52 protein-coding genes and 3 pseudogenes (1 of these 55 running past the window's edge) are annotated in these 56,896 nt (G+C 67.1%); 40 read left to right on the top strand and 15 right to left on the bottom strand.

The features are described from left to right. From AB0H42_RS05010 to AB0H42_RS05000, 3 genes are all read right to left on the bottom strand, one after another. Window positions 1-117 carry the 5' portion of a lycopene cyclase family protein gene (locus tag AB0H42_RS05010; RefSeq protein ID WP_357049959.1) on the bottom strand. Its footprint begins 1,086 nt before the window's first position, so 117 of the gene's 1,203 nt are visible here — the first part of the coding sequence; its start codon is at window positions 115-117; its stop codon lies off the left edge, out of view. A 324-nt stretch (window positions 118-441) separates the two neighbouring features. Continuing rightward, window positions 442-1,275: a hypothetical protein gene (locus AB0H42_RS05005; RefSeq protein ID WP_357049956.1), complete on the bottom strand. Its 834-nt coding sequence runs from the start codon at window positions 1,273-1,275 to the stop codon at window positions 442-444. A 99-nt stretch (window positions 1,276-1,374) separates the two neighbouring features. Continuing rightward, window positions 1,375-1,854 (bottom strand): hotdog fold domain-containing protein, encoded by a 480-nt coding sequence (locus tag AB0H42_RS05000; RefSeq protein ID WP_357049953.1) that lies wholly within the window; start codon window positions 1,852-1,854, stop codon window positions 1,375-1,377. Window positions 1,855-2,316: 462 nt separating this feature from the next. On the opposite strand from AB0H42_RS05000, the gene rpsJ reads away from it, so the two are divergent. From rpsJ to AB0H42_RS04930, 14 genes and pseudogenes are all read left to right on the top strand, one after another. Continuing rightward, on the top strand, window positions 2,317-2,622 hold the full coding sequence (gene rpsJ, locus AB0H42_RS04995) for a 30S ribosomal protein S10 (RefSeq protein ID WP_003938093.1): 306 nt from the start codon (window positions 2,317-2,319) through the stop codon (window positions 2,620-2,622). A gap of 14 nt (window positions 2,623-2,636) precedes the next feature. Then, a complete protein-coding gene (gene rplC / locus AB0H42_RS04990) occupies window positions 2,637-3,302 on the top strand; it encodes a 50S ribosomal protein L3 (protein ID WP_357049950.1) in 666 nt (221 codons plus the stop codon). Continuing rightward, window positions 3,299-3,988 carry a 50S ribosomal protein L4 gene (gene rplD / locus AB0H42_RS04985; protein WP_357049947.1) on the top strand — a complete coding sequence of 230 codons (690 nt, stop codon included), beginning with the start codon at window positions 3,299-3,301 and terminating at the stop codon, window positions 3,986-3,988. Before rplC ends, rplD begins: the two co-directional genes overlap by 4 nt. Beyond that, window positions 3,985-4,290, top strand: a complete 306-nt coding sequence (rplW, locus tag AB0H42_RS04980) for a 50S ribosomal protein L23 (protein WP_030522697.1) — start codon at window positions 3,985-3,987, stop codon at window positions 4,288-4,290. The genes rplD and rplW overlap by 4 nt, the downstream gene beginning before the upstream one ends. A gap of 33 nt (window positions 4,291-4,323) precedes the next feature. Continuing rightward, window positions 4,324-5,163, top strand: coding sequence for a 50S ribosomal protein L2 (gene rplB / locus AB0H42_RS04975; RefSeq protein WP_357049944.1), 840 nt, complete (start codon window positions 4,324-4,326; stop codon window positions 5,161-5,163). Between the two features lie 14 nt (window positions 5,164-5,177). After that, window positions 5,178-5,459: a 30S ribosomal protein S19 gene (rpsS, locus tag AB0H42_RS04970; RefSeq protein WP_030522695.1), complete on the top strand. Its 282-nt coding sequence runs from the start codon at window positions 5,178-5,180 to the stop codon at window positions 5,457-5,459. Beyond that, window positions 5,456-5,854 (top strand): 50S ribosomal protein L22, encoded by a 399-nt coding sequence (gene rplV / locus AB0H42_RS04965; RefSeq protein WP_030522694.1) that lies wholly within the window; start codon window positions 5,456-5,458, stop codon window positions 5,852-5,854. The genes rpsS and rplV overlap by 4 nt, the downstream gene beginning before the upstream one ends. Then, window positions 5,855-6,652: a 30S ribosomal protein S3 gene (gene rpsC / locus AB0H42_RS04960; RefSeq protein ID WP_265802594.1), complete on the top strand. Its 798-nt coding sequence runs from the start codon at window positions 5,855-5,857 to the stop codon at window positions 6,650-6,652. A gap of 3 nt (window positions 6,653-6,655) precedes the next feature. Continuing rightward, on the top strand, window positions 6,656-7,072 hold the full coding sequence (gene rplP, locus AB0H42_RS04955; protein WP_062999052.1) for a 50S ribosomal protein L16: 417 nt from the start codon (window positions 6,656-6,658) through the stop codon (window positions 7,070-7,072). Next, window positions 7,072-7,311 carry a 50S ribosomal protein L29 gene (gene rpmC, locus AB0H42_RS04950; protein WP_030522691.1) on the top strand — a complete coding sequence of 80 codons (240 nt, stop codon included), beginning with the start codon at window positions 7,072-7,074 and terminating at the stop codon, window positions 7,309-7,311. The genes rplP and rpmC overlap by 1 nt, the downstream gene beginning before the upstream one ends. Next, window positions 7,308-7,580: a 30S ribosomal protein S17 gene (rpsQ, locus tag AB0H42_RS04945; protein ID WP_030522690.1), complete on the top strand. Its 273-nt coding sequence runs from the start codon at window positions 7,308-7,310 to the stop codon at window positions 7,578-7,580. The genes rpmC and rpsQ (AB0H42_RS04945) overlap by 4 nt, the downstream gene beginning before the upstream one ends. A 198-nt stretch (window positions 7,581-7,778) precedes the next feature. Then, a pseudogene (gene rpsQ / locus AB0H42_RS04940) lies at window positions 7,779-7,901 on the top strand (30S ribosomal protein S17); the annotation flags it as partial. Window positions 7,902-8,111: 210 nt separating this feature from the next. Further along, entirely contained in the window at window positions 8,112-8,543 is a 432-nt protein-coding gene (locus AB0H42_RS04935) for a helix-turn-helix domain-containing protein (protein ID WP_357049939.1), read from the top strand. Between the two features lie 6 nt (window positions 8,544-8,549). Further along, complete coding sequence (locus AB0H42_RS04930; RefSeq protein WP_357049936.1) at window positions 8,550-9,107, top strand: PIN domain-containing protein; 558 nt, start codon at window positions 8,550-8,552, stop codon at window positions 9,105-9,107. 332 nt (window positions 9,108-9,439) lie between these two features. Here AB0H42_RS04930 and AB0H42_RS04925 read toward each other — a convergent pair whose 3' ends face one another. Continuing rightward, window positions 9,440-9,766 (bottom strand): helix-turn-helix domain-containing protein, encoded by a 327-nt coding sequence (locus tag AB0H42_RS04925; protein ID WP_357049933.1) that lies wholly within the window; start codon window positions 9,764-9,766, stop codon window positions 9,440-9,442. A 118-nt stretch (window positions 9,767-9,884) separates the two neighbouring features. Here AB0H42_RS04925 and AB0H42_RS04920 point away from each other — a divergent pair, with 118 nt between their 5' ends. The 3 genes from AB0H42_RS04920 (at window position 9,885) to AB0H42_RS04910 (ending at window position 12,205) form a co-directional block, all read left to right on the top strand. Then, window positions 9,885-11,015, top strand: coding sequence for an NADH:flavin oxidoreductase (locus tag AB0H42_RS04920; RefSeq protein ID WP_357049931.1), 1,131 nt, complete (start codon window positions 9,885-9,887; stop codon window positions 11,013-11,015). A 4-nt stretch (window positions 11,016-11,019) separates the two neighbouring features. Further along, on the top strand, window positions 11,020-11,514 hold the full coding sequence (locus AB0H42_RS04915) for an NUDIX hydrolase (protein WP_357049928.1): 495 nt from the start codon (window positions 11,020-11,022) through the stop codon (window positions 11,512-11,514). 94 nt (window positions 11,515-11,608) lie between these two features. Beyond that, window positions 11,609-12,205, top strand: coding sequence for a hypothetical protein (locus tag AB0H42_RS04910; protein WP_357049925.1), 597 nt, complete (start codon window positions 11,609-11,611; stop codon window positions 12,203-12,205). A gap of 18 nt (window positions 12,206-12,223) precedes the next feature. Here AB0H42_RS04910 and AB0H42_RS04905 read toward each other — a convergent pair whose 3' ends face one another. Both AB0H42_RS04905 and AB0H42_RS04900 read right to left on the bottom strand, forming a co-directional pair. Next, on the bottom strand, window positions 12,224-12,967 hold the full coding sequence (locus AB0H42_RS04905; RefSeq protein ID WP_357049922.1) for a CPBP family intramembrane glutamic endopeptidase: 744 nt from the start codon (window positions 12,965-12,967) through the stop codon (window positions 12,224-12,226). 122 nt (window positions 12,968-13,089) lie between these two features. Beyond that, window positions 13,090-14,043 carry an RluA family pseudouridine synthase gene (locus AB0H42_RS04900; RefSeq protein WP_357049919.1) on the bottom strand — a complete coding sequence of 318 codons (954 nt, stop codon included), beginning with the start codon at window positions 14,041-14,043 and terminating at the stop codon, window positions 13,090-13,092. A gap of 347 nt (window positions 14,044-14,390) precedes the next feature. Here AB0H42_RS04900 and AB0H42_RS04895 point away from each other — a divergent pair. The 11 genes and pseudogenes from AB0H42_RS04895 to AB0H42_RS04845 all read left to right on the top strand — a co-directional run. Continuing rightward, window positions 14,391-17,819 (top strand): annotated as a pseudogene (locus AB0H42_RS04895) (amino acid adenylation domain-containing protein); the annotation flags it as partial. A 60-nt stretch (window positions 17,820-17,879) separates the two neighbouring features. After that, entirely contained in the window at window positions 17,880-18,452 is a 573-nt protein-coding gene (locus tag AB0H42_RS04890) for a GNAT family N-acetyltransferase (RefSeq protein ID WP_357050219.1), read from the top strand. Beyond that, window positions 18,449-20,266, top strand: a complete 1,818-nt coding sequence (locus tag AB0H42_RS04885) for an IucA/IucC family protein (protein WP_357049916.1) — start codon at window positions 18,449-18,451, stop codon at window positions 20,264-20,266. The genes AB0H42_RS04890 and AB0H42_RS04885 overlap by 4 nt, the downstream gene beginning before the upstream one ends. Beyond that, window positions 20,263-22,626, top strand: coding sequence for a penicillin acylase family protein (locus AB0H42_RS04880; protein WP_357049913.1), 2,364 nt, complete (start codon window positions 20,263-20,265; stop codon window positions 22,624-22,626). Before AB0H42_RS04885 ends, AB0H42_RS04880 begins: the two co-directional genes overlap by 4 nt. Then, window positions 22,623-24,107 (top strand): condensation domain-containing protein, encoded by a 1,485-nt coding sequence (locus AB0H42_RS04875; RefSeq protein WP_357049910.1) that lies wholly within the window; start codon window positions 22,623-22,625, stop codon window positions 24,105-24,107. The genes AB0H42_RS04880 and AB0H42_RS04875 overlap by 4 nt, the downstream gene beginning before the upstream one ends. A 99-nt stretch (window positions 24,108-24,206) precedes the next feature. Further along, window positions 24,207-25,748: a pyridoxal-dependent decarboxylase gene (locus AB0H42_RS04870; RefSeq protein WP_357049907.1), complete on the top strand. Its 1,542-nt coding sequence runs from the start codon at window positions 24,207-24,209 to the stop codon at window positions 25,746-25,748. Continuing rightward, a complete protein-coding gene (locus tag AB0H42_RS04865; RefSeq protein ID WP_357049904.1) occupies window positions 25,741-27,054 on the top strand; it encodes a SidA/IucD/PvdA family monooxygenase in 1,314 nt (437 codons plus the stop codon). Before AB0H42_RS04870 ends, AB0H42_RS04865 begins: the two co-directional genes overlap by 8 nt. 106 nt (window positions 27,055-27,160) lie before the next feature. Beyond that, a complete protein-coding gene (locus AB0H42_RS04860) occupies window positions 27,161-27,412 on the top strand; it encodes an acyl carrier protein (protein WP_357049901.1) in 252 nt (83 codons plus the stop codon). 39 nt (window positions 27,413-27,451) lie between these two features. After that, the gene (locus tag AB0H42_RS04855; protein ID WP_357049899.1) at window positions 27,452-28,618 is read left to right on the top strand and encodes an acyl-CoA dehydrogenase family protein; all 1,167 of its coding nucleotides are present in this window, start codon (window positions 27,452-27,454) and stop codon (window positions 28,616-28,618) included. Next, on the top strand, window positions 28,615-29,955 hold the full coding sequence (locus AB0H42_RS04850) for a wax ester/triacylglycerol synthase domain-containing protein (protein ID WP_357049896.1): 1,341 nt from the start codon (window positions 28,615-28,617) through the stop codon (window positions 29,953-29,955). The genes AB0H42_RS04855 and AB0H42_RS04850 overlap by 4 nt, the downstream gene beginning before the upstream one ends. Window positions 29,956-29,962: 7 nt before the next feature. Beyond that, window positions 29,963-31,600 carry a long-chain-fatty-acid--CoA ligase gene (locus AB0H42_RS04845; protein WP_357049893.1) on the top strand — a complete coding sequence of 546 codons (1,638 nt, stop codon included), beginning with the start codon at window positions 29,963-29,965 and terminating at the stop codon, window positions 31,598-31,600. Between the two features lie 57 nt (window positions 31,601-31,657). Here AB0H42_RS04845 and AB0H42_RS04840 read toward each other — a convergent pair whose 3' ends face one another. From AB0H42_RS04840 to AB0H42_RS04825, 4 genes are all read right to left on the bottom strand, one after another. After that, window positions 31,658-32,473 carry an ABC transporter permease gene (locus AB0H42_RS04840; RefSeq protein WP_357049890.1) on the bottom strand — a complete coding sequence of 272 codons (816 nt, stop codon included), beginning with the start codon at window positions 32,471-32,473 and terminating at the stop codon, window positions 31,658-31,660. Then, complete coding sequence (locus AB0H42_RS04835) at window positions 32,470-33,291, bottom strand: ABC transporter permease (protein WP_357049888.1); 822 nt, start codon at window positions 33,289-33,291, stop codon at window positions 32,470-32,472. Before AB0H42_RS04835 ends, AB0H42_RS04840 begins: the two co-directional genes overlap by 4 nt. After that, a complete protein-coding gene (locus tag AB0H42_RS04830) occupies window positions 33,288-34,274 on the bottom strand; it encodes an ATP-binding cassette domain-containing protein (RefSeq protein ID WP_357049885.1) in 987 nt (328 codons plus the stop codon). Before AB0H42_RS04830 ends, AB0H42_RS04835 begins: the two co-directional genes overlap by 4 nt. Window positions 34,275-34,610: 336 nt before the next feature. Next, complete coding sequence (locus AB0H42_RS04825; RefSeq protein ID WP_357049882.1) at window positions 34,611-35,318, bottom strand: siderophore-interacting protein; 708 nt, start codon at window positions 35,316-35,318, stop codon at window positions 34,611-34,613. Window positions 35,319-35,477: 159 nt separating this feature from the next. Between AB0H42_RS04825 and AB0H42_RS04820 the strand changes: the two genes are divergently transcribed. The 6 genes from AB0H42_RS04820 (at window position 35,478) to AB0H42_RS04795 (ending at window position 47,631) form a co-directional block, all read left to right on the top strand. Further along, the gene (locus AB0H42_RS04820; protein WP_357049880.1) at window positions 35,478-37,325 is read left to right on the top strand and encodes an ABC transporter ATP-binding protein; all 1,848 of its coding nucleotides are present in this window, start codon (window positions 35,478-35,480) and stop codon (window positions 37,323-37,325) included. Beyond that, window positions 37,322-39,058: an ABC transporter ATP-binding protein gene (locus AB0H42_RS04815; protein ID WP_357049877.1), complete on the top strand. Its 1,737-nt coding sequence runs from the start codon at window positions 37,322-37,324 to the stop codon at window positions 39,056-39,058. Before AB0H42_RS04820 ends, AB0H42_RS04815 begins: the two co-directional genes overlap by 4 nt. Window positions 39,059-39,357: 299 nt before the next feature. Continuing rightward, window positions 39,358-40,410: a hypothetical protein gene (locus AB0H42_RS04810; RefSeq protein WP_357049874.1), complete on the top strand. Its 1,053-nt coding sequence runs from the start codon at window positions 39,358-39,360 to the stop codon at window positions 40,408-40,410. Between the two features lie 368 nt (window positions 40,411-40,778). Then, complete coding sequence (locus AB0H42_RS04805) at window positions 40,779-42,080, top strand: SidA/IucD/PvdA family monooxygenase (protein ID WP_357049870.1); 1,302 nt, start codon at window positions 40,779-40,781, stop codon at window positions 42,078-42,080. A 57-nt stretch (window positions 42,081-42,137) separates the two neighbouring features. Further along, window positions 42,138-43,076, top strand: coding sequence for a methionyl-tRNA formyltransferase (locus AB0H42_RS04800; RefSeq protein WP_357049867.1), 939 nt, complete (start codon window positions 42,138-42,140; stop codon window positions 43,074-43,076). Between the two features lie 55 nt (window positions 43,077-43,131). Beyond that, on the top strand, window positions 43,132-47,631 hold the full coding sequence (locus AB0H42_RS04795; protein ID WP_357049864.1) for an amino acid adenylation domain-containing protein: 4,500 nt from the start codon (window positions 43,132-43,134) through the stop codon (window positions 47,629-47,631). 71 nt (window positions 47,632-47,702) lie between these two features. Here AB0H42_RS04795 and AB0H42_RS04790 read toward each other — a convergent pair whose 3' ends face one another. After that, complete coding sequence (locus tag AB0H42_RS04790) at window positions 47,703-49,718, bottom strand: M13 family metallopeptidase (protein ID WP_357049861.1); 2,016 nt, start codon at window positions 49,716-49,718, stop codon at window positions 47,703-47,705. 411 nt (window positions 49,719-50,129) lie between these two features. On the opposite strand from AB0H42_RS04790, the gene rplN reads away from it, so the two are divergent. Genes rplN through AB0H42_RS04770 form a run of 4 tightly spaced genes read left to right on the top strand, consistent with a single transcriptional unit; the run spans window position 50,130 to window position 51,571 of the window. Continuing rightward, window positions 50,130-50,498 (top strand): 50S ribosomal protein L14, encoded by a 369-nt coding sequence (gene rplN, locus AB0H42_RS04785; RefSeq protein WP_357050216.1) that lies wholly within the window; start codon window positions 50,130-50,132, stop codon window positions 50,496-50,498. 1 nt (window position 50,499) lies between these two features. Beyond that, complete coding sequence (rplX, locus tag AB0H42_RS04780; RefSeq protein ID WP_030522663.1) at window positions 50,500-50,817, top strand: 50S ribosomal protein L24; 318 nt, start codon at window positions 50,500-50,502, stop codon at window positions 50,815-50,817. A gap of 1 nt (window position 50,818) precedes the next feature. Next, entirely contained in the window at window positions 50,819-51,382 is a 564-nt protein-coding gene (gene rplE / locus AB0H42_RS04775; protein WP_357049858.1) for a 50S ribosomal protein L5, read from the top strand. 3 nt (window positions 51,383-51,385) lie between these two features. Continuing rightward, a complete protein-coding gene (locus AB0H42_RS04770; protein WP_030522661.1) occupies window positions 51,386-51,571 on the top strand; it encodes a type Z 30S ribosomal protein S14 in 186 nt (61 codons plus the stop codon). Window positions 51,572-51,953: 382 nt separating this feature from the next. Here the strand turns inward: AB0H42_RS04770 and AB0H42_RS04765 are convergent, their stop codons facing one another. Together AB0H42_RS04765 and AB0H42_RS04760 are read right to left on the bottom strand one after the other, a co-directional pair. Then, a complete protein-coding gene (locus tag AB0H42_RS04765; protein WP_357049855.1) occupies window positions 51,954-52,673 on the bottom strand; it encodes a DUF981 family protein in 720 nt (239 codons plus the stop codon). A gap of 701 nt (window positions 52,674-53,374) precedes the next feature. Further along, window positions 53,375-53,536, bottom strand: a complete 162-nt coding sequence (locus tag AB0H42_RS04760) for a hypothetical protein (protein WP_357049852.1) — start codon at window positions 53,534-53,536, stop codon at window positions 53,375-53,377. A gap of 115 nt (window positions 53,537-53,651) precedes the next feature. Here AB0H42_RS04760 and AB0H42_RS04755 point away from each other — a divergent pair, with 115 nt between their 5' ends. Next, window positions 53,652-54,059, top strand: a complete 408-nt coding sequence (locus AB0H42_RS04755; RefSeq protein ID WP_357049849.1) for a hypothetical protein — start codon at window positions 53,652-53,654, stop codon at window positions 54,057-54,059. 490 nt (window positions 54,060-54,549) lie between these two features. After that, window positions 54,550-54,885, top strand: a complete 336-nt coding sequence (locus AB0H42_RS04750) for a hypothetical protein (RefSeq protein ID WP_357049846.1) — start codon at window positions 54,550-54,552, stop codon at window positions 54,883-54,885. A gap of 80 nt (window positions 54,886-54,965) precedes the next feature. On the opposite strand, the gene AB0H42_RS04745 is transcribed toward AB0H42_RS04750, so the two are convergent. After that, a complete protein-coding gene (locus AB0H42_RS04745; RefSeq protein ID WP_357049843.1) occupies window positions 54,966-55,658 on the bottom strand; it encodes a class I SAM-dependent methyltransferase in 693 nt (230 codons plus the stop codon). Between the two features lie 163 nt (window positions 55,659-55,821). Then, window positions 55,822-56,872 (bottom strand): annotated as a pseudogene (locus tag AB0H42_RS04740) (hypothetical protein). Between the last annotated feature and the right edge of the window lie 24 nt (window positions 56,873-56,896).

Here is a 56,896-nt window from a genome sequence, read left to right as displayed (position 1 = left end):
GGGATCGACGGCGGCGACCCGAAGACCGGCCACGACGGCCCGGTTGGCCAGCGCCCGCCCGGACGGGCCCAGCCCGACCACGCAGATATCGAACTCACGGACCACGCTGTCTGCCATGTACTGCATTCAACGGGCTGGGGCGGGGGAGAGCAACCAGCACCCCACACCGTGTAGCGCGCGCATTCGATCGTTGTCGACGCACGCCGTCTCGGGCCCATCTTGCAGGCCCGTTGCTCTGTGGACACAGGGACCCGAGCCACCGCGAACAGATCCCCGTCGGCGAATCGACGCGCGGCCGAGGTCTCCTTATCGAGCATCGCTCATCAGGACGACCGGTGATGCCTCGTCTCGGCCAATCGGAGTGGGAGGCGGGGCTCGTGCGCTGGTTGGCATTGAAGCGCGCCTTCTCGCGCATGTCGAGTATCGCCAACGGTGTCGGCGCTAGCAGGGTTGGACCCGCCGGATCCGGTCTGCGGGATCGTCGAGGAACAGATCGCTGCGGTCGATAGCGAAGTCACCATTGGGCAGCATCCGCCCCTGGCCGTAGTAGCGGCCGATAACCGTGTCCGGCAGGTAGGAGCGCAAGCCGCGGGGGGACATCCCGGCCGGATAGTCGACCTGCCGACCCCATCCCGCCGGGGCTTCATCGCTGCCGAACAGGATCCAATGATCGACGGGTACGGGATCGCCGGGACGGGGTGCGCCACCGGTGTGTGAGTCCAGGGCAGGCGCGACGAACAGGTCGGGGTCGGCGGGTTTGTACCACAACATCAGTGGCTTGGCTTGCTCGGCTTCCGCGTTATCGAAGCAGCACAACGCAATTGTGTGGTTCGGGAAGTGCTCGGCATAGAAGGCGAACAGCTCGGAGCGGAGTTCGGGCCTTCTGCGTCGCGGAACGCGATCGAGCACCTCGGGGATCCGCTGCGGGGAGGCCGCGAGCAGCACCGTGTACACATCGTGCTCGAAAACGCAGACCTCCGGGCCGGAATCCATCCAGATGACATCATCGTCTTCCGTGGTGGCCGCTGCGGGTGGACTCAGGGCATCCACCATTCGCTGCAGGACGTCCCCGTGATGCTGGACCGAAATGAAGTTGTCCGGCGTCATGGTCTCACCAGCGGGCAGGTGTAGGAGCATGGCATTGGCGCCGCCGGCCAGATCGGCGGCGGTGTTCTGGTATCCGAGAACGTGAACAACCCCGTGATAGGGATGGTCGACTCTTCCGACATAGACGGTAGTGCCGCTGAATGTTGCTCTGTCGACGGAGACGCACACGAGCGCCACATTACGGAAAAGCAGGCTTGCGGGTAGCCGACTTCGTAGAGCGATCCCGGTCCACAGAGCTGTCGTTATTTCGGTCGCCGTCCAGTATTGCTAGGCCTTCGGGGTGACCCAGGTGGTGATGTCGGCGTGGACGACTTTCTTGCCGGTCTTGTCGTAGATCGAGACCGGCACGGTGAGGTCTCGGCCTTCGGTGATCGTGGCGAAGTCCGGGATCTCCGTCAGTTCGGCGACCGCCCGGAGGCCCGTGGTGGCTTTGGTCAGGTACTGGACCTGCATCGCCTTGGGGATCCAGCGGTGGGTGGTGGGGACGGTGGCCTCGCTCAGCATGCCCATCGCGATCTCCGCGAGGTTGCAGGCCGCGATGGCGTGGAAGGTGCCCAGATGGTTGTGCACGCCGAACCATTTGGGGGCTTTGACCTCGCAACGGCCGGGTTCGAGCCGGACCACCCGCGGTAGCACCGTGGCGAAGTACGGCACCCGGGCCACCATCGACAGGGAGAACAGGCCGTGGCCGAAGGGATTGTCCGGCAGTGTGCGCCAGCCGCGGTAGGTGCCGGTCTCATTCGTCATACCGCTATCTTACTCATCGGTAAGATAGCGGCGGCGCGGTATGGTGGCCGGAGTGCCGGACCTCGGCCGACCCCGATTTGAAACGCCTCGGGGGGCTCGTGCATACTGTTCGGGTTGCCTTGCCCCGGGTGGCGGTTGTTTCTGTGAAACAACCAGGCCGGGCGGGGTGAGCAAAACCAGCGAGTACCTCATCGTTCACCGATGTGGGTACGTCCGGGACACAGTTCCGAAGGCCACGATCGAAGTTTTCTTCCGGGGCCGAGGAATGAGCGGAGGGGCGACACGCCCGACCGCGTGGACCGGAGAACCATGACAGATGAACAGCGGCACGGACTGGGTTGACCCCTGGTCGTGGTCTCCACTGAGACGTCATCGTGTGTTCGGGCTGTGCAAATGAAGGTGGTACGGACGCCCTAGCCGGTATCCGGATCACGGACGAAAGCGGAGAAAAGGACACTTAGCGTGGCGGGACAGAAGATCCGCATCAGGCTCAAGGCCTACGACCACGAGGCGATCGACGCGTCTGCGCGCAAGATCGTCGAAACGGTGACCCGCACCGGGGCCCGGGTCGTCGGGCCGGTGCCGTTGCCGACCGAGAAGAACGTGTACTGCGTCATCCGTTCGCCGCACAAGTACAAGGACTCGCGCGAGCACTTCGAGATGCGTACGCACAAGCGGCTGATCGACATCCTCGACCCGACGCCGAAGACGGTGGACGCGCTCATGCGCATCGACCTGCCGGCCAGCGTCGACGTCAATATCCAGTGACGGGGACTCGAGACATGACTGACAACAAGAGCAGGCCCGCGGCCGGCATCCTGGGCACCAAACTGGGCATGACCCAGGTGTTCGACGACAAGAACCGGGTCGTCCCGGTCACCGTCGTCAAGGCCGGACCGAACGTGGTCACCCAGATCCGCACCGTCGAGCGCGACGGCTACAGCGCCGTGCAGGTCGCCTTCGGTGCCATCGACCCCCGCAAGGTGAACAAGCCGGAGTCCGGCCAGTTCGCCAAGGCCGGTGTCACCCCGCGTCGCCATGTCGCGGAGATCCGGATCGCGGATGCCTCCACCTTCGAGGTCGGCCAGGAGATCTCGGCCGCCGCTTTCGAAGAGGGCACCTACGTCGACGTCACTGGCACCAGCAAGGGCAAGGGTTTCGCCGGCACCATGAAGCGTCACGGCTTCAGCGGTCAGGGCGCCTCCCACGGTGCGCAGGCCGTGCACCGTCGCCCGGGTTCCATCGGTGGCTGCGCCACCCCCGGCCGCGTGTTCAAGGGCATGCGCATGTCGGGCCGCATGGGTAACGACCGCGTCACCACGCAGAACCTGTCGGTCCACAAGGTGGACGCCGAGAACGGCCTGCTGCTGATCAAGGGTGCGATCCCGGGTCGCAAGGGCGGCGTCGTGATCGTCAAGAGCGCCGTGAAGGGTGGTGCGCACGCATGAGCAGCTCCGCTGTGAGTACGGAGAAGAAATCCGCCAACCTCACCCTGCCGGTGAAGGAACTGGGCGGTAAGACCAACGGCACCGTCGATCTCCCCGCCGAGATCTTCGACGTGACCGCGAACATCGCGCTGATGCACCAGGTGGTCGTGGCCCAGCAGGCCGCCGCCCGCCAGGGCACGCATTCCACCAAGACCCGCGGCGAGGTCCGCGGTGGTGGTAAGAAGCCGTACCGCCAGAAGGGCACCGGCCGCGCCCGCCAGGGTTCGACCCGCGCGCCGCAGTTCGCCGGTGGTGGCATCGTGCACGGCCCCAAGCCGCGTGACTACAGCCAGCGCACCCCCAAGAAGATGATCCAGGCCGCCCTGCGTGGTGCGCTGTCGGATCGGGCGCGGAACGAGCGGATCCACGTGATCAGCGAACTCGTCGCGGGCCAGGACCCCTCGACCAAGACCGCGAAGACCTTCCTGTCCGAGCTCTCGGATCGCAAGAAGTTCCTCCTGGTCGTCGGCCGCGACGACGTCGCCGCCTGGAAGAGTGCCCGCAACCTGGAATACGTGCACACCATCGCACCGGACCAGCTGAACACCTACGACGTGCTGGACAGCGACGTAGTCGTGTTCAGCGTCGAGGCGCTCAACGCCTTCGTGCACGGCCCGGCTGAGGCTGCACAGGAGGAGAGCAAGTGAGCACCATCGCCGATCCGCGCGACATCCTGCTGGCGCCGGTCATCTCGGAGAAGTCCTACGGTCTGATCGAGGAAGGCACCTACACCTTCATCGTGCACCCGGACTCCAACAAGACCCAGATCAAGATCGCGGTCGAGAAGGTCTTCGGGGTGAAGGTCACCAGCGTCAACACCGCCAACCGTCAGGGCAAGCGCAAGCGGACCCGCTTCGGTTACGGCAAGCGCAAGGACACCAAGCGCGCGCTCGTGACCATCTCGGCCGACAGCAAGCCCATCGAGATCTTCGGAGGCCCGGTCGCGTAGGCGGCGGGGAGTCCAGAAAGCAGAGAAGAACTCATGGCAATCCGTAAGTACAAGCCGACTACCCCGGGCCGCCGCGGGTCGTCCGTCTCGGACTTCGCCGAGATCACCCGGTCGACCCCCGAGAAGTCGCTCGTCCGCCCGCTGACCAAGAGCGGTGGCCGTAACGGCCACGGCCGGATCACCACCCGGCATCGCGGTGGCGGTCACAAGCGCGCCTACCGGCTGATCGATTTCCGCCGGCTGGACAAGGACGGCGTGCCGGCCAAGGTCGCTCATATCGAGTACGACCCCAACCGCACCGCCAATATCGCGCTGCTGCACTACCTGGACGGCGAGAAGCGCTACATCATCGCGCCCAAGGGCATCGCGCAGGGCACGAAGATCGAGTCCGGTCCGACCGCGGATATCAAGCCCGGCAACAACCTGCCGCTGCGCAATATCCCGACCGGTACCACCATCCACGCGGTGGAGCTGCGTCCGGGCGGCGGGGCCAAGATGGCCCGCTCGGCCGGTGCCAGCATCCAGCTGCTGGGTAAGGAAGGCCCCTACGCCACGCTGCGTATGCCCTCCGGTGAGATCCGCCGCGTCGACGTGCGCTGCCGCGCCACCGTCGGCGAGGTCGGCAATGCCGAACAGTCGAACATCAACTGGGGCAAGGCCGGTCGTATGCGGTGGAAGGGTCGCCGTCCCACGGTCCGTGGTGTCGTCATGAACCCGGTCGACCACCCGCACGGTGGTGGTGAGGGCAAGACCTCCGGTGGTCGCCACCCGGTCTCGCCCTGGGGCCAGCCGGAAGGCCGTACCCGTAAGCCGAACCGTCCGAGCGACAAGCTCATCGTCCGTCGCCGTCGCACCGGCAAGAACAAGCGCTAAGGAGGAGGTAAGAAATGCCACGCAGCCTCAAGAAGGGCCCGTTCGTCGACGACCACCTCCAGGCGAAGGTGGACGTACAGAACGACAAGGGCACCAAGCAGGTCATCAAGACCTGGTCGCGTCGTTCGACCATCACCCCCGATTTCATCGGCCACACCTTCGCCGTCCACGACGGTCGCAAGCACGTGCCGGTGTTCGTCTCGGAGAACATGGTCGGGCACAAGCTCGGTGAGTTCGCGCCGACGAGGACGTTCCGCAGCCACGTCAAGGAAGATCGGAAGAGCAAGCGGCGATGAGCACAGAAACTCAGAATCCGACTGCGCGCGCGACCGCCAAGCACGTGCGCGTGACCCCGATGAAGGCCCGCCGAGTGGTGGACCTGGTCCGCGGCAAGCGCGTCTCCGACGCGCTCGACCTGCTGAGGTTCGCCCCGCAGGCCGCCAGCGAACCGGTCGCCAAGGTCGTGGCCAGCGCCGCGGCGAACGCCGAGAACAACCTCGGCCTCAACCCCGACACCCTGGTCATCTCGACGGCGTATGTCGACGAGGGCGCGACCATGAAGCGTTTCCAGCCGCGCGCCCAGGGCCGCGCGTTCCGGATCCGCAAGCGCACCAGCCACATCACCATCGAGGTCGAGAGCGTCCCCACCGCCGGTGGCACTCGTGGCCGCCGGAAGGGAGGGGCAAAGTAAATGGGACAGAAGATCAACCCCCACGGCTTCCGCCTCGGAATCACCACCGACTGGAAGTCCCGTTGGTACGCCGACAAGCAGTACTCGGACTACGTCAAGGAAGACGTCGCCATCCGTAAGCTGCTGGGCACCGGCATGGAACGGGCCGGCATCTCCAAGGTGGAGATCGAGCGCACCCGTGACCGGGTCCGCGTCGATATCCACACCGCGCGTCCGGGCATCGTCATCGGCCGCCGCGGCGCCGAGGCCGACCGGATCCGCGCCGAGCTGGAGAAGCTCACCAAGAAGCAGGTCCAGCTGAACATCCTCGAGGTCAAGAACCCCGAATCGGATGCGCAGCTGGTCGCCCAGGGTGTGGCCGAGCAGCTGTCCAACCGTGTGGCGTTCCGTCGCGCGATGCGCAAGGCCATCCAGTCGGCCATGCGTTCGCCGAACGTCAAGGGCATCCGCGTGCAGTGCTCGGGCCGCCTCGGTGGCGCCGAGATGTCGCGCTCGGAGTTCTACCGCGAAGGCCGCGTTCCGCTGCACACCCTGCGTGCCGATATCGATTACGGCCTGTACGAGGCCAAGACCACCTTCGGTCGTATCGGTGTCAAGGTCTGGATCTACAAGGGCGATATCGTCGGTGGCAAGCGTGAGCTGGCCGCCCCGAGCGCGCCGGCCGGGGATCGCCCGCGCCGGGAGCGTCCGAACCGCCCGCGTCGTTCCGGTTCCTCCGGCACCACCGCGACCAGCACCGAGGCCGGGCGCGCCGCTACCGCGGTGGCCGAGCCCCCGGCAGAAAAGCAGGAGGGCTGACCAATGCTGATGCCCCGCAAGGTCAAGTTCCGCAAGCAGCATCACCCGAGCCGCAGCGGTCTCGCCAAGGGCGGCACCTCGGTGACGTTCGGTGAGTTCGGTATCCAGGCACTGGAACCGGCCTACGTGACCAACCGGCAGATCGAGTCGGCGCGTATCGCGATGACCCGCCACATCAAGCGTGGCGGCAAGATCTGGATCAACATCTACCCGGATCGCCCGCTCACCAAGAAGCCGGCCGAAACCCGTATGGGTTCCGGTAAGGGTTCGCCGGAGTGGTGGATCGCGAACGTCAAGCCCGGCCGCGTGATGTTCGAGATGAGTTACCCGAATGAGGAGACCGCTCGTGAGGCGCTGCGCCGCGCGATGCACAAGCTCCCGATGAAGTGCAGGATCGTGACGAGGGAGGAGCAGTTCTGATGGCAACCGGTACCCCTGCCGCAGAGCTCCGCGAGCTGACCGAGGAGGAGCTCGTCTCCCGCCTGCGTGAATCGAAGGAAGAGCTGTTCAACCTGCGCTTCCAGATGGCGACCGGTCAGCTGACCAACAATCGCCGGCTGCGTGTGGTGCGTCACGAGATCGCGCGTATCTACACGGTCATGCGCGAGCGTGAGCTCGGTTTGGCCACTGCCCCCGCGGACAAGGGAGATGCGGCATGAGTGACAAGGTGGAGGAGCAGCGCAGTACCCGCAAGGTGCGGACCGGCTACGTTGTTTCCGACAAGATGCAGAAGACGATTGTCGTCGAGCTGGAAGACCGTCATCGGCACAAGCTCTACGGCAAGATCATCCGCACCACCTCCAAGGTGAAGGCGCATGACGAGAACGAGACCGCCGGTGTCGGCGATCGCGTGCAGCTGATGGAGACCCGGCCCACGTCGGCCACCAAGCGGTGGCGGCTGGTCGAGGTCCTGGAGAAGGCCAAGTAAGGTCACTCTTCGGCTGAGAAGGTCGTAAACGTAAGGCCCGCTTCCCGGTTGGGAGGCGGGCCTTGCTGCGTCTCCGGATCGATGTGGGCCCGTTTCTCGGTCGATGTCCACTCAATTCGTCTCCGGTTCCGAGTAGCACACGTGTTTGCCGGACGGCAGGTGCCATTCTCCGTCGAAGGCTCCGCCGCGGCGTTGCCCGCCGGTGTCGGCGATCGCGTGCGACTGATGGAGACCCGGCCCACGTCGGCCACCAAGCGGTGGCGGCTGGTCGAGGTCCTGGAGAAGGCCGAAAAGGTCGCTCTTCGGCTGAGGAGGTCGTAATACGAGGCCCGCTTCCCGCTCTGGAAGACGGGCCTCGTTGCGTTTGTCCTCAGGTCGACCGGCGATGACGGCTGCCGACGTTATCGTGTCAGCTCACCCGGGCGTTCGTTTTGTTCGTTTATAATCGGGTCGAACCTAGGAGGTGTCATGCCCAGGCCTGCTGCCAGCGCAAATATCCGTACCTACGTCCCCGAACGGGGTGAGGAGGCGTTGATCCTCGACTTCACTCGGGCGCTGAAGGCCGCTCGGGGTGAAGCGCCGGAGAACCGGCCCGCGTTGGTGGGAGCCGACGGCGCGCGATTCGAACTGCCGGACGCTGTGTACGACGTGCTCCGTCAGGTCGCAGAAGCATTGTCGAACGGTATGGGCGTGACGGTCGCCCCGATGAACGCGATGCTGACAACTCAAGAGGCAGCCGAGTTTCTCGGAATATCCAGGCCTACCTTGGTTCGCATCCTCGAGCGCGGCGAACTCCCGATGGAAAAGCCGGGACGGCACCGATTCGTGCGCCTGGCGGACCTGGTCGAATACCAGAATCGGCAGCGCGAGCGCACCGCGGCCGCGCTGGATGACATGATCGGCGACGGCGAGGAGGACCTGCTATATACGGCAACCGATGGACCGCCTCCGGCTACTCGGTGACAGCCCGTGTTTCCGGCGTTCTTGGACACCAATGTCCTGTACAGTGCCACCCTCGTCGATACGGTTCTGCGAATAGCAGAGGAGAGGGCTTTTCGACCGCATTGGTCTGCCGACGTAATGCGTGAATTGGTCGAAGTGCTGGTACGAGAGGCGGGGATAGCCCGTGACCGTGCCGAACGACGCATTGCGCACATGCAGCGAGCCTTCCCCACAGCGGAAGTCCTCGGGTACGAGGCCCTTGTCGCAGGGCTGTCGTGCCATCCGAAGGATCGCCACGTTCTCGCGGCGACGGTTCAGGCCGGCTGCGAGGTGCTGGTGACATTCAATGTCAAGGACTTCCCCGAAGCCTCCACCGCTCCGCACGGAGTGTGCGTCATTACGCCGGATGCGTTTCTGCTCGATCAACTGGACCTCTACCCGGCAAAGGTCGGACGTGCTCTTGTCGCGCAGTTGGACGCCGCCAAGAGGCCACCGTTGACAATGGGACAACTCCTCGGCCGGTTGGACCGCTGTGGAGTTCCTGCCTTTGCCGCGGAAGCCGCGCGTCATGAATTCGGCAGTTGATCAGCCCTCGGCTGAGGTCTATGGCGAGGTGCACGGCCGTGAGTTGGTATTGCGAGCGAAGCGCCTGTTTGCCTCGAGTCGGTCCGGAGAAATTGGGGCGGCGCCCGATGCTGTCTGTGTTGCGGGTGATCATTCGAAGGTGTCGTCACCGAAGTCGCTGCGCTGCTGAGCGTGGTCGTACGGGTCGCTGATCGAATCATCGGCGAACCGGTCGAGCTCGGGTGTGCCGTTCGTAGAAGACAGGTGGCCGAAGGCCGCGAGTACCTCCGCGCGGGGTTACCAGGTCCGGCGTTCGGTGAGGTGACGCGTGTCGGCGCAATCTCGTGCCACGGTCATACGGCTGCTTCGCGCCGGTATCGCTCGCCCCATGATTCGAGCAACTTCGCCACCGGACGCAGGCTCGCGCCGAGTTCGGTGAGGTCGTATTCGACCTTCGGCGGTACTTCGGCGTAGACCGTGCGGCGGACCAACCCGTCGGCTTCGAGTTCGCGGAGTTGGCGGGTGAGCATGCGCTGGGTGATGGCGGGCATGGCGCGGCGGAGTTCGCCGAAGCGCAGGGTCCCGTCGAAGAGATGGTTGACGATCGCCATCTTCCATTTGCCGCCGACCACTTCCATCGCGGCTTCGACCGTGCAGTAATCCGGTACGTCCTCGTGCATGTGACCTCCATAGGTATACGGAATGTGCCTACCACACAGAAAAGACCGTACTTGTACCAAGGGTGAGTAGCGCGGAATCTGTTCCCGGAGCGGTTTCCGGCGAGTGCGAGGAGTTCCTGTGACCATCCATCCTGTTCTGTCCGAGGTGCGGATCGGTGCGCTGCGGTTGCGTAATCGTGCGGTCGTGGCGCCCATGTCGCGGGTGAGTACCGCGGGCGACGGCGTGGCCACGGAGGCTATGGCGGAGTACTACGCGGAGTTCGCCGCGGGTGGGTTCGGACTGATCACCACGGAGGGGACCTATATCGACGCCGAGTTCAGCCAGGCCTACCCGGACCAGCCCGGGATCGTGACCGAGCGCCAGATCGAAGCGTGGCGAGTGGTCACCGACGCGGTACACGCGGCGGGTGGGATGATCGCCTTGCAGTTGATGCACGCCGGTGCGCTCGTGCAGGGCAATCGTCACGGTGACCGGAGTATCGCGCCGTCGGCGGTGCAGCCGTTGGGGGCCAAGATGGCGGCGTACGGCGGCGAAGGTCCGTTCGCGCTGCCCGAGGCGGCGACCCGCGCGGATATCCGCCGGATCATGGGTGGGTTCGGCGCGGCGGCCGAGCGTGCCCGGGCGGCGGGGTTCGACGCGGTGGAGATCCACGGCGCGAATGGGTATCTCATCGACCAGTTCCTCACTGCCTACACCAATCAGCGGGACGACGAGTACGGCGGCGATCCGGCGGGCCGGGTGCGGTTCGCGGTGGAGGTGGGGCGGGCGGTACGGGCGGCGGTGGGGCCGGGATTCCCGGTGGGACTGCGGCTCTCCCAGACCAAGGTCAACGATCTCGGTTATCGGTGGTCCGGGGCCGGGGAAGCCGAGACGATCTTCCGCGCGGTCGGTGCGGCGGGGGTCGACTATCTGCATCTCGCGAGTGAGGGCCGGGACTGGTACGACACCGCCGTCCTGGACTCCGGTGAGACCATTACCCGGCTGGCCCGGTCGATCACCGGGCTGCCCGTGATCGCCAACGGCGGTATGCACGGTCCCGGGCTCGCGCGGACGGTACTCGAGGAAGGGCACGCGGATCTGGTGGCGCTCGGGCGCGGCGCGCTCGCGAACCCGGGTTGGCCGCGGGTGATCGCGGCGGGGGCCCGGCCGGCCGAATTCGATCGCGGAATGCTCGATCCCGTGGTGACGCTCGCCGGTCAGCGCTCCTGGGCTCGGGCGCGGCGCGGGCAGGTTTCTGTGGTCCGATAGCACCGTGGCGACGACCGACGGGACGGACACGGGGACGCGGGCCCGGCTGGCGGCCGGTGCGCTGTTCGTGCGCGCCGGAGCCGGGAGCGACGAGGTGCTGCTGGTGCACAAGACGTACGGCACCGGCTGGGATATCCCGGGCGGTTATGTGGAACCGGGCGAGTCTCCGGCGCAGGCCTGCCGCCGGGAGGTCGCCGAGGAACTCGGGATCGACCGGGCGCCCGGCCGGTTACTGGTGCACGATTGGGCGCCGAACCCCGGGGAGGGGGACAAGGTCCTCTATGTGTTCGACGGCGGCGGGCTCGACGGTCGAGACATCGTCCTGCAGGCAGCGGAGCTCGACCGCTGGGAATGGGTGCGTGTGGACCGGCTGGACGAGCGTGTCGTGGCGCGGCTGAGCCGTCGGCTACGGTGTGCACTCGCGGCCCGGGCCCGTGGGGTGAGCCTGTATCTGGAGCGGGGCGTGGTCGCTCCGGAGGCATCCTCACCACCGAGGTAAGTGCTGTTCACCGTGTGTGTTCCGACACCCGAAATGTGATATAGGGGAGGGCGGTTGACGTACCCCGGGTCCACGGCGCTACGGTGTACGAGCTATGAGGGACGCTGCGACAACGATTTCGGGGGCCTGGCGGATCGACGACGGTACCGCGGTGACCATCCGCGATGCCGCGGTGGCCTGGGCGATGGCCGCGCACGAGGTGCTGGCCGAGACGGCGACGGAGTACGGATACTTCGTCACCGTGCAGGAACTCGCCGACCGGGTGCAGGAGATGTCGGGGGTGCACACCGATGCCCCGACCCGCACCTGGATGGACGCGATCCTGCGCAAAGTCGCCCGGCGCTGCCACAACGCGGGCGAGCCGCCGCTCACGGCCCTGTGTGTGAAACGCAATCTGAAGGTCAGCGACAGCTACAAGTACGTGCTGGAACTGGCGGCGCTACCGGTGCCGGCCGATATCGAAACCCACGCCGCGTACGCCCGCTGGGCCTGCTACGCGGCCCACGGTGCCGATGTGCCCGCGGACGGCGGCACCCCGCCGCTGATCCCGCGCGGTGGCAACGCCCGGCGGACGGTCGCCACGACCCGGACCGCCACGTCCGCGCACAAACCGGAAACCGGAGCCCGCACGGTGGTGTGCTCCAGCTGTTTCATCCAGCTCCCGGCCACCGGGGTCTGCGAACACTGCTGATCACGCAGTGTGGCGGGCTCACACCAGGGTCGTATGCCAGAGGAGCGCGGCGGTCAGGGCGCCGGCCCCGTTGACCGCCCAGTGCAGGGCGATGGGTGCCAGCAGGCTGCCGCTGCGATGCCGTAGCCAGGTGAACACGACCGCGGCGGCCGCGGTAGCGGCGACGGCGATCAGCACCCCGGCGATCTGACCCGCGGGCCCGCCTCCGATCAATTCGGACAGGCCCCGGTTACCGGCGGTGAGCCCCAGGGACGAGGCGATATGCCAGAGCCCGAAGAGCAGTGATCCGGCGGCGAAGACGCCCCGGGCGCCCCAGGCCCGATCGAGGGTGCCGTGCAGAACTCCACGAAAAGCGAGTTCCTCGGGGATCACCGTCTGCAGCGGGATCACGATCATCGAGGCGATGAGCGCGCCGGAGATGGTGGCGTAGCGGTCGGCCAGGAAGAACGGGCGGGTCAGCGGGAGCGCGGCCCCGATGACCACCGCCGCCAGTACCACCCCGACCGCGCCGAGCGCGTATTTGGTCCCGGTCCGCCAGTACCGGGGCGACAGGCCCAGCTCCGACCAGTGCAGGCCGCGCCGGCGCATGAGACCCAGCAGCACCAGGGCGGCGATCGGCACGCTCACAATGTTCGCCCACGCGGTGGTGAAATGGGCGAACAGATTGGTGCAGATGAGCACCACCACGACGACCGCCACATCGGCGTACGCGTGGACTTTGGGGCGCGGAGCAGCTGTTTCCTCGGTAACCGGGTGGAGCATTCGGCCCAGTGTACGGACGGGCCGGGGGCGCCCGGTGCCGGCACGGAGGGCGCGGCGGAGCCGAGGGGCGCGGGGTCGGGCGTGCGCGGGTGAGCGGTCGGCGCCCGGTGTCCCTCGGGTCCTCAGGAAGCGGGAGCCGCCTCCGCGGCGCCGGCCCAGCCCTGTGGATCGGTCCAGGCCTGCAGGCTGCGGCCGCTGTCGAAGCGTCTGTTCTCGCCGGTCACCGGGTCGGTGAATTCGAGGGTGGCGGCCAGTAGCTGGAGCGGGCGAGTGAAATCGTCGACGGATTTATCGGTGATCACCGGATAGAAATCGTCGCCGAGGATGGGGAGACCCAGTGAGTTCATGTGCAGGCGCAACTGGTGGGTGCGGCCGGTCGCGGGGGACAGCCGGTAGCGGGCGATATCGCCGCGCCGTTCGATGAGCTCGATTCGGGTCCGTGCGTTGGGCGCTCCGGCCACCTCCTGCGCGGCCAGCACATGCTTCTCCTTGATGATGCGGCTTTCCAGGGACAGTGGGAAGACCAGTCCGCTGCGGTATCCGGCCACGGCCTCGTACTCCTTGCGGACCCGCTGTCGCTGGAACAGTGTCTGATAGGCGCCGCGGCGGGCCGGGTCCACCACGAACAGCACCAGACCGGCGGTGGCGCGGTCGAGACGATGCGCGGGGATCAGATCGGGCAGATCGAGTTCACGGCGCAGCCGGACCAGGGCGGTCTGCAGGATATGACTGCCGCGCGGAATGGTGGCCAGGAAATGCGGCTTGTCTGCCACCAGGATGGTGTCGTCGCGGTAGACGATCGGCAGGTCGAAGGGCACCGGTTTCTCGTCGGGCAGATCGCGATGGAACCAGACCGCGCCCCCGGGCGCATAGGGCGCGTCGGGTGTGAGCGGCCCCGCCAGATCGACGATCTCACCGGCATGCAGCATTTCGTCGATGCGCGCGGGATCGACGCGGGGCAGCCGATGGACCAGATGGTCGCGTACGGTCGCCCAGTCGCCCTCCTCGGGTAGCCGCAACCGGGCCGGGTCCAGCCCGAACCGCTTCGGCAGCGGCGACTGCTGCCTTCTTCTCACCGGTCGCAGCATAGTCCGGTGGTCGCTGCGGGTCGTGGCTCGCAGGCGACCGGAATCCCCGTCGGGTGGGGTTCCCGCCAGTGCTGGGAACCCGCCGGCCGGCCGCCGGTACGTCCGTGCCGGGACCTGTTGTCGTGCAGCGGTCTCGGCGCCGGCCGAGTGGGCCGGTAAGACCACCAGGGGTTCCGGTGAGAGCGAATCTGTGAAGGAGCGGTATTTCTCACATCTTGTTTCGCTGGTCCCGGTCGCACTGGCGACCACGAGCACCTTGGCTTAGGCTAGCCTAAATTTACTTTGGTTAGAATACCCTAAGTCGTCGAGGGTCTTGATCTGCGAGAGGCGTTCTCATGGTGGTTACTCGTCCCGAGGCGAGTGCTGATGTCGATGTCCGGGCGGAGGTCGGCTCGGCACTGGGGATCTCGCCGGAGCTTCTCGAAGCCGATACCGACCTGGTCGGACAGGGCCTGGACTCCTTGCGCATGATGCGGTTGGCGGGCCAATGGCGAAAGCGCGGATATGACGTGGACTTCGCCCGGCTCACCGCCGCGCCCACCATTCGCGCGTGGACAGCACTGCTCACCGCTCCGGCCGCCGCGCCCGCGCACGACGAGCTGTCGCGGGCCTGGAGCGAGGACAGCTCGGCCGATCTCGAGACCGCGTTCCCTCTCGCGCCGATGCAGCACGCCTACTGGATCGGCCGGTCGGACAGTCACGCGTTGGGCGGCGTAGCAGCACATCTGTACATCGAATTCGACGGCAGGCGGATCGATCCACAGCGCTTCCGTTCGGCTGTGGACACCCTCCTGCGCCGCCATCCGATGTTGCGGGTGCGAATTCTGCCGGACGGGAAACAGCTGATCGGACCCGCGCACCCGGAGGCCGTAGCGGTACACGATCTGCGACAGGAGCCGGCCGATCGTGCGGCGTCGATCCTGGAACTGCACCGCAGGCACGGCACGCACCGGGCGTTGCCGATCGAAGACGGAGCGGTACTGCGGGCGGAGCTGAGTCTGCTCCCCTCGGGCACCGGCCGGGTTCACCTGGATGTGGACATGGTCGCCGCGGATGCGATGAGCTATCGGGTGCTCGTCGACGATCTGGCACGGATCTATCGAGGTGAGGAACTACCGGAGCTGGCGGTGACCTTCCCGGCGCTGTCGTCCCGGCGCACTCGCCGGCCCGCGCGCGAAGCGGATATCGCGTGGTGGCGGGAACGGATCCCGAATCTGCCGGGCGCACCGGAACTTCCCATGAACGAGGCCGCGTCGCGGGCGCAAGCCGAGCCGGCGACCGTCCGGTTGCATCATGCGATCGACGCGGCCGCCCGCAAACGGCTCGAGGAGCACGCGCACCGGCGCGGAGTCACACCCGCGGCCGCGGTGGCGGCCGTCTTCGCCGAAGCGGTCGGCACACATTCGCGCAATCCGCATTTCCTACTGACGGTTCCGCTCTTCGACCGCGACCCGGTGCACCCCGACGTCGATCGGGTGGTCGGGGACTTCACCTCCTCGCTCATCGTCGAGGTCGACCTGCGCGAGCCGCAGACCTTGGCGGAACGTGCCGTCGGCATGCGGAAGGCGCTGCACGACGCGGCCGCGCACGGCACCTTCGGTGGTCTGGACGTGCTGCGTGAACTCAGCCGGGAGCGCGGGGAACCGGTGGTGTCGCCGATCGTCTTCACCAGCGCCCTCGGGCTCGGCGAGCTGTTCTCCGAAGCGGTGACCGAGGTCCTCGGCGAACCCTCCTGGATCGTGTCCCAGGGGCCGCAGGTACTGCTCGATGCACAGGTCACCGAGATCGCCGGGGGCCTCCTCCTCAATTGGGACGTCCGTGCCTCGGACCTCGAAACGGGGACGCCCCAGGCGATGTTCGACTATTACGTCCGGCTGCTCGATCTACTGATCGCCGGCGACTGGGACCGGCCCGCCCCGGACCCGGTCCCCGCCGAAGTGCGCGCGCAACGGCAATCGGTCGAAAGGCCGCTGCCCGCGACCGATTTCTCCGATGGCACGTTGCACGGCCGGTTCCTCGCCGCCGCGCGACAGCGTGGGGAGGCTCCCGCGGTGATCGGCGAGCGACGGACCTGGAGTCATGCCGAACTCGCCGATGAAGCCGGTCGGGTGGCCGGAGCTCTACAGGCCGGTGGAGTGCGCCCGGGCGACACGGTGATCGTCGATCTGCCCAAGGGCGGCGAACAGATCGTGGCCGCGCTCGGAGTGCTCACCGCCGGGGCCGCCTATGTGCCGGTGTCGCCGGCTCAACCGCAGAACCGCCGGGACCGGATCGCCGCGCTGGCGGCGCCCGCCGCGATCCTCACCGACCGACCCCGGCGGTGGACCGATGCGCCGAACCGGGTGCTGGATATCGCGGCCGCGCGCACCGCGCCGCCGATCGCACCCGTAGCCGTGGACACCGGCGCACCGGCCTATGTGCTCTTCACCTCCGGCTCCACCGGCCTGCCCAAGGGGGTGGAGGTACCGCACGGCGCCGCGGTCGCCACGCTCACCGATCTCGCACACCGTTACGAGCTGGGGCCGCCCGACCGGAGCCTCATGGTGTCGTCACTGGAATTCGACTTGTCGGTATTCGATGTCTTCGGGCTGCTCGCCGTCGGTGGATCCGTTGTGGTGCCCGGGGACGACGAGAGCACCAGAGCCGACACCTGGGCCCGGATGATGCGGGAGCATTCGGTGACGGTCCTCAACTGTGTGCCGTCGATCCTGGGCATGATTCTCGACCTCACGGCACTGCCGGCGGGTCTGCGGGTCGTACTGATGGGCGGTGACAAGGTCGACGTCTCGCTGCTGCACCGGGTGACCGCCCAGCTGCCCGCCTGCCGAATCGCCGGTCTGGGTGGGACCACCGAGACCGCGATCCATTCGACGATCTGCGAGGCTCCCGACGTTCCCGCCGGCGCGGCGTTCGTGCCCTACGGGGTCCCGCTCGGCGGTGTCCGCTGCCGGGCCGTCGACGCGGTCGGCCGGGATCGTCCCGACTTCGTACCGGGAGAACTGTGGATCGGCGGCGCCGGGGTCGCCACCGGATACCGGGGCGACCCCGAACGTACCGCCGACCGGTTCGTTCTGCGGGACGGAATCCGCTGGTACCGCACGGGCGATATGGTGCGGTACCTGCCGGGCGGGTTCCTCGACTTCCTGGGCCGCGCCGACGATCTGGTCAAGATCCGCGGCTACCGGATCGAACTGGGAGAGGTCGAAGCGGGCCTGCTGTCTGTGGACGCGGTCACCGGTGCGGTGGCCTGGTCGGACGGCCGTGAGCTGCGAGCCGCGGTCAGCTCCGGCACCGCTGTCACCGACGAGCAGATCCGTGAACTGCTCGCGGAAGTACTACCGCCACAGATGATCCCGCGGTCGGTATCGGTGGTCGGTGAACTGCCGCTCACGGCGAACGGGAAATACGACCGGAAAAAGGTCCGCGAACTCATCGCCCCCGAGGACCGGACGGAATCCGTGGCCCCCCGGACTCCGCTGGAATCGGCGCTGGCGGTCGTTCTCGGGCAGATCCTGAGTACCCGGCCACTGGGCGTCACCGACGATTTCGTCGCCCTCGGCGGCGACTCGGTCCAGGCCACGGCATACGTCGCCCGGGTGCGGGAGTGGCTGGACGCACCGAACCTGACCGTGGCCGATATCTTCCTGCGGCGCACGATCGCCGGATTGGCGGACCGGCTGGTCGAGCTGGAGGGCGCCCGCACGACCCAGGTCGCCGAGATCTTCCTCGAAGTGATGCGGTTGACCGACGAAGAGATCGCGGCGGAGGTCACCACAGCCGCGGAACCCGCGGCACCGAGCCGATATCCGCTGCACTCGGCACCGATGAGTATCGACCGGGACACCGATATCGTGCACCGCTGGCTCACCCATCCCAAGGCCGGGTATTGGGACATGCTGAACAGCACACCGGCCGATGTGGCCGAGCTGATCCGCGAGAGCGCCGGACCGGAGGGGTCGCCGTACGGTTTGCGGATCGGCTATCTCGACGGTGAACCGCAATTTCTCTTCGAGCTGTACGACCCCGCATCCAGCGACCTGGCCGCACCCGGGACCGGGTATTCCCCCGAGCCCGGCGATATCGGTATGCATCTGCTGGTCGCCAGCAGCGAACGTCGGCTACCGGGGTTCACCGCCGAGGTGATGCTGCACATCATGCGGATCGCGTTCTTCGAGGCCGGTGCGCGGCGGGTAGTGGTAGAGCCCGATATCAGGAACGCGGAGGTGCAGCGGCTCAATGCCGCGGTCGGTTTCGTCGTCGCCGGGGACTATCCCGTGGCCGGCAAGGTGGCGCGGCTGAGTTACTGCACACGCGCCGATTTCGTCCGGGTGACCGATGGCGGCCGGATGGTCGCCGCCGCCGATCAGCTTCAGATTCCTGAGAAAGTAGCGCGTTGAGCAGTTCAGACTTATCCGAGCACCGCACCGGCTACCGGCACGTCTACAGCAACAGGATCGCGAAGAAGATCCTCGCCGAACTCTGCCATGAGCGTTGTGTACGACCGATCGAATCGGCACCGGGCGAGTACCTCGTCCGGTCCGACGATCAGCAGACCGAGTACCGGTTCCGCGCCGAACTGCTGTCGCTGGACAGTTGGAATATCGACGAGTTCTCGCTGCGCCGCATCCGCCGAGGTGAGCCGTTGCCGATCGATCCGGTGCGCCTGGTCGTCGACCTGAGCGCTTCGCTGGGTATCTCGCCGGAGGCGCTACCGGAGTACCTGGAGGAGTTCGTCAATACGCTCTCCATCAGCGCCGGTCGCCCGGATTCCCGGCGTATCGCGGCGGCCGAACTTGCCGCCGCGCAGTTCCAGACCATCGAAGCGACGATGACCGAGGGGCATCCCTGCCTGATCGCCAATGCCGGCAGGCTCGGCTTCGGTGCCGACGATATCGCACGCTACGCACCGGAATCGGGCAGTCGCTTCCGCCTGATGTGGGTGGCCGCATTGCGCGATCACTGCGATTTCGCCGCGGTCGCCGGCGTCGACTACCCGAGCCTGGTCCGCGACGAACTCGGCGACGAGACGCTCAGCCGTTTCGACCGCGTCCTCACCGGCCTCGGCTTGGACCCGTCCGCCTATTACTACATGCCGGTGCACCCGTGGCAGTGGTCGGCGAAGATCGCGCGGATCTATGCGATCGATATCGCCGAGCGCCGGATCGTGCCCGTGGGTGAAGCGCCGGATATGTACCAGCCGCAGCAGTCCATCCGGACGCTGTTCAATATCACCGGCCCGTCGCGGCACTATGTGAAACTGGCGCTCTCGATCGTCAATATGGGCTTCACCAGAGGGATGTCGGCGGATTACATGCGGACCACCCCCCTCATCAACGACTGGGTCCGGGAGCGGGTGGATTCCGACGAATACCTGCAATCGCTCGGTTTCCGGATGCTGTACGAGGTCGCAGCGATCGGCTACCGGAATCCGGACTACGACACCGTCACCCGTCCCGGCTCGGAGTATCGGAAGCTGCTTTCGGCATTGTGGCGCGAGAGCCCGATCCCGCTCGTGCACGAGCGCGAACAGCTGACCACCATGGCCGCGCTGTTGCATATCGACCATCACGGGACACCATTGGTCGAGGCGTTCGTGCAGCGCTCGGGGCTTTCGGTGCGGGACTGGCTCCGTCGCTATCTCCGCGCCTACCTGCACCCGATCGTCTACTTGCTCTACCGGTACGAACTGAAGTTCTCGCCCCACGGCGAGAATCTGATCCTGGTGCTGGACTCGGGCGTCCCGGTCCGTGCCATCCTGAAGGATATCGGTGAAGAGGTCTCCATTTTCGCCGCGCCCACCGATATTCCGGAATCCTGCCGCCGGGCGGTCACCGAGGAGGCCGACGAGATCCGGAACATGGGTGTGCTTTCGGATGTATTCGACGATTTCCTGCGCCACCTGGCGGCAGTTCTCCATACGAGCGGGCTGATCGCAGACCGGGATTTCTGGGACCTCGTGGCCGGGAGTGTCGTCGAATTCCGCGAACAACACCGGGATCTGGACGGGCGGTTCCGCAGATGGGACCTGTTCGCACCGACCTTCCGGGCCATCCATATGAACCGGCTCCAGGTGTCGAACAACCGCCGGATGGTGAACCCGGGGGATTCGTATTCCACATTGGTCGACGCGGAGCACGAACTCGTGAACCCGATCGCCGGTTATCGACCGGCCGGGACGGACCGACCGATCGAGGAGGTGGCGGTCTCGTGACCACCGAGGCACACGACGCACCGAATATAGAGATAATCCGGGACTCCCTGGGCATTCCGCATATCATCGCCGATTCGGCCGCGGGCGCACTGTACGGCCAGGGCTACGCGTGCGGGGTCGACCGGGCCTGGCAGATCGAATTCCTGCGCCTGCGCGCCGAAGGGCGTACCGCGGAGGTGTTCGGTGCCGCCGGTGTCGGCTGGGACGAGTTCGCCCGGCGTGCCCGGATAGATCGGGCGGCCCGGCGGGTCTACGACGCGTCCTCCACCCGGACCCGTGCGCTGCTGCGCGCGTACACCGACGGCATCAACAGCACACTGGACACCGCCGACGCTGTCGAACTGACCGAGTTCGACCACCGGCCCGCTCCGTGGCAGCCGTGGACGCCCATCGCCGTTTTCCTCGTGCACCACATCCTGTTCGGGCGATTCCTCACGAAGCTGTGGCGTCTGCACGCGTGCCGGTCCCTGGGCGCCGAGGCCCTGGCGCTGTTCGACTGCGAAGGGGTGGCCGAGGGCACCGCGGCCGTTCCCGCCCGCCCCGACGACGCCTTCATCGCCGAGCTGCTCCTGAACTCCGGCACGTCCACAGGGGACAGTGCCGTGGCGTCGTCGTTCGGCGATGCCATCTCGGGCAGTAACGCCTGGGGGGTCGCCGCCGGGCGGACCGCCACCGGATCGCCGCTCATCGCGGGCGATCCGCATCGCTTCCTGGAGCTACCCGGGATCTACCAGCAGTTCCAGCTGGCGGCCCCGGAATTCGATGTCGTCGGCTTCGCCTTCGCCGGGGTGCCCGGTGTCCCCCATTTCTGTCACGCCGGTGCTGTGGCCTGGGGCATCACCAATGCCATGGGCGACTACCAGGACCTCTACCTCGAGAAACTCGACCGCGTCGCCGGCGGGATCCGGGTGGAATCGGCTGCGGGCGCGAAGGTGGCACCGTCGTGGACCGAGGAGATCCGGGTGCGCGGTGGTGAACCGGTCACCGTGGAGGTCATCGCGACCGACAACGGTTCGGTGGTGTTCGGCGGGCCGGAGTCGGCCTTCGCGCTGAGCCTGCGCACGCCGCTGCTGAGCGACCCCGAAGCGACCTTCGACGCCGCGCTCGACCTGCTGTTCGTGAACACGGTGGCCGATGTCGAGCAGGCGCTGCGGGCGTGGACCGAACCGGCGAACCGAATCGTCATCGCCGATACCTCCGGCCGGTTGACCGGCCATGTCGTCGGCACCATGCCCGTGCGCGCGGCGGAGAACTACTGGCTGCCGGTACCGGGCTGGGACGAGCGCTACCGGTGGCGTGGCTACGCGACTACTTCGGTAGATGACGAAGAGTTCGACGCCGCGGTACGCGAATTCTCGGTGATCGCCAACCAGCGGATCACGGATTCGGCTCCGCTCCAACCGGTCACCACCGAATGCGCGGCCCCGTTCCGGGCCGCCCGGATCGGCACCCTCCTCGGCGAGAATACGGCGATCTCGGTGGCCGACTGCGAGCGCATCCACACAGATGTCGCGCTGGACCAGGCAGCGATGATCCAGGGCCTGCTCGGTCGGCTGAACGGGTTGAGCGCGGCTGCCGGCCGAGTGCGCGACCTCCTGCTCGAATGGGACCGCGAGATGCGGGCCGACAGCACCGCCGCCTATCTGTTCGCGGAGATACGCTCCCGGCTGGTCGTGGCGATCACCGGGCACAAGGCGCTGTCCGGGCTGGCCGGACCGCATTCGTTCCCGCGCGTCTTCGACCCATGGTTCGTCGCGCAGACGCGGATCGCCGCCGCGCTGGATACCGTGGTGGCCCGGGCGCCGGGTCTCGGAGTGGATATCGATGGGTTGCTGACCGCGGCGACAGAGGCCGTCGCGGCGCGGATCGACGCGCTCGGCACCGTGCCCACCTGGGGCAGTGCGCACCTGCTGGCCCCGATCCACGGAATGGATCTCGTGGGTGTGACTCCCGCCCATCCGGAGTTGTCGGCACGGATCAGACCGCGACCGCAACCGCTGGGCGGAGACGCCGAATGCGTATTCGCCAACGGCAGCGCGGTCGGGTTCTCGCACGCCTGCAGTGTGGGTTCGGCGGCGCGCTATGTATGGGATCTCGCCGACCGCGACTCCGGCCGGTGGATCGTCCCGCTCGGCGTCAGCGGGGACCCGCGTTCACCGAATTTCGAGGATCAGGCACCGCTGTGGGCGCGGGGAGAACTGGTCGACATCCTCAGTGACTGGCCGGCACTGCGGGCCACCGCACGCCGGCACGAGGTTTTCCGACTCGCGGGGCCGCCCGCCGGCGCTGCGCAGTTCTCGCGAACCGAGCGACCGGTCTCCGCGCAGTCCACGTACCGCTCGACGCTGGGAGAAGCATGAACGATCTGACAGACGCCCGGCTGGAACTGCTGCGACGTCGGCTGGCGGCCACCGGAGCGGCCCGGCACCGCACCGATCGCGCGAGGACGGAAGCGGGATCCAGGCCGGCATCCGCCGGGCGGCTGGGTACGGCCGAACGGCGGATGTGGAAGATCTACGAGCTGGACCCCGACTCGATCTCCCACAATATCGGGCTGATCCTGGACTTCGACCGCGGCTACGACCTGGATACGGTGATCGCGGCCTTCGACACCATGGTCGGCAACGCCGAGGTGCTCGGCTCGGTGGTCACCGTCGACGACGAGGGTGTCCCGCGGCGGGTTCCGGCCCGCCGGGACGGTCGCTGGGTCGTACCCGGCACCGTCTGGGAGTGGGGGACCACACCCGGAACCGCCGCATCCGCAATACCCGCGGCGGACAGCCCCGCGAGCCGCGCCGAGATCCACGCGGCCGCGACGGCGTTCGCGACCGTGCCGTTGCGGCTGACGGCGGAACCGCCGCTGCGCGCGCGGATTCACGCGAATGCCGACGGCCGGGTGACGGTGGTGCTGGTGGTGCACCATCTGGCGGTGGACGACACATCCTGGCCGCTCCTGCTGGGCACCCTGGTGTCCGGAACGTGGCCCGGAGCCGCCGTCGAGGTGAGCCGTATGCTGCCGCCGGAGGCCGCCCGGCCGGACGAGGTCGACCGCGCTGTGCGGCACGCACTGCGGACCTGGGCGGCCGAGGACATCAGGTTTCCATTGTCCGGAGCGCTGCCCGAGATCAGCGCCGCGGACAGCTGGCTGTCCCCGCTCGTCGACAGCCGCGGCGAGCGTCTGCGGCATCCGATCGAGCCGGCCGATATCGCGGCACTCGAGGGAATCGCTCGCGAGGTGGGCGCCACCCCGAACGCGCTCTACATCGCGGTGTGCGGCTTGACCGTGTACGCGCTCACCGGTGCCGCCGACCATGTGCTGCTGGTTCCGGCCGACAACCGGCGTGCGGGAGAGGGGCCGGACCGGATCGGCTACAGCGGGAACATCATCCCGATGCGCTTCACATTCGTTCCCGGCACGAGCGTGCAGGACGCTTTGCGGGCGGCGGTTTCATCGGTTTACGAATCCATGGAGTTCTCGTCCGTCGATTACGGAACTGTGCTCACGGCACTACGCGCGGCCGGCGGGCGGTTCCCCGTGGCCGAGATCATGGCGTCGGTGCGTAACGCGCCGCTACGCGGTATTCGGATTCCGGACGGTGTGCACGTCACCTGTGAATCGGTATTCAACGGTGTCGGAAACTATCCGCTGACATTCGCTTTCGAAATCGGTGACGATGCACGAGTTCATCTGGAGGTCGATTATCAACCCGCTGTCGTAGACGACGCGTTCGCACGCCGCGCCACTCAGGTGGTCGATGCCTTGCTGAAGCGCGTACCACTGGCACTGGACACCGCAGTGGACGACCTGGTCCGTGTGGTCGCCGAGCCGCAGAACGCATAGCGGGTGGTCTCCGAAATTCGACAGAGTTGCGCGGAGAATTCCGGCGCCCTCGGTCGTATCCCTTTCTTTATCCGTGTATCGACGTAATTAGGGCTTTTTGTGTCACATAGATTGGTAAGCACGTGGGGGAGATCGTCCAGATTCGCCCGGCCGGGCGAGGGCTGGGCGGAAGTCGGGGGTGGGCTGGCGCAGGCCGCGGCGGCGGTCGCGGATAGTCATCACCGTTCACCGCTGCCCTCTGGAAGTCCGGAGGATATGCTCGCGGCCGTCGCGACCGCGCTGGGTCCGGAGCGTATCCCGGAGACCGGCACCGGGGAACCCGCGGCACTGGCCCACCTCGCCCGTTTGATCGCGACCTACGGGCTGGATCTGACCCACGAACTGTGCGCCGCGCACCTGCAACCTCCGCCTTTGACCGTGGCGGTGGTGGCGGACGCACTGGCCAGCGCCACCAACGCATCGCTGGACACCTACGATTCCGGCCCGGCGACGCTGGCCATCGAGAAATGGACGATCAACGCGCTGGCGCGACTGGCCGGTTTCACCGAGTCCGCGGGCGGGGTCTTCGGGCCGGGCGGGTCCTACTCCAATCTGCTGGCGCTGCTGATCGCCCGGGATTACGGAGCCGCGCAGCGCGGAATCGACATCCGGCACAACGGGGTGAGCGCGCTGCCGCGACCGGTGGTGCTGTGCTCGCGGGTCGCCCACTTCTCCATCCACCGGGCGTGCGCTGCCCTGGGGCTGGGGGAAGCCGCCGTGGTTCCGGTGGAGGTCGATGCCGACCATCGGATGATTCCGGCGGCACTGGAGGCCGTACTGGCCGACCTCGCCGAGAGCCATACGCCGATGGCCGTCGTGGCGACCGCGGGTACCACCGATTTCGGAACCATCGACCCGCTGCCCGCGATCGCCGATATCGCGGCGCGGTACGGGCTGTGGCTGCATGTCGACGCCGCCTACGGCTTCGGTTCGCTGTTCTCCGACAAGCTCTCGGCGCTACTGGCCGGGATCGAGCGTGCCGATTCGATCACCCTCGACCTGCACAAGATCGGCTGGCAGCCCGCGGCCGCGAGTGTGCTGCTGCTCGCCGACGCGGAGCGTTTCGCTTCGTTGAACAGGTCGGTGGCCTACCTCAATCCCGACGACGACGTCAAGGCCGGATACGGGGGCCTGCTGGGGCAGACATTGCAGACGACCCGGCGCCCGGACGTGCTCAAGGTCGCGGCGACCTTCCTGGCCTACGGGCGGCGGGAACTGGGAGCGATGCTCGACGGCTGTCACGAACTGGCCCGCCACGCCGCGCGGCGTATCGCCTCCGAACTGCAACTCGAGCTGGTGGCACCGGTCACGCTGACCACGGTGGTGTTCCGGTACCGCTGTGAGGATCTGGATCTGGACCAGGTGAATGCCGAAGTACGCCGCCGTCTGATCAGCTCCGGTAGAGCGCTCATCGGGCGCACCCAGGTGCGGGTCAACGGCGAAGGCGAGCCGCGGACCTGCCTCAAACTCACCCTGCTGAACCCGGAAACGAGCGCCGCCGATATCGAAGCGCTGTTCGACGAATTGCTACGCGTGGCCTTGGAAGTCGAATCCGAAGGGCTGCGCAGCAGTGTCGAGGAAATGGTGAAGATTCATGAGTGAGATCGAATCGGTCGATATTCTGGCCATCGGCTGTGGCCCGTTCAACCTCGGCCTGGCGGCGCTGGCCTCGACCGTCGACGATACCCAGGTCGTGGTCGTGGACTCGGCGGCCGAGTTCCGCTGGCATCCGGGACTGATGTTCGAGGAAGCCAAACTCCAGGTCAGTTTTCTGTCCGATCTGGTCTCGCTCGTCGACCCGACCCATCCGATGTCGTTTCTCGCCTACCTGGCCGATGTGGACAGGCTGTACCCGTTCCTGGTCCGGGAACAGTTCTTCCCGACCCGGCGCGAGTACGAGGCCTACCTGCTCTGGGTCGTGGAACAGCTACCGTCACTGCGCTTCGGAACCACGGTCGACGAGGTGCGCTGGGATGCCGGACGCGAGCTGTTCGAGGTCTCGCTGACCACCGGCGGCGGACGAACGGTGATCCGGGCCGGTCATATCGTGGTGGGTGTCGGTACCGAACCGGCGATACCGCAAAAGCTTTCCACCACATCATCGGCGCTGGTCCACAGCTCCGAATACCTCTGGCATCAGGACGCGGCCCATGCCGCCGATTCGGTGACGGTGATCGGGTCGGGGCAGTCCGGCGCCGAGATCGTGATCGACCTCCTCGAAGCGAATCTGAACGGCGGCCCGGCCGTGCGCTGGTGGACCCGCACCCCGTGGTTCGCGCCGCTGGACTTCACCAAGCTCTCGCTGGAGATGACGACACCCGCCTATATGGATTACTTCCACGGCCTTCCGGAAGCCACCCGGGACCAGGTACGGGCCGGGCACTGGCAGTTCCACAAGGGGATCTCCGCGGAGACGCTCGACCGGCTGCACGATCTCCTCTATCGGCGCGAACTACGAGAGAAGGCCGCACCGGTACAGCTGCGCCACGGTGTCGCGGTCGAGGGGCTCGAGACGCTGCCCGACGGCCGGCTACGGATCCGCGGCCGGCACCTGGACACCGGATCGCCGCTTTCCCATACCGCCGATCTGGTCATCGCGGCAACCGGGTACCGGTACCGCCACCAGAACTTCCTGGCCCCACTCGAAGATCGGCTGCGTCGCGATTCGCGCAGCCGGTTGGTCGTCGAGACGAACCATGCCGTAGCCGCCGACGGCGAACTGGCCGGGCGGCTGTTCGTGGCCAATGCCGAGGTGCATACCCACGGGGTCTCCGCGCCCAACCTGGATATCGGCGCGGTGCGCAACGCCAAGATCCTCAACACCGTCCGTGGTCGGGAGGTCTACCGGCTGCCGCGCCACACCGCGTTCACGAGTTTCGGTGTGACGGACGAGGACACCGGCGAGTAGCGCGATCGGCCACCGCGATACCGCAGATTCTCATCATCACCGGCCGGTCGTGCCGCGAAGGCGGGCTTCGGCCGATCTATTCGATTCGTTTCACAAGGAGTTCTCGATGTCCGACCCGATCCGCGACACGCTGGACCGCATTCTGGAGGAAGATCTCGACCTGGCCCTCACCGACGTGACCCGGGAGTCGCTGCTGATCGAGGACCTGGGACTCGATTCGGTGTCCTTCGCGATCGGCGTCGTCGCCATCGAAGAACGGCTCGGCGTGCAGCTGACCGACCGGGAGATGTCGGAGGCCGCCTCGGTGGGCGATCTGGAAGACCTCATTCGGTCGAAGGCCGACGGTGTCACCCGCTGAGCACCGGATCGGGCATCTCTCCGAGGAAGAAATCCGATCATGAGCACCGAGACATCGGCCGAATCGTACGACGAGCTGCTCGCGCGAGTATTCGACGAGCGGGTCGTCGCGTGGACCGAGCAGTCCGAGAAGGACAAGAGATTCCCGCGCGAACTGCTCGGACACCTGGGCGCCGCCGGAGTGTTCGAACGTAAATGGGAGAACCGCAAGCTCACCGATCTGAGCGAGCATTTCGCGCTCGCCTCGCGGCTGGGCGCCCTCAATTCGGCGGGTATCGGGGTGGGTGTGAGCCTGCACGATTCGGCGATAGCGATCCTGCGCCGTTTCGCACGCACCGATCACCTGCGCGAACTCGCCGACAAGGCGATCCGCACCGAGGCGATACTGTGCATCGCTGCCTCGGAGGAGTCCGGCGGATCGGATCTGCAGAACGCCCGCACCACCATCGAACCCGAAGACGGCGGCTACCGGGTGGTGGGGCACAAGAAGTTCGTTTCGCTCGCACCGATCGCCGATCACATCTTCGTCGTCGGCCGGGGGGCGTCCGGCGGGTCGACCGCCGACCCCGGCAATGTGGCACTCGTGGCCGTACCCGCCGCACAGGCGGCCATCGGTACCCCCTACGAGAAGCTGGGGGCCGGGCCCTTGGACACCGCCCCGGTGTCCTTCGACACCTGGGTTCCCGAGGAAGCGTTGATCGCCCGCGCGGGAACGGGTTTGGCGGTGATCAGCTGGGGGCTGGCACACGAACGTTATTCGGTGGCCGGTCAGATCGCCGCGGCCTGCGAAGTCATGCTCGGTGTGACGCTGGCCCGCATGATGGATCGGACCCAGTTCGGCAAACGTCTCTTCGACCATCAGGCACTGCGGTTGCGGGTGGCCGATCTGCAGTCCCGGGTCGATCTGCTGCGCTACGCGCTCGCCGGTGTCGCGGCGGAAGGACGGATCAATCTGCGTACCGCCGCCGCGTTGAAGGCCACCGCCGCCAATCTGGGCGAAGAAGTGGCCTCGCAATGCCTGCACATCTTCGGCGGCATCGGCTACCTGGAGAGCGAAACACCGATCGGACGCTGGTGGCGGGATATGAAACTCGCGCGCGTGGGCGGCGGGGCCGACGAGGTGTTGTGGGAACTCGTCGCGGCGGCGATGAAGCCCGACCAGCAGCGCTACCAGACGATTATGAAGAACCAGGTGGATCAGCCATGAACAGTCCTACCGGCACGCGCGACGCGTCCGCAACAGCCGTCACCGAACTCGCCCCGCCGGACCACACCTACCTGCATCTGGATACGAAGAGCAGTCCGATGCACTGGGCCATGGTCCTCGAACTGGAATCCGGCGATCGCCACCTGGCCCTCGACGAAGTACGGGCACGGGTGCGTGAGCGGGCGCCGCTGTTCGATATATTCCGCGTGGGCGTGCGTAACGGCCGGTGGCGGAAACCGGAGGTGGTGCTTGCCGATTTCGTGGATGTCGAGCGGCATGTCGCGCACGCCGAGTACGCCGGCCCCGCGGATCTCCGGCAGCGTATCGCCACTCTGCACGAGACACATCTGCCGCGTCCCGCGCCGTTCTGGCATATCACCCTGTTCACCCCGCGCGGCAGCGGCGCCCAGTTCATCCTGCTGCGTGTTCATCACAGCCTGTCCGACGGGATCGCCGGGGCGGCCTTCGCCGCGTTGCTGGCCGACGGCACCGCCGAGGAGCTCGCGGAGTTCGAACGATTCGCGACGAGCCCGCGCTACCGCATCAGCGAGGTGGAGCCGACGGCCTTGAAGGAGGCGAAATCCGCCTTCGACGAACAGTGGAAGGCCGGCCGGCACGGCCGTGGCTGGCCCGCGTTGACCGGTTCGGGCCGGCGTGAGGTCGCACTGCACAGTGTCGCCACCCGGACGCTGCGGCGCACCGCCAAGCACAACGGTGCCACCGTGCACGAGTTCCTGCTGGCCGCGGTCGGCCGCACGGTCAGCCTCGCCCCGCCGGCGACCGGCACACCACAGGCCGAGAGCATTCGGGTCACCTTGCCGGTCACCCACGACGCGGCGTTCCGGCATACCGGTAACGCGGTGCTCGTCTCCCTGTTGAACATCCCCGGAAACGAAACCGACCTCGCCCGGCAGATCGAGCGGTGCCGGTCGGAGCTGGCCACCGTCGAGGCCCGGCATCCGGAACTCGCCCTTGCCGCGGCCGACAACCTGCCGAAACCGCCGTGGCCGTTGGCCCGGGCGATCGCCAACGCGTCCATGTCGAGGATGAGCCCGGATATCCATATCGGGATCAACCCCGGCTTCTCCCGGATCCGCTCCGTACTCGGCACGAAAATCACCGAGCTCACGCCGATCTCACCGCTGGTGGGCTACTCGTTCTCGGTGACCGCGCTGATCCTGGGCAATCGGACGTCATTCGGCATCGTCACCGACCCGGCAGCCCTGCCGCAGGGTTACGCCGCGACTTTCGTGGAGCAGTTCGACCGAGTGCTGACCGAAGCCGCGAAACCGGACGACGCCACGTCCCGGCCGGCCGCCCCGCGGGAAGAAGTGTGAGATCGCGATGAGCAGAATCACCCACTCGCTGTTCGAACAGCCCGTTTCCGATACCACCGGTCTGTGGAGCGGCGACGATCCCGCGGAGATGACCTTCCGCTCCTGGGCGCAACTGCGTTCGACGGCCGCGAGCGTGGCGGCGGGCCTGGCCGCGGCCGGTGTCGGGCACGGTAGCTCCGTCGCCATCCTCGCCGGCGGCGCCGCCGACGTGACAGCACTCGTGCAGGCGACCTGGATGCGGGGCGCGGCGTTCACGATGCTGCATCAGCCCACTCCGCGCACCAATCTGGAAACCTGGGTGGCGGACACCCGCGCGGTGATCCGGATGCTGGATGCCCGGGTACTGGCGGTCGGGGAGCCCTTCACCGACGCGGTGCGCGGGCTGGACCTCGGCGTCCCGATTGTGCCGATCGGCGACCTCATGACCGCGCCGCCACCGGCGGAGCCCGTGCCGGCCGGGGAAGACGATATCGCGGTCCTGCAATTGACCTCCGGCACCACCGGGGTACCGAAAGCGGTCGCCATCTCCTACCGGAACCTGCATCAGAACCACCAGGCCATGGTGCGCGCGGCCGGGTTCCGGCCCGACGACGTGGCCGTCAGCTGGCTGCCGCTCTACCACGATATGGGCATGGTGGGGCTGCTGATGTCGCCGATGTTCGCGCAAGCGATCACAGTGATCACCACCCCGCTCGTTTTCCTGAAGAATCCGCTGTCGTGGGCCGAACTGATCACCCGGTTCGGTGGGACTTTCACCGCGGCGCCCAACTTCGCCTATTCCGTGCTCGCTCGTCGGCTGCGGCGAGCCGCCGACGGCGCCTACGACCTGTCCTCGATGCGTGTCTGCGTGAACGGCGCCGAAGCCGTGGACGAGAGCACCCTGCGGGAATTCGTCGGCGAGGCGGGCCGGTTCGGACTGCGGCCGGAGGCGCTCATGCCTTCCTACGGCATGGCCGAGACCACGCTGGCGGTGTCGTTCACCGGAGCGAACGATCTGTACTCCGTGGATACCGTCGATGCGGATCTGGCGGAGAGCGAGGGCCTCATCGAACGCGGGACCTCCGCGCGTTCGCGGACCTTGATGAGGCTCGGTGCCCCGGTCCCCGGGATAGAACTGAGGGTGGTCGACGAGTCCGGGGCCACGCTACCCGCCGATCGGATAGGTAGCCTCCTGGTTCGCGGTGACGCGGTCACCACTCGGTATCTCGGCCCGGACGGATATGTCTCGGCCGTGGACGGCGAGGGCTGGCTGTCCACCGGCGATCTCGGATACCTCACCGAGACCGGCGAAGTCGTGGTCACCGGACGTAAGAAGGATGTCATCATCGTCGCGGGCCGCAATATCTCCCCGGTGGTCGTGGAACGAGCCGCGGTCGCGATCACCGGGGTGCGCCCCGGAAGTGTCGCCGCGCTCGCCGTCCGGCTATCCGGCATGGCCCGGGAAGGTATCGCGGTCGTCGCCGAATCCGATTCCGCCGACGACGCGGACGAATGCGAACGGATCCGGAAAGAGGTCGCCCGGGCGGTCTTCGACGATGTGGGCATCGCACCGGCTGTGGTCACGGTGGTGAAGAAGGGCGCCTTGCCGAAAACGCCGTCGGGGAAGCTGCGCCGGGCTTCGGCCGCGAGCCTGATCCCGAGCTGAAGCACAGAACCCCGCGCCGCTCTCGTCGGCGCGGGGTTCTGTGTGGTGCGCGAACCGTCAGCGACGCTCGGCCGCTCGCCGATACCCGCGCACCGCTACCGGGCCGAACACCACCACCAGCCCGGCCGTCCAGGCGACTGTGGTGGCCAGCGGCGCCGCCACGGGACCGCCCTCGGTCAGCCCCCGGACCGCGTCGATCGCCGGGCTCATCGGCTGGTGCCGGACCACCGGCTGCAGCCGGCCGGGATATTCGGAGACCGGCGCGAAACCACCGTTGAAGAACAGCAACAGCAGGAAGAGGCCGCCCAGCTGCTGTACGGCCTGCCGTCCGGAGGCCACCGTCGCCATCGCGATGACCGGCACCGCGATACCGACCGCGAACACCATCGGCACCAGAATCGCGCCGATACCGGCGGCCAGGCCGTGCTCGAAGCGGAAACCGAGGGGCATCGCGACGGCGAACAGAACCACGGTGGCGATCCCGGTGCGCAACGCTTCGGCCACGAGCCGCCCGGCGATGAAACCGGCCCGGGGTACCGGCAGGGTCCACATCCGGGCCAGCAGGCCCGTATCGCGTTCGTGGATCAGGCTGATCGCCGTGGCCAGGGTGCCGAACAGCGCACCGACCAGCGCTACCAGGCCGGTATTGCCGTAGATACTGTCGCCGCCGCCCATCGAAGTCACGGTTTTGCCGAGTACCAGCTGGAACATCAGCAGCATGAAGGCGGGGAACACCAGTGACTGCACCACGATGCCGGGGTCGCGTGACCAGGAACGCAGCAGCGCACCCGCGTGGACAAGCGATTGCCGGATCACCGGCACGGCCTGTCGAGGCTGCCAGGTCGGGGTGGTATCGGTCGTCGTCGTAGTCATCGTTTCACCTGTGCTCGGCCGGCAGTGACAATGGCCGCGCCGCCCGCGGCGAGCAGACCCGCCGACCACGCCGCAGCGGCGGTGAGGTCGATACCGGTTCCGGCCGCCAGTTCGCGCAGCGTATCGGCGAAGACGGACATCGGCTGGTTCCGCACGAACGGCTGCGCCCAGTCCGGAAAACCCTCGGCGGGAACGAGTCCGGTGGAGGCCATCACCAGGATCAGTTGCGGGATCATCAGAATGCTCGCGACGGAGACGGAATTACGCGCGACGGTCCCGATCGCATCGGTGAGCATGCTCAGGGCCAGCCCGAATACCACGACGAGGACCATGAAGACGAGGGTGTGCCACGGCGAACCCTCGAAGCGGAAGCCCAGCGACCAGCCGATGCCGAGGCCGCCGGCCAAGGCGAGCAGCATACGGACCACAACCCAGGCCATCCGGCCGAGAAACGGTGTGACCCGGGGGATCGGCAGCGACATCATGCGCTCGTGCACCCCTGCCCGCGCGTCGTGCCCGGCGGTTTCGGTCGCGGTGATCGCGGTGAAGAGCCCGGCCTGCAAGAGGATGATCGGCGTCAGGTACTGGGCGTAGTCGGCGCCGCCGAGTTCGAACTGGCGGTGCAGCGGTACGTAGAAGCACAGGAAGAAGACGACGGGGCCGAGAACGGCGAAGACGACATCGCCGGATCGGACAGCGGCCAGCACCTTCTGCCGGGCCAGCGTCGCGGTGGCCGCGACTGGTCCCACCGAGGTGCGGGCCATCGATCCACCTGTCGCGCGGGTGCCGAGCGTGGGCTCGGCGGTGGTTGTGGTCATCGGGGGCTCTCCGTCAGCTGGAGGAACACCTCGTCGAGTGACGGCTGACGCAGACCGATATCGACCACATCGATGCTCGCCTTCTCGAGCCGCGTTATCACCTCGGAAACCGTCGACATACCGTTCGGGGCCCGGACCACCAACCTCGGGTGTGCCTGGGATCCGGAGGCGGTTCCGTCCGTAGGTGCCTCGACCAGTTCCAGATCGGCGAGCAGACCGAGTACCGCGGCGGTGACGTCGCGTTCGACCAGGGTCACTTCGCAGACCGCGGCGCCGACCTGCTGCTTCAGCCGGCCGGGCGTTCCGGCCGCGACGACCGACCCCTGGTTCAGCATCACGATGTGGTCGGCGAGCCGGTCGGCCTCCTCCAGATACTGGGTCGTCAGCAGCACGGTGATGCCGTCCCCGCGCAGCGCGGCGACAGTGTCCCAGACCGCGGCACGGCTTCGCGGGTCCAGGCCGGTGGTCGGTTCGTCCAGGAAAAGCACCTCGGGCCGGGTGACCAGGGCACTGGCGATATCGACCCGTCGCTGCATACCGCCCGAGAGCGCGCCGACCCGGCGGTCGCGGGCCGTTCCCAGATCGAACTGTTCGACGAGTTCGTCGATCCGGGTGTGCAGGGCGCGCCCGCGCAGGCCGGTCAGCCGTCCGAACACCGAGAGGTTCTCCACGGTGGTGAGTCCCTCGTCCAGCGCGGCGTACTGCCCGGTGAGAGAGACCAGTTCGCGCACCCGCCCGGCCCGCGCGACCACATCGTTTCCGCAGATCCGGGCGCTGCCGGAGGTGGGTCGTTGCAGGGTCGACAGCAGGGTGACGGTCGTGGTCTTGCCGCTGCCGTTGGGGCCGAGCAGGCCGAGTACCTCGCCCCGAGCGACCTCGAACGAGATGCCCTTCAGCGCCGAAACCTCGCCGTAGGTCTTCACCAGATCGGTGACCTGGATCGCGGGCTCGGCCGCTGTGCCGGTTCTTGCCGCGGTGCTCATGTTGCCGGGCAATCGCATCGGGCCACGGCCGCGGCCGCCGGCTCCGGTGGAAGCTGCTCCGGCCCGGATATGACCCGGGCAGTTCTCGTGACCGGTGGATCGGCGATCAACGACATGGCACTGGCTCCTCCCATCGGGCGGGAGTCCGTTCGGCGCCCGCCTGTTTGTTAGGCAAGGCTATACTATGTTCTCCGCTCGCGGGGTGGCTGAATCCCGCAGCTCGCCAGTGCTATTCGTCCTCGGCGCCGCCCTCGATGGCCGCGGGCGCTTCCTTCCGTCGAATCCGTCGGGCGAGTGCGCACGGGGACTTCTCCACGGCCTCGTATCGCTCGATGGTTACCGCCAGTAGCCCTGCGCCTTGATCTGGGTTTTCGGCAGGGAGTGGGTGTTGCGGAAGGTCTTCACCAGGGCGCGGGTCGTGGCCGCGTCGCAGGCCGCCCAGACGAACGCGTCCGGTGCGATGGTGAGCTCTTCGGCGAGCTCTCGCATGGCGCGGCCGTCGTCGATCCGCTGTATCCAGGTCACCGAGTGGTGGGGTTTGTTGCGGACGGGCAGTGTGGGGTCGGAGTCGTACTGCCATTCGAGCCATACCCGGGCCGGGGTATCGCCGATCGCCTCGAGCAGGGTGTTGATCGCGGGCAGGGAGGCGGGGTCGCCGAAGATCGCATACTCGCTCGGTGTGACCGCGGGCAGTTGGAAATTGGAACCGAGCACCGAGGTCTCGAGTTCGTCGCCGACCCGGGCGCGTTCGGCCCATTGCCCGGCCGGACCGCTGTGGATGGCGAATTCGATGTAGAAGTGGTCGTTGTCGGGATCCTGATCGATCAGGGTGTAGCCGCGCTGGTGCAGCTTGTCGCTGCCCTGCTCGGGAACCCATAGGCGGATGAACTGTGTGGGGTGGACCGGATGGTCTTCCATCAGGCCACCGGCGGTGAATCCGATTCGGATGTACTTGTCGGTTATCCGCTCGGTGGAGGTGACTTTCAGCCGGTAGTCGTCGGCCCGCCACATCTTCATGATTACGCCGTTGCTGCCTCTGCCCATGCAGGTTAGCTTAACCTAACTCATCCCTCGGGTGGCGTTCGGTGATGTCGGCCGACTGCGGACCGGCGCTGGCTCTCACTCAACTTAGCCTTACCTATCTTTTCGAGGGCTGCTGTGTGAAGATGAGCCCGTTCGATACGACGGCCGAAAGGCGAGGACATGACTGTGGAGGCCGCGCCGCTGCCTACGGCGGAGACGGGGAACCGGCCCCCGCGCGCACAGGTCAAAGCGCAGAAACAGCAGGAAACCCAGGCGCGCAAGCAGATCCTCGCGCCGGTGAACGGCGCGCTCCGGATCGCGAGTGTGATCGTCGCGGTGGCCGCGGTGGCCACCGTCGTGCCGTTCGTTCTGATCGTGGAAGCCTGCCGCGAACTGCTGGCCGGGCAGATCGACACCGACCGTGTCCGGTCGCTGCTCTGGGCGGCCGTGATCGTGCTCATCGTGCGCGGCGTCCTGCAGGCGGCGGCGCTGACCTGGTCGCATCATGTCGACGGCGGGTTCCAGCTGTCGGTGCGCCGAGCACTCGCCGACAAGCTGACCCGGGTCCCGCTCGGCTGGTTCACCGATCGCTCTTCCGGTGAGGTCAAGAAGTATCTGCAGGACGATGTCGAAGCGCTCCACTATCTCGTCGCGCACGCCCGGCTGGACTTCGTCGGCGGAGTGGTGGTTCCGGTGGTGACCCTGGTCTACCTTTTCGCCGTGGACTGGCGGCTCGCCCTGGTCCTGTTGATCCCGCTACTGGCGTACGGGATCTCGCTGAGCAAGATGATGGATCAGACCGGCCGCGACCGGCTCGCGGTATACAACCGCTGGGAGCGCCGGGTGCAGGCGGCGACCATCGAATTCGTGGACGGCATCCAGGTGGTGCGGGCCTTCGGCCAGGCCGGAAAGGCCCATCACGAGTTCCAGACCGCGGTGGACGGTCAGACCGCCGCCTTCACCCGGTGGAAGACTCCGCTCGTCCGGTGGCAAGCGGTATCCGATATCACCGTGTCTCCGGTATTCGTGATGCTGGTGATCGTGATCGCCGGCCTGGGCGCGGTGGGACTGGATTGGGCGCAGCCGCTCGATCTGCTTCCCTTCCTGCTGGTCGGCCTCGGTGTGGGCAGTTCACTGCTGGGACTCGGATACGGCGGACAGGCCCTGCGCGCCGCGGGTGCGGCCGCGGTCCGATTGCACGAACTCCAGAGCACACCGGAACTACGCGCCCCCGCCCCCGCCCCCGCGGATCCGGACGCCGAGCCCGGACTGGTTCGGTTCGAGAAAGTCGGGTTCGGGTATCGAGAAGACCACCGTGTCCTGCACGATATCGATCTGGAGTTGCGGCCCGGGACCATCACCGCACTCGTCGGGCCCAGCGGCGCGGGCAAATCCACTCTCGCCGAATTACTGCCTCGTTTCTACGATGTCGACAGCGGTCGGATCACCATCGGGGGCCGTGATATCCGCGATTTCGGTACCGAAGAGCTGTATCGCACGGTCGGATTCGTCTTCCAGGACGTCAGGCTGATCCGGGGGTCCATCCGCGAGAACCTGCTGCCGGCCGGTCCCGGTGCCGACGACGCGGCACTGGAGGTGGCCACGCGCGCGGCTCGGATCCACGATCGAATACTGGCCCTGCCCCGGGGCTATGACTCCGAGATCGGGGTGGACGCCGTCCTCTCCGGTGGTGAAGCCCAGCGGCTTTCCATTGCCCGGGCGCTGCTGGCCGATACCCCGGTGCTGGTTCTGGACGAGGCCACGGCCTTCGCCGATCCGGAATCGGAAGCCGCGGTTCAGGACGCGCTGGCCGAACTGGTGGCCGGCCGTACCGTGCTGGTGATCGCGCACCGGTTGCACACCATCACCAAGGTGGACCAGATCCTGGTGCTGGACAACGGGACACTGGTCGAGCAGGGCGATCACGCCCGGCTGCGCGGCGCGGGCGGGACCTATCAGCGGTTGTGGGAGATGAACGAGGCCGCCCTCCGTGCGGTCGAGTCGGTGGAGAGCGGGGAAATCCGATGATCGAGAAGTTGCTCACCCTCGTCCCGCGCGACTCCGTCCGGCTGACGCCCCGGATGTTCGCCGCCATCGTGGCCCAGGCACTCTGTCAGTCTGTCGCGTACGTGCTCCTGGTCCCGCTGCTGGAGGCACTGTTCGGGGCCGATCTGCCGCGCGCCTGGTTCTGGGCGCTGCTGATGCTGGTGGCGGTCGCCGGGGTGGCGATATTCGGGTACCTGCAGTACGTCTTCGCCCTGCGAATCGCCGTGGGCATGCAGCGCGATCTGCAGACGCGGATCGGCGACCATCTCAGTGCCCTGCCGTTGGGCTGGTTCGAGACCCACAACGCCGGGCCGCTGTCGCGGCTGACCGTGGAGAACGTCCGCGAGATCCAGCAGGCATTCGCCTATCTGGTGGCCAAGGTGCTCAACAGTATCGTGGTGCCGCTCGGGGTCGCGGTGGGCATGCTGTTCGTCGACTGGCGGATCTCGCTGGCGATGCTGCTGGCCGCACCGGTGCTCTTCTTCGTGAACGGTCTGGCGGCGCGTTCGTACGCCGCGGGCGACCGCCGGGCACACGCGGCCGCGGCCGAGGCCGACGCACGGGTGCTGGAATTCGCGCAGGCCCAACCGGTCCTCCGATCGCTGGGCGCGCTGGGTGCCGGCAACCGTGCGCTGGACGCGGCGCTGGCAGAGCAGAAGGCCGCATCGACGCGACTGGTGTTCGCTTCGGTGCCCGGCCTGATGGTCTTCTCGCTGTGTGTGCAGGCGGTCTTCATGGTGCTGGCCTATATCGTGGTCGACCGGGTCACCGGCGGCTCACTCTCCGTTCCGGCCGCGATCGCGCTGATCGCGGTGAGCGCGCGGTTCATCGAACCGCTGAACCAGGCGGCCCAGCTGGGCACCGGGCTGCGGGGCGCGGCGGCCGCGGTAGATCGGGTCACCGAGTTGCTGGCGGAACCGACGCTGCCGGAAGCGGACGAGCCGGTGACGCCGGGTGAGCCGGGGATCGAATTCGAGAAGGTGAGTTTCGGCTACCGCCCGGGCGAGCCCATCCTGTCCGAGCTGACCTTCCGCGTGCCCGCGGGTACGACGACGGCGGTGGTGGGGCCGAGTGGCGCGGGCAAGACCACGCTCCTGCGGCTGGCGGCTCGCTATTACGACGTGGATTCCGGCCGGGTGTCGGTGAGCGGGCACGATGTGCGCGAACAGCCGTCGGAGACATTGCTGAGCCAGCTGTCGCTGGTGTTCCAGAACGTCTATCTGTTCAACCGCTCGATAATCGAGAACATCCGGGTCGGCCGGCCCGGGGCCACCGACGACGAGGTGCGGCGGGCGGCGGTGGCGGCCCGGGTGGACGAGATCGCCGACCGGTTGCCCGACGGTTACGAATCCGCGGTGGGTGAGGGCGGAGGGTTGCTCTCCGGTGGTGAGCGGCAACGGGTGTCGATCGCCCGCGCGCTGCTCAAGGACGCGCCGATCGTGTTGCTGGACGAGGCCACCAGTGCGCTCGACCCGCACAGCGAAGCGGTGGTGGTGCGCGGCGTTCACGAAGTGACGCGGAACAAGACCGTGATCGTCGTCGCGCATCGGCTGGCGACGATCGCGCACGCCGATCAGATCCTGTTCCTCGACGGTGGCCGGATCGTGGAGCGTGGCACCCATGCCGAATTGCTGGAGCTGGGCGGTCGCTATGCGAGCTTCTGGAACGAGCGTTCGCGGGCCGGCGGATGGCGATTGGAACGTGTTGCCGGGTAACGGGTTTCGCGGGACGGAAGCTGTCGCCGAGCGACGGGCCCGGTTGCGACGGCAATCCGTACCGGGCCGGTGGGTACGAATTACGGGGGGACGCGCCGCGGTCCGTCCGGACGTGTTAGCTTAGCCTAAGCGAATTGCGATTGAGAATATCCGGCAAGGGTATGGAGAATCGGATTCTCGCATTGTAAGGTAAGCCTAATATCAAGGGTCGAAGGTGTGGTGACCGAGCCGACGACCAGCGAGGCGGGAGCGACGGTGGACGAGACCTATGCGCTCGCTACGGTGCCAGGAGGTGACTGATGACCGTTGTCGACGATATCAGGGGTATCGACTCGTTCGTCGTGCCGAGCCCGACGAGCGTCGAGCGCGAGCGGATACTCGGCGAATGGGCCACCGGTGTGGAACCGTACGACGTCTCCCCATTGGTCACCGTGATCAGGCACGGTCATATGGTGCCCGGAACCCGGGTGGCAGCTCGTTGCGGCGGCGGCGTGGTCACCTATGGCGACCTGTTCGACGGCCTCGGCAGCGCCGGGGGAGCGAGTGAATCGTCCGCGTCGCCGACTCCTGGGGGCATCGCCGCGTTACTGGCCGAGTTCGTCACGGCGTCCCGGGTCGGGGTCGGCCGTTTCGGCGCGAACGGTTTGCTGTTGAGCGCCGATGCGCTGGCGGTGGCCGTCGCCGACCGTCGCAATATCGCCGCCGATCGCCGGCCACGCCGGGTCGATCCGGCGATGCGGCCCGCGGATGTCCGGCTGCTGGCGCTGCCCTGGGGAGATCCGCAGAATACGGTGGACCTGCTGGCCGCGTGGTCCGCGGGTGCGTCGGTAGTGGTGCCGACGGAAGCGCAGCGCCGCGATCCGCTGGCGCTGGCCGGTCTCATCGAGACCTACGGTGTGACCCAGGTGGTCGCCGAAGCAGGGCTACCGATCCGATTCGTCGAGGCCGGCGTGGAACGGTTGCCCGCGGTGGCCCGATGGGATCTGATCGGCACATGCGGCGGGTCGATGCTGCCGGAAGCGGTGCGCTGCCTGGCCCCGGATGCCGTGGCGACCGTCGCGTTCCACGCTCCGGCGTACCTCGGTGCGGTGTCGCGCGGACCGCTGGCACCGACTGCGTGGACCCGGCCGGTTCCCGGCGCGAAGGTGCTGCTGCTGGACGAGGGTCGGTTGGTGGCGCCCGGAGTGGTCGGTGATGTCCATGTGGGTGGCCGGGCCCTGGGTGCCGAGTTCGCGCAAGGTCGTGACGGTGACTGTTTCGTGGGTGACCCCTACGATTCGCGATCCCGTCTGTTCCGTACCGGCCATCGGGGATGGTGGACGTCCGAGGGTCGCCTCATCATCGAATCGTGACCCTGCGGGCTGATCGGACTGCCCGGCCCGATGCGCCCGCCGAGTCCGTTCGGCACCCGGCGGCGCCGTGCCCCCCGCGTTCGCGGTCGGTTGGCACATAGTCGGAAATGGGCCGTGGTGGGCCGGCTTCGACGGCTGCTCGATCGGTCGATTTTCCGGAAGACCCGCCACTGCTGTCCGCGCTGGTCGACGGGCTTTTCGCGCGGTATCGACCGGTGAATTCCCTGAGCGGGCCCCGGTTTTCACGGCCGCCGGTGTTGTAAGGTAAGGCTATGCGAACCTGATGGGTCGAACGGCTCGGTGCGGTGCTCGGCATCGCACGAGATGAGGCCGACGCCAACGAACTGCCGGGAAAGTTGGGAGAACCAGTGGACAGACTTCTGGTGGTCGGCGCGGGCCCCAAGGCCATGGCCGTCGCGGCCAAAGCGTACGTGCTGCGCGAGCTGGGATTACCCGCACCGCAGGTCACCGTGGTGGAACCGAATGCGGTGGGCGGCAATTGGCTGCCCACCGGTGGATGGACCGATGGCAGACACCGGCTCGGAACGAGCCCGGAGAAGGATATCGGCTTCCCGTATCACTCCACCTGGGCGCGCGGCCACAATCATGCCGTCAACCAGGCGATGATGGCGTTCGGGTGGACAGCGTTCCTGGTGGATCGCGGTACCTACGCCGAATGGGTGGATCGCGGCAGGCCCAGTCCGGAGCACGCACTGTGGGCGAAATACCTGCAGTGGGTTGCTCGTAGATCCGAGGTCGAGGTGATCCGTGGCCGGGTTCGGTCGGTCGGCGTAGCGGACGGCGGCTGGCGGGCTGTGGTCGCCGACGCCGCAGGCGCGACGGTGGAGGTCGGCGCGGACCGGTTGATGATCACCGGTCCGGGCGACAGCGGGCGGGCCCTCGCCGATCATTCGAAGCTGCTGAGTATCGCCGATTTCTGGGATCTGGCGGGACGTCGGCAGCTGCCGCCTTCGTCCCGGGCGGCGGTGATCGGGGGTGGTGAGACCGCGGGATCGGCGATGGACGAGCTCGTACGCCACGACGTGCTGACCGTTTCGGTGATCTCGCCCGCGGCCACCATATACACGCGGGGCGAAAGTTATTTCGAGAACTCGCTCTTCAGTGATCCCGCCAAATGGTGTGCGCTCAGCATCGCCGAACGCCGCGATGTGGTGCGGCGTACCGACCGGGGCGTTTTCTCGGTGCGGGTGCAGGAAAGGTTGCTGGCGGACAACCGGGTTCATCATCTGCAGGGTCGAGTGGTGCGGGTGGCCGACGAGGGCGACGGGGTCGCGCTGACGTTGCGCAACGAAGCACGGCACGACCGGACACATGCCTTCGATCTGGTCGTGGATGCCACAGGCGGGCAGCCGCTGTGGTTTCTGGATCTGTTCGACGAGGAGGCGGCCGACCTGTTCGAGCTGGCCGTCGGCGGTCCGGCCACCCAGACCCGGATCGAGTCGGTGATCGGATACGACCTGGCGGTCGACGGATTGCCCGCGAAGTTGTATCTGCCGAATATGGCGGGTCTCGCCCAGGGGCCCGGGTTCCCGAACCTCAGCTGCCTGGGTGAACTTTCGGACCGGATCCTGGCGAGCGCGCCCGGGGCGCTCCCGGGCTCCGGTGTGGCGGCCGCATCCGTGCTACGGGAACGAGTCCTCAACCGCTGACGGTGATCATAGGATAGGCTTGCCTATGTTCTTATTGCCGATAGATGAGGTTCGTCGATGCGTATCGTGTCGTTCGGGTTCCAGACCTGGGGACGAAAGACTCTGCAAGCGCTGATCGATTCCGAGCACGAGGTGGTGCTCGCGGTGACCCACCCCGCCAGCGAGGACTCCTACAAGGGGATCTGGTCGGATTCGGTTCAAGAACTCGCCCGCGAGCACGGCATCCCGCTCCACCTGACCGAACACGCCGACGCCGAGACGATCGACCTGGTGAAGCGGGCCGAACCGGATGTCATCGTGGTGAACAGCTGGTACACCTGGATGCCGGCGGAGCTGTACGATATGCCCACTTACGGCACGCTCAACCTGCACGATTCGCTGCTGCCGAAGTTCACCGGATTCTCACCGGTGCTGTGGGCACTGATCAGCGGCGCGACCGAGTTCGGTCTGACGGTGCATCGGATGGACGATCAACTCGACACCGGCGATATCCTCGTGCAGCATTCGCTGCCGATCGGGCCCCGAGCCACGGGCACGGAATTGGTGCTCGCGGGAATGGAACTCATCCCGGGCGCGATCCACGAGGCTCTCGCGGCGCTCTCCTCCGGGACCGTGCAATGGCGCCCCCAGGACAAGGCCGCACGTACCTACTTCCACAAGCGTTCCGATCGGGACAGTCGTATCGATTGGCATTGGAACGCAACGGATCTGGAGCGTTTCGTCCGAGCCCTGTCGGCGCCGTATCCGCGCGCGTACAGCCACTATCGCGGTGAGCGTATCGAGGTGCTCGAGGCGGATGTGTCCACCGCCCGCTACGGCGGGACGCCGGGGCGGGTCATCGTCCAGGAGGGCGGCGGTGTGGTGGTGTGCGGCCCGGATGCCCATCGCGGAGAGAACCACGGGTTGCTGATCACCCGGGTGCGTGCCGGCGGCGTCGAACACAGTGGTGCCGAATTCTTCCGGCGTGGCGGGTATCTGACCGACGCGGCGGAATGATCCGGCCCCGGCCGGACCAGCCGGTCGAAAAGGACCATCAGGGCCGAAGGGAATCATGTCGATCATCGTCAACGCCGCGAACCAGGAGGCCGAACGGGTCGATGCGGCCGTACCGGGCCCGACGACCCGGCGGCGGTTGTCCGCCGGGCAACGGCGCGCCTGGTTCCTGCAGACCCGTGATCCCGACGACACCCAGCTCAATATCCCGCTCGGCTACCGGCTCCGCGGCACGCTCGATATCAAACGGCTTCGCGCGGCAGTGGAATCCATTGCCGAGCGGCACGACGTCCTGCGCACCACCTACGGGTTCGGGCCGGACGGCGAGCCCTACGGTGTGGTGCGCACAGATCTCCCTCTCGGCTGGCAGGAGTACGACCTCGCCGCGCTGGCCACCGAACCCGCGCGGCGCCGGATCGAGGTGCTCACGCGGCGGGCGCTATCGCAGCCGTTCGATCTCGCGGAGGATCCACCGCTGCGCGCTACCCTCATCCGGCGCGGCACCGAGGATCACCTGTTACTGCTGGTGATGCACACGATCGCGTGGGACGACGAATCGGCTTCCGTGCTCGCCGCGGAGTTGACGGCGGGCTACAACGACCCCTCGTCGAGGGCGGAGCCGATCCGGTTCGCGGAACTCCCCGACAATGCGGATCCCGGCAACGCGCCTCTCGAATACTGGTGCCGGGAGCTGTCCCCGCTACCGGAGCCATTGGAACTACCGGGCCGATCCGCGCAGCGTATCCAGGGTCGGGGAGCTGTCGGCCAAGCGTCGGTACCTCTTCCCGGTTCGCTGCCGGGCCGGATCCGCGATGCCGCCGCCGAATACGGAGTCGCCGAATCGGCGCTGCTGCTCGCCGCGTTCGCCGCGCTCATCCACCGCTATACCGCCACCCGCGATTTCCTGACAGCGGTGCCGGTCGACACCCGTGAACCGGAGGCAGCCGGGCGAATCGGCTATTTCGGTAACACTCTGTTGATCCGATGCACACCGGACCCCGCGCAGACATTCGGGCAGTTCCTCACCCGGGTGGCCGGCACTCTCGCCGAAGGACTCGCTCGTCGGCACACCGGAATAGATCGGGTGGTGCACGCGATGAATCCCGACCGCACCGGTGCCCGCGACGGGTTGGCTCAGCTGGTGCGCGTCGGCTTCGGGGTGCGTGCGCCGAGCGCTCTACCGGTCCTGCACGGGATCACCGCGACCCTGGAGGCCGCCGGGTCACCGGTCGCGCCGGTGCCGCTGCATATCAGCGTAATACTCGACCCGCAGCAACCACAGGTGGATGCCGTTTACCGGCTCGACCACCTGGACAGCGGACTGGTCGAAAAAGCGCTCACCCATTATCTGCGGTTGCTCGACAGCGCACTGAGTGATCCCGGGACACGGTTGGGGGAGCTGGATCTCTTCGGCGCCGACGACCGGAGCGCGCTCCTCGCCCGGTCCCACGGCGAACTGGTGCCCTATGAGCCCACGACACTCGTTGCCCTGGTCGAGGACCGGGTCGCGCGTGCGGCGGCCGCCATCGCACTGACGGCTCCCGGGTCCCGCCTCGACCTGACCTACGCCGAACTCAACACTCGTGCCAATCGGCTGGCGCGATGGCTGGCCGGGCAAGGTATCGGGACAGAGGATCTCGTGGGCTTGCGCATCACCGGGTCCGTGGAGTTCGTGGTAGCGGTTCTGGCGGTGCTGAAGGCGGGAGCCGCCTACCTTCCGATCGATCCTGCCTATCCGGGCAAACGCATCGACTTCCTGTACGCGGACGCCCGTCCGCGACTGGTTCTCGACCCGGCCGAACTGGCCGTCGCCGAGGAGTGTGCCGCCGGCCTCGCCGGACACGATCTCTCCGACGAAGAACGGGTGCGTCCGTTGCGACCGGGCAATACGGCCTATGTCATCTACACGTCGGGTTCTACGGGAACGCCGAAGGGAGTAGCGGTCGCGCACGAGGCCATATCCGCTCATCTGCGCGGGTTCACCGCGGAGTGGGATATGACCTCCGCGGACCGGCTGTTGCAGTCCTCCTCGGTGAGTTTCGACGCGTCCCTGCTCGATATCTTCGTCACCTTGTCCCTCGGGGCCTGCCTGGTCATTCCGAAACCGGACGCGCTGCGCGATATCCCCTACATCTCCGACCTGATCACCCGGCACGGGGTGACGGTGCTGCATATGGTGCCGTCGTTGCTGAGCACCTTTCTCGTGCTGCCGGAGGTCGCCGAATGGCGAGCGTTGCGCCGGGTCCCGGTGGGCGGTGAGGCGCTGCCGGGTGAGGTCGCCGATCGGTTCGCGGGCATCTTCGACGCGGAATTGCGCAACCACTACGGTCCCACCGAGGCAGTGGTCTCGGCCACTCATCTCACCGTGCGCGGCCCGCAGGGCACCCGAGTCGTGCCGGTCGGCGTACCGAACCGCAACGTATTCGTCTACCTGCTGGACGATCGGCTACAGCTCGTAGCGGACGGGGTCACCGGCGAGATCTACCTGGGCGGAGAACAACTGGCTCGCGGCTATCTGCACCGATCGGCGCTGACCGCGCAACGGTTCGTCGCCGACCCTTTCCGGCCTGGGCGGCGGCTGTACCGCACCGGCGATCTGGCGCGGCGAAACGGCGCGGGTGAGCTGGAGTTCATCGGACGTGCCGACGAGCAGGTCAAGGTGCGGGGGTATCGGGTCGAAACCGGTGAGGTACAGGCGGCGCTGTCCGCGCATCCGGGGGTCGGGGCGTGCGCGGTGGTGGCGTTCCGGGATCCGGCCACCGGAACGGGCCTGGCCGCCTACCTGGTTCCTGTCTCCGGAACCGTGGAGGTGGCCGAAATCCGGGCGTACGTGGCGAAAATCCTTCCGGAATACATGCTGCCCACGGCCTGGGCGGTGATCGACGAGATTCCACTGACCGAGCACGGGAAACTCGACCGCCGGGCGCTCCCCGAGCCGAGTCGTTTCCGAGCCGCCACGACGCGGCCACCCGGCACCGCCACCGAGGTCCGGCTGGCCGGACTGTTCGGTGCGATTTTCGATTGCGAGCAGGTCGGCGCCGACGATTCGTTCTTCGAACTCGGTGGACATTCCCTGCTCGCGAACCGCCTGGTACAGCTGATCCGCGCGGAGTTCGGTGTCGAGGTCGATGTGCGGGCGCCGTTCGACACCCCGACCGTGGCGGGCCTGGCAGCGGTGATCGACGCGACACCGGCCATCACCACCGGGCGGCCCGCACTGGAGCGCGGGCCGCGCCCCGTGCGTATTCCATTGTCGTTCAACCAGCGCGCGGTCCCGCTGTCCGGAGCCGGTGCTACGGTCCGGCTGGCTGCCCGCTTGGCCGGCCCGCTCGACCACGAGGCATTGACCGAAGCTTTTCACGATGTGTCCGCGCGGCACGAGATTCTGCGGACAGTCGTGGCCGGCGACGGTGAGTCGCGGCACCAGGTGGTACAGCCGGAACTCCGCGCGGAGATCCGCCGCATCGTGATCGCGGAAAGCGATCTGACCCGGGTCCTCGCCGCGGTACCGAGCGCTTTCGTCCGGACGGTGGGCCCTCTGCTACGCGCGGAACTGTTCGTTCTCGGCGTGGACGATCACGTCCTCGTCATCACCGCCGACCGGCTGGTGGCCGACGCGCAGTCGCTGCGAATCGTGTTCACCGATCTGGCCACGGCCTATCGGAGCCGGGCCGGGGCCGGTAACGCACCACAGTGGGCGGGACCGGCGATCGCTTACGCCGACTACACGCTGTGGCAACTGGCCACCGTCGAAACGACCGGGCCGCAGTTGGCTCATTGGCGCGCCGCATCGGCGGGCCTACCGGAATCCGCCGCCGCGGTCGGCGACGGATCCGCTGCCCGCCGGTGCAGCGAATTCACGGTATCCACCGCATTGCGCCGGAGGTTGCGCGCGCACGCCGAAACCATGGACGCGTCCGAGTACATGCTGTATCAGGCTGTGGTGGCCGCGTTACTGCACGCGCTCGGAGCGGGCTCCGATATCGCGCTCGGCGCACCGGTTTCCGGCCGGGCCGACGCTTCGGCGGCCGACGTGGTGGGCCCGCTGTCCGCGGCGGTGGTACTGCGCCACGATCTGTCCGGCGAGCCGACCCTGCGTACGGTGCTCGATCGTGCGCGCGGCACGGCGCTCGGGGTCTACGGAAGTCAGGACATGCTGATCGACGGTATCGCCGCGGCGGTGTGTCCGGGCCATTCCCCCTACGATCTGTGCCGGGCTGTGGTGGACTTCGACGACCGCACGCGTCCGGGCGGCCGATACTGGCTCGGGGACGATGTCTCGGTGCGGATACTGGAGAGCCCACGCGAGACTGTGCACCGCCTGGTGTTCGCTTTCACGCCGGGGGCCGCGGGCGAGCTGCGGGTGGGTGTACACGCCGACGCCGAGTACCACGAGCAGAACACGGTCGATCTTCTCGGGCGGTATCTGCGACAACTTCTGTCGACGTTCGTCGATTCTCCGGATATGCCTGCGTCGGAGTCGGTTCGGCCGGGCACGCCGCGGGTCCGGTGGACGGCGGGCGGTGTGCTCGCCGCTGAGCCCTGCGAGTTCGAATAACCGCGGGAGTCCGTGTTCCGGCGGCCGGTCTCTCGCGACCCGGCTACCACGCCACTGCGGACCTTGAAAGCTCACAGTTCGATGCGCTGCTCCTCGGGGAGGAAGAGCTTGTCCGTCTCCACCACACCGAAGGTCCGGTAGAACTCCGCGATATTGCGGACCACCTGGTTCACCCGGAACTCGTCGGGAGAATGGGTGTCACCGGCGAGCAGCTGTTCGGTGACCTCGGGGGTCTGCTTGGAGCGCCAGATCCGCGAATACGAATTGAACATGGTGCGGTAGTCGGGGTTCGTGACACCCTGGCGCTGCTCGGCGATCCGGTAGGCGGCCAGTGCGATCTGCAACCCACGCAGATCGGCCAGATTCTCCCCGACGGTGAGTGCGCCGTTCACATGCTGCTCCGGCGGCAGGCCCGCGGGGACCAGGGCGTTGTACTGCTCGATGAGCGCCTGGGATTTGGCGTCGAAGGCGTCCCGGTCGGCGGGGGTCCACCAGTCGCGCTGGTTACCGTCCCCGTCGAACTTCGAACCCTGGTCGTCGAAACCGTGCCCGATCTCGTGCCCGATCACCGCACCGACTCCGCCGTAGTTCACCGCGATCTCGGCGTCGGCGTCGAAGAACGGCGGCTGCAGGAACGCGGCGGGGAACACGATCTCGTTGTTGGTGGCGGAATAGTAGGCGTTCACCGTCTGCGGTGAGGCACTCCACTCTGCCTTGTCCACCGGCTTCCCCAGCCGGTCGAAGGACCGTTTCACCTCGAAATCGTTGATGGCGCGCAGGGATTCGATCAGCTTGCCGCGGGTGACCTTCAACCCGGAATAGTCCACCCACTTGTCGGGATACCCGAGTTTGGTGCCGATCTTGTCCAGTTTCTCGATCGAGGCCCGGCGGGTCTCGGGCGACATCCAGGCGGAATGGGTGAAGTTCTCCCGGTAGGCCGCCATCAGATCGTCGACCATCGCCTCGACCCGTTCCTTGGCCTCGGGCGGGAAATGCTTGTCCACGTACAGCTTGCCCAGCTGTTCGCTCAGGTTGCCGTCCACCGAGCCGACGGCCGACTTCCAGAGCTCCGGCCGCTGCTTCAGCCCGGACATCAGCCGCCCGTTGAAATCGAAATTGGCGTCGGAGATCTCCTTGGGCAGCACGTTCGCATAGGTCTTGAGCACCGCGAGCTTCAAATAGTCGCGCCAGATCGCGATATCGGTCGCCGCCCAGATCTTGCCCGCCTCGGTGACGAACGAGGGCTGGTTCACCACCACCTTCGCGAACAGATCCCTGGGCCGGTCGGTGATACCGCGCAGCCACGGGTCCCAGTCGTATTCCGGGGCCAGGGCGGTGGCCTTGTCCCAATCGAAGACGTTGTAGGTGGCCTCCGCGTCGCGGTTGCGCACATTGTCCCAGTGCGCGGTGGCGATCCGCTTCTCCAGGTCCAGCAGCCGCCCGGCCACCCCGGCGGGGTCGGGCAGATCCGCACCCTTGGCCAGGCGTTCCAGAAAGGTCCGGTAACCGGCCAGTTCCTCGGCGAACCGCGGGTCGCGATAGTACTGCTCGTCCAGGCCCAGCCCGGATTGCCCGATCGCGGGGATATGGGCCGAGGAGTTCTTCTGGTCGATACTCACGCCGATACCGATCAGCCCGCCGATCGGCAGCCGGCCCATCACCTCGGCCAGGGCCGGTTTGTCCTTCGCGTCCTCGATCTCGGCGAACATCGAATCCAGGGGCGTCAGACCCAGCCGCTCGATCTCGTCCAGGTCCATCCGCGCGTCGTACAGGTCGCGGATCTGCTGGGCTTCGGTCCCGTCCGCCGGGTCGCTGATGCTCTCGATGATCTCCCGCAGCTGCTGCTGGGTGCGTTCCCCGGCCTCGCTGAACGCCCCGTAGGCGGTTTTGTCCGGCGGCAGCTGGTACTCGCGCAGCCATTTACCGTTGACGTGCCGGTAGAGATCGTCCTGGGGCCGGATCGCCGGATCGGAACCGCTCATATCGACGGTCACCAGCTTTATGGGTGTGGCCTCGGAGCAGGAGGCCAGCCACGCGGCCGCGGGCGCGAGCCCCAGCGCGACGAGGAACCCACGGCGATCGAGCACCACTCGACGATCCGATGATTTCAACGAAACCTCTCCCCGATGCGGGACCCGCACCTCTCTATGGCGAACCGGCCCCATGAGGCTACCGGCGCCCCCTCCCAACGTCGCGCCGGGAGACACGGACCGGCCCGGCCCCGGGACCGTGGGTATCGACAGCCGGGGACCGCCGGGCTCTGGAGTGACAGCGCGAAGGATCGCGGCGACGACCCCCCGATTTCGGTTTGAGCAGGGGATTCGCTATCCTTGACCGGTTGCCTGCGGGCCCGGTGCCCGCGATTCGGCCGCGAACCCCCGGTGGTTGATCGTCGAGATCGTAGAGAACCGCTGGTAGGCGTGCGTTCGGATGGCGACAGACCATGCCCGTCGGGTCGGCAATCCGGCGTGCTTATCGTCCAGGTCGAGGAGGCTGAAGTGATTCAGCAGGAGTCGCGGCTGCGCGTCGCCGACAACACGGGTGCCAAGGAGATTCTCTGCATCCGCGTTCTCGGTGGTTCGTCGCGCCGCTATGCCGGTATCGGCGATGTCATCGTCGCCACTGTGAAAGAGGCCATCCCCGGCGGCAACGTCAAACGGGGTGACGTGGTGAAGGCCGTCGTGGTGCGCACCACCAAGGAACGGCGCCGTCCGGATGGTTCCTACATCCGTTTCGACGAGAACGCCGCCGTGCTCATCAAGGCGGACAACGACCCGCGCGGCACCCGCATCTTCGGCCCGGTCGGGCGCGAGCTGCGCGACAAGAAGTTCATGAAGATCGTTTCGCTGGCCCCGGAGGTGCTCTGACATGAAGGTGCACAAGGGCGATACCGTGCTCGTCGTCTCGGGCAAGGACAAGGGCGCCAAGGGCAAGGTCATCCAGGCCTTCCCGAAGGACAACCGGATCCTGGTCGAGGGCGTGAACCGGATCAAGAAGCACGTCGCGAACTCCGCGAACCTGCGTGGCGCCTCCTCCGGCGGCATCGTGACCCAGGAAGCGCCCATCCACGTGTCGAACGTGATGGTCGTCGACTCGGACGGTAACCCGACCCGGATCGGCTACCGCACCGACGAAGAAACCGGCAAGCGGGTTCGGATCTCCCGTAAGAACGGGAAGGACATCTGATATGACCACCACCGAGAAAGTGCAGCCCCGGCTCAAGCAGCGCTACCGTGCCGAGATCAAGGACGCGCTGAACAGCGAGTTCAACTACCCCAACGTCATGCAGATCCCGGGCGTGGTCAAGGTCGTGGTGAACATGGGTGTCGGTGACGCCGCCCGCGACGCGAAGCTGATCAACGGCGCGGTCGAGGACCTGGCCCTGATCACCGGCCAGAAGCCGCAGATCCGCAAGGCCACCAAGTCCATCGCGCAGTTCAAACTGCGTGAGGGTATGCCGATCGGCGCCAAGGTCACCCTGCGCGGCGACCGGATGTGGGAGTTCCTGGACCGCCTGGTCTCGATCGCCCTGCCCCGTATCCGCGACTTCCGCGGCCTGTCGCCCAAGCAGTTCGACGGCAACGGCAACTACACGTTCGGCCTGAGCGAGCAGTCGATGTTCCACGAGATCGATGTGGACAAGATCGACCGTCCGCGCGGTATGGACATCACCGTTGTCACCACCGCGACCAACAACGAAGAAGGCCGTGCCCTGCTGAAGCACCTCGGCTTCCCGTTCAAGGAGAACTGAGACATGGCCAAGAAAGCACTGATCAACAAGGCCAACCGCAAGCCGAAGTTCGCTGTCCGCGCCTACACCCGCTGCCAGCGTTGCGGCCGGCCGCACGCGGTGTACCGCAAGTTCGGCCTGTGCCGCGTGTGCCTGCGCGAAATGGCGCACCGCGGCGAACTGCCGGGCGTGCACAAGAGCTCCTGGTGAGCTGATCCCGGACGGTTCGCCGATCCGGGATCGATACACAGCGAAGGACCCGAGCCTCGGCTCGGGTCCTTCGGTGCGTCCCGACTGTCGCCGGTGTTGCCGTCGGACGATACCTGTTGTCGCGCAGAGGCGGGACCGCCGCCGGTTACTCTGCGAAGATTCGATCGGCCTTGGATACCCACGCGATGGACCGCTGTGCTCCGGGGCCGCGGGTGCACGACGGAAGCGTGGTCATCTCCGGCCGGGTACGGCCACCCTGATCGCCGAGGCCGAGCCGACGCTCGGGTCCATCTCCCGTCGGCCGGTCGAGGACAGTGCGATCCGCATCGGAAGAGCGAACTCTGCGGTCGGCGTTTCGAGCAGCGACCCTCGCGCCGGACTCCTAGGACGTGTTCATGATGAGGCCGATATGCGTGAAGTAGTTCATTACCGAGAACGCTATCCAGGCGATGCCGGAAATGCACCAGCAGATCGCTATCACATAGCCGACCATCCGATTGCTGTTCTTGGTGAACGCCGGCGTCAGTACGGCTCCTGCGGCGATCAGGAAGAACAGTGTCGAGATGAACACCGACTCCACCATGGGCGAATCGGCGAACATACCGGTGATGGGCTCTTCCGGTGGGGCGCCGAACAACTGGTATCTGATACCGGCGACTCCGATGGCGGCCATTCCCGCGCCGACAGCGGCGACCAGATACGACACCGGCCTCATCGTGGTGAACAGGTTCGCGGTGTCTTCGCCCCCGGGTCGTGACCGGATCTTCCACAGATAGAACGCGGCAGCCAGCAGCAGAACACCCAGAGCCAGCGATCCCTCGCCGAAAACTATATTCGCCTGCGGAACCACCGAGAAGGGCCATTCTACGGTCATATGCCCACCGAGGAAGGTCAGCAGTGCGCCGTTGATTCCGAATGCCAAAGCGTATCCATCGAAGTCCGAAGGCGTACCTTCCAGGATCTTCCGCCCCAGCGAGACAACCAGTAGGAGGGATACGCCCGCGGATATCCCCATCAAAGTGTTGTACATCTGGAAGCGATCCCAGGGAAACTCTGCGGGTGCTGCCAGGAGTGCCGGCGGAATGGTTGTTGTCGAAAGCATGAAATTCTCTTACTTCTTGTGAGCTGTGCCGATGGATGACGATTTACCAGCTGTCCCGATCGGTCGATCGGACAGCTGGGGCCGGTCGACTCGGCGTATCGATCGGCTCGGCCTCTGGTGTCATACCCGATGGCCGCGAGTTCGCGGGGTTGGCCAGAGAGTGATTCCGGGTTCGGTTCGATGTCTGTCCTGCGTGCCCTCCGGCCCGGCGGTTGTAGCAATGCGATTCGCTGTCGTGGGTCGGCGCGCCTCCGGCATGCGATAGCCCCGAGTATCGTCCGTGCTACATATTGGCCATGGCGTTGCTGTGTATCAGCTGTGTAACAGTTTCGGCTCTCCGATGACCGTGTCGGAGAGTGCCGACTCGAGTCGGGGGTCGTATCTGCGCGGCGCAGCTCGCCCGATCTCGTTCAGCCGGTGGCGGCAGGATCGCCGAGGGGAATCGTGAGCCTCTCCGGTTCGACTCCGCCGTTCGCGGTCGGCTCGCCTGTGGGTCGGCCGCTCCCCGAAGCGATCGAACATCCGGTCACCGTGCGAGCGCCTCGCTCGGCAGTGAAGTCGCCGGATAGCGCCGAGGAGAATCCGTTGCACCGCCGTGCCGATCCTCGAGGGATCGCCGATACCGGCGCAAGCGATCGAGATGCAAAGCAATCACCGACGAGCAGTAGCCGTGACTTCGGAGTTGCGCCTGTGACGGGGCTTCATCCCGCGCTGCGGCTCCCCACCCAGGCCGTCGCGTGCGGCGAGCCGGGCGCCGTGGACGACTTCCGGTCATCGGCATATCTCTCCGGGAGCGCGTCGAGATCACAAGCCGGCGTGGTGAGGATGTCCTCGGTGCCGATGCGCAGCAAATAGGAGCGCATGCGTCATGCCTCGGCAGTGTTCGTGGTAGCTGTTGCGGCATAATCGAATTCGTTCCCAGCCTCGAGCGGAACCGGAAAAATCGGGCGCAGGTGACGTCGGTTAATATCGGCGACTGTGAGGCATATCGCGCGGGCGCCGCAGCTGCTGCGGGTGCTCGTGCTCGTTTTCGCCGCGGTGGTGCTGACGCTCGAGGTCCGCGACGGCCAGATGGTCGACCCGCGGGAAACCACTTATGTCTCGCTCGTGTCCTTCCTTGTCGCGGAGCGTAATTCGGCCGAGTCCGAGGTCGAACGGCCCGGCGAATCCGGCGGGCAGTCCGTGCACTGCCGCTACGCCTGCGCGCGTGCCGCGGTACCGCGCCCCCGGCTGGGCGACCTGTGGCCTGTTGCGCTGATCTTCATGGGTCTCGTTGTGGGACTGCTGGATTACGCGCGGCGGACTTCGCCGAGGGTGCCACCGGCGTGCTCTCCGGGCGCGACCGGAGAACAGATTCTGCTGCGTCTGTGCGTCTGCCGGAGATGACAGCTCTACGCCGAGCCGGCGGGCCGATGCCCGCACCGCCGCTGCGGGCTGCCTCGACATCGGGACGTGCGATCCCGGAGACGGCTGTGCTGGGTTGGTGCGCGTACCGCGGGTGATCCCGGGTACCGGTCCGTGATCGTGGCCTGCCGGGTACGGGCCCAGGCGAACGGAAAGTCGGGCCCGCGCCGGTCGTGCGCATCGATTCGTTCGTAACGAACCGTTTCCCGCCCGCTCACGCCATTCGCTTCTGCTCCGGCGGTTCCGGAGGGGTGGCCTTCGCGACTCCGAAAGGCGTCGGCGGAGCTGTCCGGCAACGGACGCTCCCATTCCGGCGCCGGTTCCGCAGAAAGGAACGCGCCGAACGTAACAGCCTTCTCACTTTCGGCCCGGTGCTCGGTCGCCCGAGTGGACAAGGGCCCTGCCGACTGCCGTCCCTGACGGCGCCAGAACACATCGGACACATGATCAAACGACTACACAGGAGATATTCGTGAGATTTCACCTTCCACTGACCGTCCTCGCCGCCTCGGCCGGTTGTCTCGTTCTCGGGAGCGGCCCGGCTTCGGCGCTGGCGGTCGATCGATCCGAGGAAGCTGTCACCGTGCATCTCACCGCCGTGGAGGCCCGGGCGGTCGAGGACCTGAACCTCGGACCTCTCCTCGGCGCACTGCCCCCCAACTTCACCCCGGAGGCGAAACAACGTCTCGGTGAGAGCATCACCGAGTACGCCGGCCGAGCCGCCGACCAGCCGGGATCGACCCTGTCGGTCATCATCGACCAGCCGATCGCGGCGCCGCCGGGTGTGAGCGTCACCGTCACCCGCTGATCCACGGGTGATCACCGCCCGGCCGGCGAAACCCCGATTCCGGCCGGGCGGTCCGGCGCATATGTTCGGGGCGGGCTCGATCAGATCCAGACCGACGCCATCGTGAACGGATGTCCGCGCAGGTGCGCCCACTTGGGTTTCGCGGCGATCCAGGAATCGTCGATCGAACTCTCGGCGAGTTCGGCCAGTTGCCATCCGGCCGCGATCCCGGCCGACACATGGTCGCCGAAGGTGTGCAGGTGGGTGGATATGGCCAGGGGTTCGCCGTCGGAGCCGGTGTAGTGGGTGGGCATACCGGTGACCATCATGAACTGTGGATGGTAGCTGACCAGGACGAATACTCCGCCGGGCGCGGCCAGTCTGCGCGCTTCGGTGTAGAACGGCGCGAGATCGGGCAGATGTTCGTCGATCAGCGAGGAGATCACGAGATCGTAGGCGGCGCCGGGGAATCCGGTATCGCGGACATCGCCGTGCGTCAGTGCGGTGTGGACACCGCGCCGGCGGGCGCGTCGCAGCATGCCTTCGCTGAGGTCGATGCCGTCGATCTGTGCGGTGCCGCGCTCGCGCAGCCAGGCCGCGGTGCGGCCGGTGCCGCAACCCAGGTCGGCTGCCCGCCGCACCCGCGGCCACGCCGGCCGGCGCAGGCGGTCGAGCAGCGTGAGGTCCATATCGTTGAGCACGGTCTGGTCGTAGGTGGGTGCCCAGCCGTCGTAGCCGGTGGCGACATCGACTGTTCGGTAGTGGCGACGGTCGAAATCGGCGAAGGTCGGCATGGCCTCATCGTGCGGGGCCGCCCGGCGTGCGCGCAACGGATTTCCGGCCCACGACAACGAAGCCGGCGCCACGACTCGGCGCGGCGGAGCCCGTCGGGGCCGACTGTGCCGCTCGCCGGGGGGCCGGCCGGGCTCGGCCGGAACGCCGGGCTCCGCCCCGGCGTCAGGCGAAGTGGGATTTGTAGATCTGGCCGTGCACGCCGACGGTAAGGTCCACCACTTGGGACACGGTGAAATCCGCCGCAGCGGAGAGGTAGGCGTACGCGGTGGCGCGATCCATACCCTTCTCCTGTTCCAGGAAATCCAGCGCGTTGACGACCGCCCGCCGCATGGCGACGTTCAGATCGCTGGACTGGCCTTTCTGTGAACCGTCCGGGGAGAATGCCACCCCCATCATGCCCATGAAGGGGGGGCAGCGGGAACCGGGCCTTCGCCTCTCCGAAGGGCATGACGCCGAGCCCCTCCTCGATGGCGGTGAAGGTGGAGACATTGCCGTAGTCGCGCGGGTCGCCGGTGGGCCGGCGGTCGGTGCTGATCGGCGGCATGACCTCGCCGAATGAGATACCGGCCGGCGCCTCGCCGTTCGCCGTCCGGGCCAGCGCGCCTTTGCCGTGCCGGCTCGATACGACGCCGTACGGCACCCGGGGAACCGCGCCGAGAGTTTCGATCTTCAGCACGTCGCCCGGCTGCGCGCCTTCCACGAACACCGGGCCGGTGACGATATGCGGGCCGTCCTTGTCGAAATCGCGGGGTGTGCGGTCGTAGCCTTCGGCGATGGCGATCGCGTCGGCGAGCACCTCGCGTTTCGCGACCCCCTTCGCACCGAAGTACTCCACCGGATCGCGGCCCTGGTCCTCCAGGATCCCCTCGTGCGAAACGGCATCGATGGTGACGGTCTCACCCGATTTCATCCGTAGCACCTCCGTGCTGTGAATATTCGGCACGTAGCCCCACAGCACCTGGTCCACTTCGGACCGCAGGTAGTGGTCGCCGGGGATATCACCCTCACCCGGTTGCAGGATCGGCACGCCGCCGCTGAACGGCAGGGCCGGAGACGAAGTGGCGACCGTGTTCGCCGTGCTGTCCGCGGTACAGGCCGTCGCGGTGGCCGCGGCTCCGACAGCGCCGACCGCCGCGGCCGCGCGGAGAAAACCCCGCCTGCCCAGGCCGCGCGTCAGGGTTTCGGCTGCTTCGTGCGCGAGTGGATCGGCCAGGGGTACCTCCGGAACTGTCTGGTC

It is taken from the genome of Nocardia sp. NPDC050799, from assembly GCF_040654015.1.
Classification (GTDB): Bacteria; Actinomycetota; Actinomycetes; order Mycobacteriales; family Mycobacteriaceae; genus Nocardia.
This window is presented reverse-complemented; position numbering and strand designations above follow the sequence as displayed.

What these genes read in the sequence shown, in the direction of transcription:
- AB0H42_RS05000 (WP_357049953.1), bottom strand. Translation starts at nt 1,854, where the DNA reads ATGACGAATGAGACCGGCACCTACCGCGGCTGGCGCACACTGCCGGAC.
- rplC (WP_357049950.1), top strand. Translation starts at nt 2,637, where the DNA reads ATGACTGACAACAAGAGCAGGCCCGCGGCCGGCATCCTGGGCACCAAA.
- rplD (WP_357049947.1), top strand. Translation starts at nt 3,299, where the DNA reads ATGAGCAGCTCCGCTGTGAGTACGGAGAAGAAATCCGCCAACCTCACC.
- rplB (WP_357049944.1), top strand. Translation starts at nt 4,324, where the DNA reads ATGGCAATCCGTAAGTACAAGCCGACTACCCCGGGCCGCCGCGGGTCG.
- rpsS (WP_030522695.1), top strand. Translation starts at nt 5,178, where the DNA reads ATGCCACGCAGCCTCAAGAAGGGCCCGTTCGTCGACGACCACCTCCAG.
- rplV (WP_030522694.1), top strand. Translation starts at nt 5,456, where the DNA reads ATGAGCACAGAAACTCAGAATCCGACTGCGCGCGCGACCGCCAAGCAC.
- rpsC (WP_265802594.1), top strand. Translation starts at nt 5,855, where the DNA reads ATGGGACAGAAGATCAACCCCCACGGCTTCCGCCTCGGAATCACCACC.
- rplP (WP_062999052.1), top strand. Translation starts at nt 6,656, where the DNA reads ATGCTGATGCCCCGCAAGGTCAAGTTCCGCAAGCAGCATCACCCGAGC.
- rpmC (WP_030522691.1), top strand. Translation starts at nt 7,072, where the DNA reads ATGGCAACCGGTACCCCTGCCGCAGAGCTCCGCGAGCTGACCGAGGAG.
- rpsQ (WP_030522690.1), top strand. Translation starts at nt 7,308, where the DNA reads ATGAGTGACAAGGTGGAGGAGCAGCGCAGTACCCGCAAGGTGCGGACC.
- AB0H42_RS04925 (WP_357049933.1), bottom strand. Translation starts at nt 9,766, where the DNA reads ATGCACGAGGACGTACCGGATTACTGCACGGTCGAAGCCGCGATGGAA.
- AB0H42_RS04910 (WP_357049925.1), top strand. Translation starts at nt 11,609, where the DNA reads ATGAGGGACGCTGCGACAACGATTTCGGGGGCCTGGCGGATCGACGAC.
- AB0H42_RS04905 (WP_357049922.1), bottom strand. Translation starts at nt 12,967, where the DNA reads ATGCTCCACCCGGTTACCGAGGAAACAGCTGCTCCGCGCCCCAAAGTC.
- AB0H42_RS04890 (WP_357050219.1), top strand. Translation starts at nt 17,880, where the DNA reads ATGAGTATCGACCGGGACACCGATATCGTGCACCGCTGGCTCACCCAT.
- AB0H42_RS04875 (WP_357049910.1), top strand. Translation starts at nt 22,623, where the DNA reads ATGAACGATCTGACAGACGCCCGGCTGGAACTGCTGCGACGTCGGCTG.
- AB0H42_RS04865 (WP_357049904.1), top strand. Translation starts at nt 25,741, where the DNA reads ATGAGTGAGATCGAATCGGTCGATATTCTGGCCATCGGCTGTGGCCCG.
- AB0H42_RS04860 (WP_357049901.1), top strand. Translation starts at nt 27,161, where the DNA reads ATGTCCGACCCGATCCGCGACACGCTGGACCGCATTCTGGAGGAAGAT.
- AB0H42_RS04855 (WP_357049899.1), top strand. Translation starts at nt 27,452, where the DNA reads ATGAGCACCGAGACATCGGCCGAATCGTACGACGAGCTGCTCGCGCGA.
- AB0H42_RS04850 (WP_357049896.1), top strand. Translation starts at nt 28,615, where the DNA reads ATGAACAGTCCTACCGGCACGCGCGACGCGTCCGCAACAGCCGTCACC.
- AB0H42_RS04845 (WP_357049893.1), top strand. Translation starts at nt 29,963, where the DNA reads ATGAGCAGAATCACCCACTCGCTGTTCGAACAGCCCGTTTCCGATACC.
- AB0H42_RS04840 (WP_357049890.1), bottom strand. Translation starts at nt 32,473, where the DNA reads ATGACTACGACGACGACCGATACCACCCCGACCTGGCAGCCTCGACAG.
- AB0H42_RS04835 (WP_357049888.1), bottom strand. Translation starts at nt 33,291, where the DNA reads ATGACCACAACCACCGCCGAGCCCACGCTCGGCACCCGCGCGACAGGT.
- AB0H42_RS04830 (WP_357049885.1), bottom strand. Translation starts at nt 34,274, where the DNA reads ATGAGCACCGCGGCAAGAACCGGCACAGCGGCCGAGCCCGCGATCCAG.
- AB0H42_RS04825 (WP_357049882.1), bottom strand. Translation starts at nt 35,318, where the DNA reads ATGGGCAGAGGCAGCAACGGCGTAATCATGAAGATGTGGCGGGCCGAC.
- AB0H42_RS04820 (WP_357049880.1), top strand. Translation starts at nt 35,478, where the DNA reads ATGACTGTGGAGGCCGCGCCGCTGCCTACGGCGGAGACGGGGAACCGG.
- AB0H42_RS04815 (WP_357049877.1), top strand. Translation starts at nt 37,322, where the DNA reads ATGATCGAGAAGTTGCTCACCCTCGTCCCGCGCGACTCCGTCCGGCTG.
- AB0H42_RS04810 (WP_357049874.1), top strand. Translation starts at nt 39,358, where the DNA reads ATGACCGTTGTCGACGATATCAGGGGTATCGACTCGTTCGTCGTGCCG.
- AB0H42_RS04800 (WP_357049867.1), top strand. Translation starts at nt 42,138, where the DNA reads ATGCGTATCGTGTCGTTCGGGTTCCAGACCTGGGGACGAAAGACTCTG.
- AB0H42_RS04795 (WP_357049864.1), top strand. Translation starts at nt 43,132, where the DNA reads ATGTCGATCATCGTCAACGCCGCGAACCAGGAGGCCGAACGGGTCGAT.
- rplX (WP_030522663.1), top strand. Translation starts at nt 50,500, where the DNA reads ATGAAGGTGCACAAGGGCGATACCGTGCTCGTCGTCTCGGGCAAGGAC.
- rplE (WP_357049858.1), top strand. Translation starts at nt 50,819, where the DNA reads ATGACCACCACCGAGAAAGTGCAGCCCCGGCTCAAGCAGCGCTACCGT.
- AB0H42_RS04770 (WP_030522661.1), top strand. Translation starts at nt 51,386, where the DNA reads ATGGCCAAGAAAGCACTGATCAACAAGGCCAACCGCAAGCCGAAGTTC.
- AB0H42_RS04765 (WP_357049855.1), bottom strand. Translation starts at nt 52,673, where the DNA reads ATGCTTTCGACAACAACCATTCCGCCGGCACTCCTGGCAGCACCCGCA.
- AB0H42_RS04760 (WP_357049852.1), bottom strand. Translation starts at nt 53,536, where the DNA reads ATGCGCTCCTATTTGCTGCGCATCGGCACCGAGGACATCCTCACCACG.
- AB0H42_RS04745 (WP_357049843.1), bottom strand. Translation starts at nt 55,658, where the DNA reads ATGCCGACCTTCGCCGATTTCGACCGTCGCCACTACCGAACAGTCGAT.